Raw genomic sequence first — 57671 nt, 5'->3', positions numbered from 1 at the left:
GGAGCATGTGATAGCCCTGCTCATAGTACACAGTTCGGACCTGCGGCGGCAGAATTCTGGCCGTCCGTTTCATGCCATTCGGCGGAATGACATAGTCATTGGCCCCGTAGGAAATCAGTACCGGCAGATCAGCAGGAAGGTTCGCCGACCTGTCATGGGCTGTCTCCATCAATGAGACCACGCCATACACTTGGTCGATCCTGTTTTCGCGCAACATCAGCGGGTTGGCCCAGGTTTCCCGGAGCATGTCGATATTGTCGCTGGGTTCAATCCGGACGAAGCGGGCCGGAGGCCGCACGATCCATCCTGGATTGGTATGGGCCGACATCCATAGGCTCGCGCGGTATAGCGAGTTCATGGCACCCCAGCCACGCAGGCCGGGCCCGGATGCGATCAGCCGGTCCGCGTCTGGCGGGATGTCCGATCCGAATGCCGACATTGCCACAGCCGCGCCCATCGAAATGCCCACAACAGTGAGAGTGGCGTTTGGATGCCTTCGGCGCGCAACTGCAACGGCGGTGCGCAAGTCTTCGCGCATCAATTCCTCATCCGGCCAAAGCCCCCTGCCCGGAGACCGGCCAAAGCCTCTCTGGTCATACGCATAGGTCGTTACGCCATGAGCCGCCCAATACGGCGCGGCCATGTGAAACGCATTCGCGAAATCATTCATGCCATGCACGCCCACCACCACAAGCTCCGGCTCTTCTTCGCCCTCGGCCGGCCATACTGTCAGCCCGAGCTCCGCCCCATCCCCCGCGATGAAAACATTCCGGTCGACCACGAATTGAGGAACACTGGCTTGCGTACGCGTAAGCGCTCCTGTGGTCACGGGATGCACACATCCTGAGAGCAGGAACACAGCGTAGACCAGGAAGAGCCCGGCCAGGGCCCAGGAGCCACGCTGAGCAAGATGGGCAAGGCCCCTTCTTCGATCGGACACTTGTGATTTCGTCAAATCGTGTTTCTCCAAGCGAGTATTATGTGATTAATTGCTCACACGCACTCTCTTCCAATATCCTCTCGTCTCAGTCAAGCCGGAGCCTCATCGATCAATTTGTTTATTCCTCTGGACAGGTCGCCTCACTTGAACGGAAATTAGAAACCTCATGGAGGAGACTAGCGCCGTGCAGATATCCCGCATCATTGAGCCCCGAATGCATGATCTCGGAGGCGGTTTTATCGTCCGGCGTGTCTTGCCGTTTCACGCACATAGATCTGTTGGGCCGTTCGTGTTCTTTGATCATTTTGGCCCTGTGGAATTTGATCCGGGCGCGAGCTTCAATGTGCTTCCGCATCCGCATATCGGCTTATCAACTGTGACGTTCATGTTCGATGGTGCGATCCGGCATCGGGATTCCCTCGGCACTGATCTGGTAATCGAACCTGGCGCGGTCAATTGGATGACCGCCGGGCGGGGTATTGTCCATTCGGAGCGCACGCCCGACTCGCATCGCAAACATGGCCAGGTCATGCACGGTCTACAGACATGGGTGGCCCTTCCCCGCGATGAGGAAGATCGCGCGCCAGCCTTTATACACCACCCGGCCGACACTCTACCCGCCTTCAGGATGGGCAATGTCAGGGTGAAAGTGCTGGCCGGGTCCGCCTGGGAGCACACCTCTCCCGTGTCGTTTCCGTGGCCGATCCTGTATGTTGCGCTCGAAGCCGACTCCGACGCAGACATCATCCTGCCTGCGGAGATGGCGATTGAGCGCGCCCTATATGTCGTGACTGGAGGCGCGCAAATCGGTGACTCTATCGTGCCCGAAGGGCGGATGGCGGTACTTGGGACCGATACGGATGTGACCGTGAAACTGGCTGCGGGCACTAAGGCAGTGGTTTGCGGGGGGGCGCCGATGGATTCGCCGCGCAAGATGGATTGGAACTTCGTGTCGAGCGACAGCGCAAAGATTGAGCAGGCCAAGATCGATTGGACGGCGGCCATGGAAGCCGGGGGATCGGCGAGATTCCCCCTTGTTCCGGGGGATGAGGAAGAGTGGATTCCCATTCCCTCCTGATTTCAGGCACAGAATTCCAGTGACGCCCTTCCTTGCCGATTGGTAAGGCTCGTGTCAGATCATGACCAACCATAGCCTTTGACGGGAAATACAGAATGAAACGACTACTCATTTCGGCATCTGTCCTGACGCTTGCAGCATGCGGCGCGCAGGAGCCCACCACCGAAACACCGGCAGCACCGGGACCCGAAGCGGCAACTGAGTTGTTGATGCCCCTGCCCGAACAAACCAGCGCAGACATCACGGCCGACGATCTTGCTGTGCGGATCAAGACGCTTGCCGATGATACGTTTGAGGGCCGTGGCCCAGGCACGCCCGCAGGCGAAGCATCTGCTGACTGGATCGCCGCCGAGATGAGCCGCATCGGCCTGGAGCCTGCCGGCGATAATGGCAGCTTTTTCCAGACTGTGGAGATGGTCAACCAGACGGTCGACACCAACGCGTCGTTCTTCCAGCTGACTACGCCGGATGGCACCGAACTGCCCATGACGCCCAAGGAAGACGTGGTCTTCTGGACCAAGCGCCAGAACACGAATGAACTCGCGTTCGATCCCACGGATGTCGTTTTTGTCGGCTATGGCTCTGTCGCGCCGGAATATGACTGGGACGATTATGCCGGCCAGGATTATACGGGCAAGACGGTCGTCATGCTGGTCAATGATCCAGGGTTTGCCACGGGCGACCCGGAACTCTTCAATGGAAAATCCATGACTTATTACGGTCGCTGGACCTATAAATACGAGGAGGCCGCCCGCCAGGGCGCGACCGCAGCGATTGTAATCCACGAAACCGAGCCGGCTTCATACGGTTGGGACGTTGTTTCCAATTCCTGGAGCGGCGCACAGTCCGATCTCGTTCGCGCCGATGGCGGTGCAGAGCGCACCATGCTTGAGGGCTGGATCACGCGCGACACGGCAGAAGCGCTGTTTGCCAGCGCAGGACTGGATCTGGAGACTTTGAAACAGCAGGCAAAGTCCAAGGACTTCCAGCCTGTGGCGCTTGAGGGCGTGAAAGCCAGTGGAAAAATTTCGCAGACCATCGACCAGCTTGAGAGCCGCAATGTGGTCGGCCGCCTGTCCGGCAAGACGGCCCCGGATGAATACATGCTGTACACGGCGCACTGGGATCATCTCGGCAAGAAGTCCGAAGAGAAGACCGGCGCCCCCGGCGAGGATTTCTATCAGGACCAGATCTTCAATGGCGCCGTTGATAATGCGACCGGCTCTGCCGCCCTGCTCGAAATCGCAGAAGCCATGGCTGCGCAAGAGCTGGAACGGTCCGCCCTCTTCCTGTCGGTGACACTTGAGGAATCCGGCCTGCTCGGATCTGCCTATTACGCAGAAAACCCGCTCGTGCCGCACAGTCAGATCGTTGCTGGGGTCAACATGGACGGCGCACTGCCAATCGGCCGGACGAAGGACATGGTTGTTGTCGGATATGGTGCGTCTGAACTTGAAGACATGTTGAAGGACGTGCTCGACGAGCAAGGCCGCGTCATCAAGCCGGACGCCAAGCCTGAAGCCGGCTATTTCTATCGCTCAGACCATATCTCGCTCGCCAAGAAAGGCGTACCGATGCTGTATGCGGATGGCGGACAGGACAAGGTCGATGGGGGCGTGGCCGCCGGCAAGGCCGCGGCAGCCGTTTACACAGCCGAGCGCTACCACAAGCCGATGGACGAGTATTCTGACGACTGGGATCTCTCCGGGTTCACCGAAGACATCCAGGCTCTCTACGAAGTCGGGCTGAAGATCGCCCAATCGGATGAGTGGCCTACCTGGTACGAGGGCAATGAATTCGAAGCCACTCGCAAGAAAAGCCTCGAACAGAACTAATTGATTTGTCCCCGCCTCACCGGCGGGGACTTTTTCTTCACGGGACTGATCTCACAAATGCTTTCCTATCAACATGGGTATCATGCGGGCAATCGCGCGGACGTTCTCAAGCATGCGGTGCTCCATTCGGTCTGCCGGCACCTGACGGAACGAAATGACCGTATCCTGTATGTAGAAACACATTCGGGACGCGGCCGGTATGATCTTGAAGGTCCACAAGCTCGAAAGGGAGACGAGGCCAGCGACGGTATCTTGTCGATGTTGGATGGCCTAGCACCGAAACCGCTGCGCCCATGGATCGAATTCGTCGAGAAACGTGGCATCAACAACTATCCCGGTTCACCTGCCCACGCTCAAGCGCTCCTGCCGCCGGATACCCGCTACATTCTGTTTGAGAAGCACCCTGCCGAGCATGAAGCGCTCAGCAAGGCTGTCGGAGATGACGACCGCATCCAGGTGAAGAAGGCTGATGGGTATGCCAGCGCACTGAAACTGTCGCCACGTAGCGGCGAGACCATGGTGTGCCTGGTTGACCCGAGCTACGAGACGAGCCGTGACATTGATGCGCTTGCTCTCTGGACACCCAAGGCGCTCAAACGCTGGCCGAAGGCTGTGTTGATGCTCTGGCTTCCCCTCTTCCGAGACGGCCGGGAAAGCGAATTCGGCGAGTACCTGACCACACTCGGGAATTGCAGGGTCTATGGCGCGCGCTGGCCGGTGGATGCGTTGCAGGAAACCGCGCTTGAAGGATCCGCCATGGTTGTCTTCAATGGGCCGAAAGCTGCGGATGCCGACGGCGCTTCGATTGCTTCGGCCTTGCAATCCTGGTGGTCGGACAAGCCGCTGGGAGCGTGAGGGGGCATGACGGCCAACCTGCTTCTGATTGGCGGTGGGCATGCTCACGTCACGGCGCTGCGTTGGCTCCAGAAACACCCCTGCCCGGATGTCTCCATCACGCTGATCAATCCTAGAACTTATGCTGTCTATAGCGGCATGGTGCCGGGCTTCGTTGCGGGGCACTTCAGCCGAAGTGAAGTGGAGATTGATCTGGGCCGACTTTGTACTGAGTCAGGCGCGGACATCATCCATGATTCCATCATCGCCCTCGATCCAATTCGTAAACGCGCTATGGGGCAGTCTGGAAAGTCTTACCCCTACGATCTCGCGTCCATTGATATCGGGATCGTATCTGCGCCTCCGCGCGTGTCCGGCAGCAAGATGCATCTGACTGTAAAGCCCATGTCGCCCTTCGTTGAGGCATGGGCCCAAGTTTCAGAAAACCTCTCCGGCGGCGTTGCGATTGTCGGCGGCGGTCTCGGGGGCGTAGAACTCGCTTTTGCGGTCCGGCATAAAATGCGTTCCAACGGTCTTCCTGATACGGTTCCGGTGTCACTCGTGGACCAGTCGAAAATACTCTCAGCCAGCAGCCCCTCGCTAAGGCGCGCCTTGCGTAAAAGACTGATCGCCGCCGGTATAGATATCCTGGAAGATACCGAGGTGCGCCGTCACTATGATGGACGACTGGAACTGGCATCCGGCCAATCCCTGACTGCTCAGTTGGTCCTGTGGACAGCAGGCGGACGCGCCCATGACTGGCTCGCCCAGTCCGGGTTGAAGGCGAGAAATGGATTTCCTGTTGTCGCGGCCTCACTGCAATCAATATCCCATCCCGATATTTTCATAGTGGGTGATGCGGCCTCCCTTCCAGACAAACACGTCCCCAAAGCGGGTGTCTATGCCGTCCGCCAGGGTCCCGTACTGATGCAGAACATGATTGCAAAATCCCGAGGCGCGCCATTGCAGGACTTCGCTCCGCAGAAAGACTATCTCAAGCTGGTCAGCCTTGGAAAAAGGGCTGCGATTGCTGAAAAATGGGGCCTGACAGTTCAACTGCCCGGCTTGTGGGATCTCAAGACCTGGATCGACCGGTCTTTCGTTCAGGATTGATGGGAAATTGCCCCGGCAGATCGCGCGGCGGCCTCTTCGAGAATAACTCCGGCCGCAATCTCGCTGGCGTCCCGGTCGCCTTCTTTCATGCGCTCTAGCGCTTTTCGTTGACGGTTCAGCTGCGCGGCGAGTTCGGTCGGATTGTCCAACCAGTCTTGTGCCTTGGCTGCGATGTCATCTGCCTTCTGCCGAGTCTGGACAAATTCCGGCACGATCTCCTGATCATCGCTGACAATGTTGAGTAGGGTAATATGCCTCTTGCTGTAGAGCAGGCCACGGGCGAGCGTCCATGTTATCCAGCCGGTCTTATAGGCAACGATCATCGGCGTATCCTGCATCGCAAGTTCGGTCGTGACTGTGCCGGAACAGGCGAGCGCAAGGTCTGCTGTCGCCATCGCATCGTAACGAACGCCCGGATCATCGGAGATGATCGCCCAATCGTTGAGACCCGGAAAAGCCTCCGAGAACTGTGACGCCACATTCGAGGCGGGCATGAAAACAATATTGAGGCTCGGATCGTTCGACTTCAGCTTTCTGGCCGCCTCCACCAATTCGGGAGCGACGCGTTTTATTTCACTCGGCCGACTACCCGGCAGCACCAGCACAATCTTCTCCGTTTCCGGTATATGATGGGTTTGACGGAAATGGACCGCATCTCCCTGAATATGGCGGGAGATCGCCGGATTGCCGATGACCGTAGTCTTTAATCCGAACGGCTCGTAGAACGGCGCTTCGAGGTCGTGAATGCACAATAGGTGGTCAACCACCGAGGCCAGCGTCTTGGCCCGGCCGGGCCGCGTGGCCCAGACTTGTGGGCCGACGAGCTTGACCAGACGGATATCCGGCGCCTTCAGGCGGACGCGCTGGGCTACTCGCAACATGAAGCCCCAGGAATCCACCAGGACAACGACGTCCGGCTTGTCGGCAATGATGGCTTCGGCCGCCGCATCTGCGAGCCGCACAACATCTCCGTAGGCTTTCAAGCCTTCAAAGAACCCCAGAATCGACAAGGGGCTGATATCTATTGCGGATTTAATCCCGACAGATGCCAGCTCGCTTCCGCCAATTCCGGAGATATGGGTGTCTGGCAGGCGTTTGCGGATATCCTCGACCACTTCCCTTGCCAGCAGGTCACCGGAAGGTTCAGCGGCCATCATATATATGCGGGGCGTGGTCACTCCCCGATCTCCGGCTCGAAGCCATAGATGAAAATCCCGAGATCTTCAGCGCGTTCGATCATCTTGCGCCGATTGAGCAGCAGCGCGCCGCCGGCTTCCACTGCAAGGCCAGCCAAGCCTGCAGCTGCAACTTTCTCTACCGTCGACACGCCGGTCGTCGGCAAATCGATCCGCAATTCCTGGCCCGGCTTCGGGCGCTTGACGAGCACGCCTTTCCGGCTGTCGACAGTGCCGCGTATTTCCTCTGGCAGCGCTACACAGCGATCCAGCATCGCATCCGTGCCCTCTTGGGCTTCGACAGCCAGGACAAGACCGTTGCAGACGACGGCGCCCTGTCCAATATCGAGCGCGCCGGCCGCAGAGGCTACGCGGGCGGCATGCTCGATGTCATGCATCTCTTCTTCGGTGGGATGCTGGCCCGCGATGATGCCTTCGGGTGCCAGCAATTGCCTGTGCACTTCATGGCTGCCAAGCACTTTGAAGCCCTGCTTTTCAAATTCGTTCACCAAGACCCGGAGGAGTGCATCATCCCCCTTCTTGGCCGCTGACAGGACCTTGGGAAGCAGGGTTACACCCTTCACGTCCAGCTTCAGGTTCCCGAAGTCAGGCCGTTTGACAACGCCGGCAAAGACCACTTCTTCGCATCCTGCCGATTTGAGTTTCTTCAGAATGCCCCCGACCTCACCGAGGCCAACCAGATCCCCCGGAAACTTTGCCAGAGCCGGATCGTCAAACCCTTTCAGCCGAAGCACATAGGCGCCCTGTCCGGTCTCGACAGCATTCTCTGCAATAGCGACCGGAAGGTCTCCCAATCCTGCGATGATACCAAGTGGGGCCATAATGTCCTCAGGCGGGTTTGCAGATCGGGCGGTCACCTTCACGGATGAACGTGATGATTTCCATGGCCAACGGATTATCAGCATAATCCTGGGCGGCCTGGTCTAGCCGACCCTTGAACAAACCTTCGCCAAGGAAGATGGCTTTGTAGGCCGCTCGAATGTCCCGGATATCGGCCTTGGAGAATCCGCGACGCTTCAGACCCACCATGTTCAGGCCCGCCAGTTTGGCATGATTGCCGACCACGGACCCGAATGGGATGACGTCTTCCACAACGATGGCGCCGCCCCCAATGAACGCATTCCGTCCTATTCGGGAGAACTGGTGCACCGCGGCCAGACCACCAAACCAGACATTGTCCCCTACCGTAATGTGACCGGCCAGGGAGACATTATTGGCCATAACGACATTATTGCCGATATGATTGTCATGCGCGATGTGCGCGCCAATCATGACAAAGCAATTGTCTCCAATCGTCGTGAGACCGCCAAACTTCGGCATACCGGAATGCGCCGTCGTATGTTCACGAAATACGCACTTCTCCCCTACAACCAACCGGGATTCCGGCGTAGTCTCAAAACCGATGACTTGAGGCACTCCGCCCAATACTGCGTGCGGGTGCAGTGTGCAGCCTGCACCGAGTTCGGTGTAGCCGGTTATAACGGCATGCGACATGAGAACAGAACTGTCCCCGACCTGCGCGTGCGGACCGACATGGCAGAACGGTCCGATGGTGACGTTCTCACCGAGAGCGGCGCCGTCCTCGACGAATGCGGTGGGATGAATCTGTGTGGACATGAGTTCCCAGCAAGTTGCGGACGGCCGCGCGCCGACTATCCCTTTTTCTTAGGGTTTGCGTTTTTCTGCAACCAAGCGATCTCACGCATCCATTGACGGAGCGGCTTGGCGGGTGTTCCGCCCCAGGTTTCGCCATCCTCGATGTTGCGGAACAGACCTGAGGAAGCAGCAAGCGACACGCCCTCTCCGACCTTCACATGATCGGCAATACCAACGCGTCCGCCCAACATGGAGCCGTCACCAATTTGGACAGATCCCGAAATGCCGCCAAACGCCGCCATGAGCACGGACCGCCCCAACACCACATTGTGCGCGATCTGGCAGAGATTATCGATCCGGGTGCGTTCCCCGAGGATGGTGTCATCAAAGGCGCCTCGGTCGATACAGGAATTGGCACCGACCGTGACATGGTCCTGCAGGATCACACGCCCATAGTGCGGCGCGTCCTCAGCGCCATTAGGACCGGGCATAACGCCGAACCCGGCTTCTCCGATACGGGCGCCTGACAACAATCTTACATGGTCGCCTATAAGCGCGCAGAAGACGCTTGCGCCGGGCCCAATGGAGCAATTGCGGCCTATCTGGACACCTGGGCCGATTACGGCATTTGCGCTGATGATCGTTCCAGCGCCGATGACGGCACCGGGCGCGATCACGGCGCCGGGCGCGATTTTTGCGGTCTCATCAATCGTCGCATCGGGAGAAATTGCGTCCCCGCCATGCCAATCCAGCTGTCGAGAACGAAACAATTTAGACGCGGCCAAGCCATGAACATGGCGCGGAAATTTCGAAACAATATAGGGAACGCCCTCTGGAACATGCGCGATGTTGGCAGTGTTCACGACGAGGGCGGAGATATCCGCGCTGACATCAATGGGAGATTTCCCCTCCCCGTCCAGAAATCCGAGGTCTCCCCGGCGGCCATTCACCGCCGAGGAAATCCCCGTAAGCTCCAGATCGCCGTCTCCATGGAGGTCGGACCCGGTCTGGCTGGCCAGTTCACCTAGTGAGAGGGCTCCCAAAGGCGCAAAGAAACGGACATCAACAGGCACGGATAGCCTCGAACTATTGAGCAGGCTGGTCAGGAATACGCTTGCGGACAACCGCGAGGGTCGGGGTTGCTGCATCCAGCTTGCTGATCACCAGAGCTGAGACGTCAACCGAATCCACACCGTAGATGATCGCGCTTTTCGACAGGACGACCTGAGCGTTCTTCTCGCGCACGACTTCCAGCAGGACCGGCTCAAGTGCCTTGTTGAAATCAACAAGTGCCTGGCGCTCGGTCAGGGAAAATTCGTTCGCAGCTTTCTGGCGAGCCTTGCCGAAATCGCTGGCTTTCTGGTCGTAGGCATTCAGCTTGGCAACCAGAGCAGCGTCTGCCGCAATCTGCTCGCGTGTCTTGCCTTGCAGTTCCGTGTTGAGGGTCTGGCCTTCGGTTTCGAGCGACGTCTTGGTCGGCGTCAGCTCATTGTTGATCTGGGATTCAATGTTCTGGAGCTTGGTCTGGATATCCTTACCAGCCTTGCTGTCACGCAGGATCTTCGCTTCGTCGATCGTGACGACGGTGGTGCCTTGCGCAAAGGATGCGGGAGCGACAACTGCAACAGCTGCAATCGACACCACCATGGCGAGGAATAAATTCTTGAGTCGGGACATTCTAGTCTCCTGTCTTTCGGCTTGAAATTTAAAATCTGGTTGAGGTCGAGAACCGGAACGTTTCTGTCCGGTCGTAGTCTTCCCGTCTGAGAATTTGGGAGAAGTCGAAACGGATGGGTCCAAATGGGGAATCCCAGAACACGCTGAGGCCGGCAGACGCGCGCAGGGATGCGGCCGTCTTGGTCAACCGGACTGCCGGCAACCCGGTCGTGGTATCGGTAAAGTAGATCGTAGGCCCGACGTCCGGTCCGCGCAGAGAGCCAAGCGCCCCAGCTTCGGCAAACAGTGCGCTCCGGATACCATATTCCTCAGGCAGGAAGTTCGGAAGGCTCAGTTCAAACGTGCTCTGATAGTACACGTTGCCGCCCTGGGAATTCAGCCGGCGAGTTTGCACGACTTCGCCTGTTTCCGGATCAACGACGCGCACAATTTCTCTTGGTCCGATGCCCGCCACGTCAAATCCACGGAACGTGCTGCCGCCGCGGAAGAAGCGGTTGTTGATCCGAACACCCTGATTGTCTTCCAGCGGGAAAACATAACCGCCCGAGAGCCGGAGACTTGCAATCACATCGCGCCAGATGCCCCGATACAACGTGGCGCTGGACTCTGTGCGCAGGTATTTCACATCGCCGCCAATACCAGCCAGGTCCTGGCTGAAACGGAAATCAAAGCCGCGCGACGGCGTGATCGGATCATTCGTGCGGTCCCAGAAGAAATTGTACCCCAGAATAGAGGATAGATCGCTGCGTTCGGCACGGCAGATCGCTTCGCGAAGGACATATTCCAGAGAGCATTGGTCAACGACGCGTTGCCCAGCGCCTTCATCACCCGGTTCTACGAGACGCACCTGGTCATCTGTGAGGTCATCCGGCGTATCTGCGCCGGCGATTTGAATACGATCCGTGACGAAGAAGCCATTTTGATCAATGATGTAATTGCGATCTACGACGTTCACTTCATCAGTTTGCAGACGATAGCTCAAACCCAGCTGCATGCGTTCAGTTAATGGAAAGCCCAGCCGGACACCAGCACCGATGGTTTCACTGCTGAAGCCGGAATATTCTTCATAATCCTGACGCGTGGCGTACGCATCAATACCGCCGGATAGGTTTCGGTCGAACAGTCTCGGCTCTGTGAAGCGAAAGTCGAGGATTTGCTGGCGGCTGGAGGCCGACACACGTGCGACCACGGACTGGCCGCGGCCCCTCAAATTGCGCTGCGAGGCGCTGACATCCAGCAGGTAGGCATCTACCGATGAGAAGCCGGCTGCAAAGGATAGCTCGCCTGTCGGCTGTTCTTCGACCTTAATGTCGACGATCGTACGGTCTGGATCTTCGGAGGGCGTCTCGACAACCTCGACATTCTTGAAATAACCAAGTGCCCGAACGCGGTTCTTGGAGCGATCCAGCAGAATACGGTTAAAGGCATCACCTTCGGAGATGCGCAATTCGCGGCGGATGACGCGGTCGAGTGTCTGTGTGTTCCCGACGATGTTAATCCGGTCAATGTAGACACGCGGGCCTTCATCCACAGCGAAGGTGACATCAATCAGGCCCGTCTCGGGATTGACGTCAAGCTGTGGACGAACATCGACGAAGGCGTAGCCTGCGATACCGGCCGCATAGGTCAGAGAGTCAATCGTGTCCTCGATCGAGTCGCCGCGGAACAAGGAATTCGATTCAATCGGCACAGCTCGGCGCAGCGCCTCAGCGTTCAGCTTCTCAAGCGCGGTTTCGACCTTCACCTCGCCAAAATAGTACTGACGGCCCTCATCCACCGTCATGGTGATGTAGAAGTCTTTCTGGTCCGGTGTCAGTTCGGCCACCGCCGAGGTTACACGGAAATCATAATAGCCGTTATTCTGATAGAATTGGCGTAACAGATCGCGGTCATATTCCAGTCTGCCCGGATCATAATTATCATTCGAGCTGAAGAACCGCCAGAGGCGTGACTGCCGCGTGACAATCTCGCTGCGAAGGCGGGAATCCGAATAGGCCTCGTTACCGATGAAATTGATTGCCCGCACGCCGGTAACGGGGCCTTCGGTGATTTCGAAAATCAGGTCCACACGGTTCTGTTCAAGCGGCTTGTATTGCGGTTCGACCTTGGCGGCGAACCGACCTGACTGCCGATACAGTTCCAGAATGCGCTGGACGTCCGATTGGACACGCGCAGCTGTGAAGATTCCGCGGGGAGCCGCCTGGATGTCTTCCTTCAGCTTGTCGTCCTTCAGGGCGCTGTTGCCCTCGAACACAACCCGATTGATGATCGGGTTCTCGACCACGCGCACGACCAGATTGTCATCGACACGGTCAATGGACACATCTGCGAACAAATTGGTTGCGAAAAGCGTTTTCAGGGACAGATCGATACGATCAGGGTCAAAGGAATCGCCCGGCTCGACAAGAAGGTAGGATTGAACTGTCCGCGCCTCAATACGCTGGTTGCCTTCGACCAGGATGGACCTGATCGTGCCGCCATAGCGACTGTCTTCCTGTGCATCGGCAGTGCCCATGGGAACAAGCGCGGTGTTCACAGCCAGAACGCTGCTCGCCATCATGGTTGCTGCAAGAAACTTACGCATCGTCGACACACTCTCTGGTTAATTTGGGCGGGCGGTTCAGCCGCCTCTCGCTCCGAATAGGCCGGTCTCGATGATATCACCCCAGGTGATCACCACGACCATTCCCAATAACAGGATCAACCCGAATGTCAGGGCCACCTCCTGCACTTTTTGCGGCAATTCCCTGCCGACGATCGCCTCATATGCATTAAATACAAGGTGTCCGCCATCCAGAACCGGCAGCGGAAGGAGATTGAAAAACCCAACGCCGACGGAGATCGCAGCGCAAATACTCGCAAGCATCCAGAACAGGAGTTCCAGTTTCTGGCCTGTCGTGGCCTGCTCCTGACTCCAGACCTGGTTAACCGCCCGACGGGAAATATCTCCGATCCCGACGGGGCCGGTCATCGCATGCATGGACATCTTACCCGTAACGATTCGGGTGAGCATCGTGACGGTTCGGTCAATTGTGGCACCCGTCTCGATCACGCCCTGCCCGACCGCTTCGATCGGATTGTACGTAATGTGGTCTCCATACGAGACGGCTCCGATCACTACACCAATGGTCGCCTGGGGCACTCTTTGCCCGAAATCATTTTCGCGAATGACTTCTTCGGGTGTCACGACCAGCGTTTGTTCGGACTCGCCTCTCTGAACCACGAAATTCATGGGCTCATTAGGGTTCAGAATGATCTCGATCAGCACTTCTGACGCATCGCTAACGGTTTTCCCGTTCACCGACAGAATCACATCACCAGCTTGCATGCCGGCCACGGCAGCCGCGCCGTCCGGGCTCACATCACCGATGCCGACTTTCATGTTAGGTCGGCCATGAACGCCAATAATCAGCGCGAAAATCAGGGTTGAGAGAATGAAGTTTGCAAAAGGCCCAGCCAGACTGACCAGCGAACGCTGGCCTACGCCTAGCTTGGGATAGGCCTTGCCAACTGGCCCTTGCTCAATCTTGCCGACATCTCCCGCCATCTGGCTTTCGCCGACAAACTTCACGAACCCGCCGAGCGGAATCCAGTTCACGCGCCACCGCGTGCCGTGTTTGTCAGTTCTTTCAAAGATCGGCTTTCCGAAGCCCACGGAAAAGGATTCGACGGCCGCACCAAACCAGCGGCCAACGATGTAATGGCCATACTCATGTACGATGACCACGATGCCCATCATGAAAATCAGGCAAAATAGAAACAATGGCCCCTGGCTGAGAACATCACCCAAAACGTTATCCTCCCGTACGACGCTCGGTCTTCTCTAGAACGTCGCGTGCCGTTTCTCGACTGAAACGGTCCAGAAAAGCAATCTCTTCCAGAGTATCACAGGCGATTCCGTGCATATTTCCTGAAAAATAGCGGTTCAACGTCTCTTCCACGATCCAGCTTATGTCCAGAAATCCGCAATGGCCCGCAATAAATGCAGAAACAGCGAGTTCATTAGCACAATTTAATATCGTTGTGGCCTGAACGCCGTGCGCATACGCCTGCCGCGCCAATCGGATGGCGGGAAACCGGCTTTCATCCACAGATTCAAAATCCAGCCGCCCCAATTCTGCGAGATCCAGACGGTCCACCGTTGTCGGAATCCGGTCGGGCCAGCCGAGAGCGTAGGAAATAGGAGTTTTCATGTCCGGAGCGCCGAGTTGGGCAATAACAGACCCATCCGTAAAGTGCGCCATACCGTGGATGATCGACTGGGGATGGATAATGACATCGATCCGGTCGCCTTCGACGTCGAACAGGAATCCCGCCTCAATGAATTCGAGCGCCTTGTTCATCAACGTGGCGCTGTCGATCGAATTTTTGATCCCCATGCTCCAATTGGGATGGGCGGCCGCCTGCTGCGGGGTGGCAGTCTGCATTTCGTTAAGTCTTGCCGTACGGAACGGCCCCCCTGATGCCGTGATTGTCAGCTTTTCCAGCGAGCGACCATCTCCGAGGCACTGGAAGATGGCCGAATGCTCCGAATCCACCGGCAGGACGTTCACGCCCTTGCGGCGAGCCTCGTCGAGAATCAGTTTGCCGCCGCACACGACACTTTCCTTATTCGCAATTGCAACGTGATTGCCGGCCCGAACCGCTGATATTGTCGACTTCAGGCCAGCCGCCCCCACGATTGCCGCCAGCACTCGATCAACTGGACGCGCAGCAGCTTCCTGTATCGCCGCCTCACCCGCGGCCGCTTCGACACCCGTATCCGTGAGACACGCCCGCAATTCGGGTAATTTGGCTTCGTCTGCAATGACCGCAATTTCAGCTCGGAATTCGACCGCTTGTGCCGCAAGCGCCTGAGCGTCCGACCCTGCCGCCAGCGCTACAATCTGAAAATCCTCTGGTGAATTTCTGTTCGCATGCCGCACAACGTCCAGTGCCGACTGGCCGATCGAGCCGGTCGATCCCATGATGCTCACCCGGCGAACACTCATCAGGACAGTCCCAGAGTATTCGACAGGGCAGGAAAGCTCCAAAGCAACAGCGACCCGACAACACCAACTGCACCGAGTCCATCGACCCGGTCCAGCACGCCGCCATGGCCAGGAAGCAGATTGCTGGAATCCTTGACCTTGAACCGGCGCTTGAGACCACTTTCCATCAGGTCTCCAATCTGCGCCGTGAAGGACAGGCCCATGCCGACAATTACCCACAGCACAACGCTCGCCTGCTGCAGATCCGCTGCCGCAATCCCACAAACACCCGTAAACAGGAGCGCGCCAGTCGCGCCGCTCCACGTTTTGTTGGGGCTCTCTTGCGGTAACAGGCGTGGCCCCCCCATGCCTCGCCCAACAAAGTACGCCGCTGCATCAGACGCCCAGACAAAGGACATGAAGTAGAGCGCTACCGTGCGACCATCCCAGGGACCTTCCCGCAAGATCCAGAGTCCTGCAGCCATCGCCGTCACATACAACCAGCCAAGCATGGCGGAGGACCGAATGCGTAAGCCGCCCGCATTTGAAACAAAGGCAAGAGCCAGGCCGAAACATCCAAGAAAAACGTGAAGCCAGGAGATCTCGAGAGGTAAGCCGAGGCAAAAGATTGCCGTAGCCACACTCAGGAGCCACCCGCGCGGATGACCGCTCATGCCCGCCCATTCCCACGCCATGATGCCGCCGAAGATCGCGCAGGCCACAGCGAGCCACCAGCCGCCGGACCAGACGACAAACAAGCCGGCCGGGATCAGGATGGCTGCCGTCAGAAGGCGCAGACCAAGTTGCGAGAAACGCCGTTCAGGCGGGGTCCAATCACCCATTACGCGTCTCCCGTCGAAACAACGCCAAAGCGGCGCTCCCTGTCGCTATAGATCGCAACCGCCTTTTCAAGCCAGGCGCGGTCGAAGTCCGGCCACAAAACGTCGAAGAACACGAGTTCGCTGTAGGCAGCTTGCCACAACAGGAAATTGCTCAGCCGGTATTCCCCACTGGTCCGAACCAGCAGGTCCGGATCGGGCATGTCGGCTGTGTCGAGATAGGAGGCCAGCACATCTTCGGTGACATCCTCAGGCTGGACTGCCCCGCTTGCGACATCAGCAGACAGCGCCCGTGCGGCACGGGCAATTTCCTCGCGCCCGCCATAATTGAACGCAATATTGAGCACAAAATCCGAATTGGAGGCCGTTTCGCGTTCGGCCTTTTCGACCAGCTTCGCGATATCCTCCGGGAGGCCATCGCGGCGACCAATGACGTTGATCTTGACCCCTTCCTTCTTCAACCGCCCGAGATCCTTCTTGATGAAGGTCTTGAGAAGGCCGAACAACGCATTGACCTCCGCTGCAGGGCGGCGCCAGTTCTCTGTCGAAAAGGAATAAACGGTCAGATATCGAACGCCGATCTCTCCGGCAGCTTCGACAGTCCGGCGCAGGGCTTCGACGCCGCGCTCATGGCCGGCTGCCCGCGGCAAGCCACGGGCTTTCGCCCACCGACCATTCCCATCCATGATGATGGCAATGTGAGCGGGTACGCGAGATGCGCCCGCATGCGTGTCGGACGGCGCAGAGGCGTCGTCAGTCGACATCAGACCTGCATAATCTCCGCTTCTTTGGCTTTCAGTGCGTCATCCACTTTACTTACATAGATATCCGTCAGTTTCTGGACCTCATCGGACAGGGAATGATGCCGGTCTTCGCTGATATCGCCATCCTTCTCCATCTTCTTGAGAGAATCCATGCCATCGCGGCGAATGTTACGAACCGCAACGCGTGCCGCCTCGGCGTATTTACCAGCCACTTTCTGAAGTTCGACGCGGCGTTCCTCGTTGAGTGGCGGGATGGGAATCCGGAGGTTCTGGCCATCGGTCACCGGGTTCAGCCCCAGACCGGAATCCCGAATGGCGCGATCGGTCGCGCCAACCACCGTCTTGTCCCAGACGCTCACTGACAGCATGCGGTTGTCGGAAACGGTCACGGAAGCAACCTGATTCAAGGGCACAGTGGACCCATAGGCCGGCACCATGACGGAATCCAGGAGGTTCACGGATGCCCGGCCCGTGCGCAGGCCGCTGAATTCGGTGGAGAGAGACGCCAGTGCGCCTTCCATCCGGCGCTCAAGATCCTTCTTGTCATAGCTCATGACACTTACGCTCCATGATTGGTAATTGTTGTCGATGTGCCCTTCCCGTGAAGGACCTTGAGGAGAGACCCCTCTTCCTTGAGCGAGAAGACCACGATTGGGATATTGTTGTCGCGCATCAGACTCACTGCTGATGGATCCATCACACGCAAATCCTTGGCCAGCAATTCCTGATACCCGACCTCGTCATAGCGGGTCGCATTGGCGTCAAGTTTCGGGTCGGCCGTATAGACGCCATCCACCTGCGTGCCTTTCAGCAACGCGTCGCAATTCATCTCGATTGCGCGCAGGGCGGCGCCTGTATCGGTTGTGAAGAATGGATTGCCGATGCCGGCCGCGAAAATGACGACGCGGCCTTTCTCCATGTGGCGCTGGGCCCGGCGGCGAATGTAGGGCTCGCAAATGGATTCCATGCGGATCGCCGACTGGACGCGGGTGGGAACGCCAATACTTTCCAAGACGCTTTGCATGGCCAGGGCGTTCATGATCGTCGCCAGCATGCCCATGGAATCCGCCTGAGCGCGTTCCATGCCCTTTGCAGCGCCTGCGACCCCCCGGAAAATGTTGCCACCACCGATGACAAGGCAGATCTCCGCACCTGTCTCCTGAGCTTGCTTGATGGCGTGAGCAAACGTTTCACAGGTCGGAATATCAATTCCAAACTGTCCGGGGCCCATCAACGCCTCACCGGAGAGCTTCAACAACACCCGCTTATATTTCAATGGGCTGGAGTCGGACTCTTCGCTGTGCATCGTCGGTGTCTCCAGAATTATCGGCCTCATAGGCTCCTAAAAGATTCCCGGCCGCCTGTCATGGGCGACCGGGATGTTCAAAGCCCTTTGCGGGCAGAAAGGCAAGCGCGATCAGCTGCCTTTTGTCATGGAGGCAACTTCGTCCGCGAAGTTGTCTTCTTCTTTCTCGATGCCTTCGCCGAGCTTGAAGTGGACGAAGCCCTTCAGCGTCGCGCCCTGCTCTTCCAGGAACTTGCCGACCGTCTGGTCAGGGTTCATCACGAAAGGCTGCTCTACGAGGACAACTTCCTTGTAAAATTTCTGCATCCGACCAACGATCATCTTTTCGATGACATTGTCAGGCTTGCCGCTTTCGCGGGCCTGCTCTGTCAGAACGCGCTTTTCAGCTTCAACGATGGCCGGGTCGAGTTCGTCCGTCGTGGCAGCCGCTGGCGACGTTGCAGCAATGTGCATGGCAACTTTGCGGCCGATCTCTTCAAGGTCGCCCGAGCCTTCGAGCGCCACGAGAACGCCAACCTTACCCATGCCGGCGGTCTCAGCATTGTGAATGTACGAGGCGACTTTGCCATCGACGCTCACTTTTGCGCTGCGGCGCAGGGTCATGTTCTCGCCAATCGTGGCGATCAGACGCTTGATCAGGTCGTCTACCGAGCCTTCACCATCCGGTGACGGGGCAGCGGAGAGCGCCTCAACGGAACCATCGGTCTCAAGCGCAGCCTTGGTGATCCCGGCCAGTGCCGCCTGGAACTTTTCGTTCCGGGCAACAAAGTCGGTTTCAGCATTCAGCTCGACAATTGCACCTGTCTTGCCATCGTCAGAAACCTGAACAGACACGAGGCCGTCTGCCGCGGTCCGTCCGGATTTTTTGGCTGCTTTCGAGAGGCCCTTCGCACGCAACCAATCGGTAGCTGCTGCTTCGTCGCCATTGTTTTCGACGAGCGCCTTCTTGGCATCCATCATGCCTGCGCCAGTCTTCTCGCGCAGTGCTTTAACAAGCGCAGCGGTAATCTCAGCCATTGCTGTATTCCTTCAGTTTGGTCTTCAGGTCAGACGCCTGATTTAGGCGCCTGTTGCGTCTTCAGCGGTTTCACCCTCTGCGGCTGCAGCGACATCGGCTTCAGCCATGGCGTCAACGTCTTCCAGTTCGCCAAGGTCAACACCCAGACCAGCTGTGGACTCTGCCAGGCCGTCAAGCACGGCATCCGCAAAGAGGTTGCAGTAGAGGGAAATTGCGCGCGCAGCATCATCATTGCCCGGGAAGCCATAATCGGCGTCGGCCGGATCGCAGTTCGTGTCGAGCACGGCGACGACCGGGATACCCAGCTTGCGGGCTTCCTGAACAGCAATCGCTTCCTTGTTGGTATCGATCACGATCATCGCGGCCGGCAGGCCACCCATGTCGGCGATACCGCCAAGGGACAGCTGCAGCTTGTCACGACGGCGCTCGAGATCGAGCAATTCTTTCTTGGTGAGGCCTTGGGCGCTGTTACCGCTTTCAAACATCGCGTTCAGCTCTTTGAGCTGCTTGATGGAGTTGGACACGGTCGACCAGTTGGTCAGCGTGCCGCCAAGCCAGCGGTGGTTCATGTAGTATTGCGCGCAGCGCTGTGCGGCTTCTGCAATCGGCTCAGCAGCCTGACGCTTCGTACCCACGAACAGGACGCGCCCGCCCTTGGCAACGGTATCGCGCACGAAGACCAGGGCCTGGTGCAGCGAAGGAACGGTCTGGGAAAGGTCCATGATGTGGATTCCCGAACGCTCGCCGTAGATGTACGGCTTCATGCGAGGATTCCAGCGGTGGGTTTGGTGACCGAAGTGAACGCCAGCTTCGAGCAGCTGACGCATGTTGAAGTCAGGTAGGGCCATAGATTGTCTCCATCCGGTTGGCCGTCACGAGTGGAACGTTGAGCCACCATGGCTCGTCGCACCGGATGCACCCGTGAACTGGTTTCTGATGGGGCGGCTTATACAGAAAAAGCCCGTGGCTGCAAGAGTTCTGGAGCGGCTTTTGTCAGGCCGCCTTGAGCGGTTCAACGCGCTCCACGCCGGGGGCTTCTTTTAGTGCTCGCTGGGCGCTGAGACCAATCGTATAGGTCGAAGGCAGTTTGAGCGTCACAATCCGCCCGTCTTCCAGGGGCATTTCAATCAGGAGTTCCCCCTTTTCAAGGTCCTGGAGCTTTGCCAGATGCCCGACCACGCCCGCCAGATCGCCGACATACGCCCCAACCGCCAGACGGATCTTCAAGGCCCCCATTGCCTTGGACAGCCGTGCCGCTTCCAGCTTCAGGACGCGCTCGGCATTCAGCTTGATCTCTTCGGCGTTCCGCTTGACCCCGACCGTAATGGCAACCGCATTGCCGACCTGTAGAAGATCGTAATTCTGGGACAGGGTTTCCGGGAAAACCATCATCTCGACCTCGCCGGACGGATCCGAAAGTGTCAGGAAGGCGAACTTGCCGCCATTACGCGCAGGCTTGTCACTGCGGGCCCGGACAACTCCAATCATTTCGAGGGGCTTGCCGTCAGACGCGCGATCCTGAACCTCCATGGCGAGCGTCACGCGCTCGCGGTCCAGACCTTCCAGCACGTCATCCAGCGGGTGACCCGAAAAGTAAAAACCGATGGATTTGAATTCCTGATCGAGCTTCTGTTGCCCATTCCAGGCTTTGACCTTTGGGAGGACTGGCCGAAGCGCGGGCTCAGCCTCGGCGAACAGCCCCCCCTGCCCGCCCTGCCGGTCCTGCGCGGCGCTCACCGCAAGGTTTGCCAGCAAGGGAGCGGATTCGAGCACTTTAGAGCGATTGGCATCCATGCAGTCGAATGCGCCAGCTTTCGACAGGGATTCGAAGGCCTTCTTGTTTACATGCCGTGGGTCAACGCGTTCAGCGAAATCGTAAAGGTCGGCAAAGAGGCCGTCTTTCTCGCGAATTTCGACGACATGCTTCATGGCTTCGAGGCCAACGCCCTTGAGCGCTCCCAGCGCATAGACCACGGCGCCATCGCGTACATCAAAATCGGCGGTAGACGCGTTCACATCCGGCGCGAGGACCGGAATCTTGAGACGTTTCGTTTCTTGGAAGAAGGCTGCCAGCTTGTCGGTGTTGCCGATATCGAGGCTCATGGAAGCTGCAAGAAACTCCACCGGGAAGTGCCGCTTGAGATAGCCGGTATGATAACCGATCAGGGCGTAGGCGGCCGCGTGAGACTTGTTGAAGCCGTAGCCCGCGAACTTCTCCATCGTATCGAAGATGTCGTTGGCGAGCTTCTCTTCCATGCCCTTCTGCTCGGCTGCGCCTTCCACGAAGCGCTTCCGCTGGGCAATCATCTCCTCGACTTTCTTCTTACCCATCGCCCGGCGAAGAAGGTCAGCTTCTCCGAGGGAGTAGCCAGCGATCTCCTGCGCCATCCGCATGACCTGCTCCTGATACACAGGCACGCCATAGGTCGCTTCGAGGACCGGTTTCAGGTCTGGATGCTGGTAGACAACCGAAGACGGGTCGTCCTTGCCCTGCACATAGACAGGAATGTTCTCCATCGGACCGGGGCGATAGAGCGAGATGATAGCGATGACGTCTTCAAGGTTGTGGGGCCGCACCTTCTTCAACGTGTCCCGCATGCCCGCGCCTTCGAGCTGGAACACACCGAGTGTCTCGCCACTCGCCATCAGGTCATAGGTCGCCTGGTCATCGAGGCTCTGCCATTCGGGGCCGACATCCCGGCCATCCCGGCGAATCAATTTCAAAGCGCGGTCGATGACGGTGAGCGTCTTCAGGCCGAGGAAGTCGAACTTAACAAGCCCCGCCATCTCGGCATACTTCATGTTGAACTGCGTTGCCGGAAGATCAGCGCGCGGATCATTATATAGGGGGACTAGTTCAACCAGCGGCCGGTCGCCGATCACCACACCCGCTGCGTGCGTACCCGCGTTCCGGTACTTGCCTTCCAGCGACAGCGCAACTTCCAGCAACTCGCCAACACGCTCATCCGCGTCGATCTCGTCGTGGAATTTCGGTTCGTCGTCGATAGCGTCCTGAAGCTTCGGCGGATTGGCCGGATTGAACGGGATCAGTTTGGCGAGCCGGTCGACCTGGCCGTACGGCATCTGCATCACGCGGCCGACGTCCCGTACCACAGCCTTTGCCTGCAGCGTACCGAAGGTAATGATCATGGCCACCGAATCCGCGCCATACTTGTCGCGGACATAGCGGATGACCTCACTGCGGCGCTCCTGACAGAAGTCGATATCGAAGTCAGGCATCGACACACGTTCCGGGTTCAGGAAGCGTTCGAAAAGCAGGTCAAAGCGAAGTGGATCAAGATCGGTAATCAGCAAGACCCAGGCAACGAGCGAGCCGGCACCGGACCCCCGGCCAGGACCGACCGGGATGCCATTGTCCTTGGCCCACTTGATGAAGTCCGAAACGATCAGGAAGTAGCCGGGAAATCCCATGCGCTCGATGATGGTCAGCTCGTAGTCGAGCCGCTCGAAATAGGTATCTCGTTCGGCATAGAGCTTGTCCGCCGCGCCAAGACGGTACTCCAGCCCTTCAAGGGCCTGCTTGCGCAGTTCCTCGGACTCTGAACGGCCTTCATTCGAGAAGCTCGGAAGGATCGGTTTGTGCGTTTCGGCTTTCACAGCACAGCGCCTTGCAATCTCGGCCGTATTGGCAATCGCTTCAGGCAGGTCTGCGAACAGTTCCTGCATTTCGCTGGCGGTTTTCAGGTATTGGGAAGCGTCAACGCGCTTGCGATCTTCCTGGCCCAGATACTGGCCATTGGAAATGCACATCATGGCGTCATGCGCCTTGGCATCGGACGATTTCATGAATCGCGCATCATGTGTAGCTACGAGGGGTAGGCCCAACTCGTAGGCCAGATCGATCAACCCGTCTTCGCAGGCATATTCGTCATCCGTGCCGTGACGCGTGATCTCGACATAGCACCGGCCTGGATAGGCCGCCGCCAACGTCGAAAGTTCTGTGCGGGCATCCGCGGCGCGTCCTTTCAACAAATGACGCGCGACTTCACCTTCCGCGCCACCTGTCAGCAGAATGAGCCCGTCAGTATTCTCCAGAAGCAAATCACGGGACAGCTTCGGCACGCCGTCCGCTGCATCCAGATACGCCCGCGACGACAACAGCATCAGCCGTTTGTAACCGACATCATTCTGCGCATAGAGCGAGACCCGCGTTGGCTCGCTTTTCGGTATGCCGTCAGTCACGTCAAAACAGCAGGCCATGATTGGCTGGATACCGGCGTCCGACAGCGTCAGCGAAATTTCGAGCGCTCCGAACAAATTGTTCCGGTCCGTGATCGCCACTGCCGGCATGCTCTGCTCGACACACCAGGCTTTCAGGCCTTTCGGCGTAATCATGCTTTCGAGCAGCGAATAGCTCGAGCGGACAGCAAGGTGGATGAAGGGCGACTCAGTCACGGAAAATCTCCTGTTCACAGGATACAGTGCCGCGCTCAGCCCTGCCAGACCAGAGTCCGGCCGCTGCGATCCACAACTTAGTCCGGCAAGTAATCGACCAGCTTGCCCTCAGACAGCGTCAGGACGCGGTCCATATGCCGAATCAGGGAAAGATTGTGGGTCGCCACCAACACGGCGGCACCCTCATCCCGAACCATCTTGATCAGGGTCGCAAAAACCCGCTCGGTCGTCCCAGGATCGAGGTTCCCCGTTGGCTCGTCGGCAATGACAAGGCGAGGATCATTTGCCAGCGCGCGGGCGATGGCGACACGTTGCTGCTCCCCGCCAGACATTTGCGCCGGCTGGTGATGCCCCCGCTCATCGAGCCCCATCTCTCCTAGCAAATGCTCGGCCTTCTCCCGAGCTGCGGACTGTCTTACGCCCGCAATCATCAAAGGCATGGCGATATTGTCGGCAGCATTGAATTCGGGAAGCAGATGGTGGAACTGGTAGACGAAGCCGATCTTGGCGCGGCGGATAGCGGTTCGCCCCTTGTCGTCCAGAGCAAGGCAATCGATCCCATCAAGCATCACCTTGCCGGATTCTGGTCGTTCCAGCAGACCGGCCGTGTGCAACAGGGTCGACTTGCCTGACCCAGATGGGCCGACCAAGCCGACCAATTCGCCTGCATTCAGTTGCAGGTTTGTGCCACTGAGAACGTGAAGCTCCCCTGCGGCGGTCTTGTAGAAGCGGTCGATATTACGAAGTTCAAGAACGGGCTGAGTCATTATTCGAACCTCAACGCGCTGACCGGATCCTGACGGGAGGCCCACCAGGCTGGAATGATGGACACCAGCATCGACATGCCGAGCGCATAAAGGCCGGTCCGTGTGACTTCCCCCCAATCGAGGATCGCTGGCAGGCCTTCGAGGCCATAGACTTCGGCGTCGAAGACTTCGCCCGGAACGAATAGATTGATGAAGGCTTCCACGGCACCGATATTCGTCACGACGAGGATGCCAATGACCATCCCGAGCATAGCTCCGAGCGTGCCAAGTATGGTACCGACAAGCAGGAACACGCGCAGCACTCCCCCGCGCCCAAGGCCAATCGTTCTCAGAATAGCGATATCCCGCGTCTTGTTCTTTACCAGCATCACAACGCCAACGATGATGTTCAGCGTGGCAATGCCCATGATGACCATGACCAGAAGCCGAACCATCGTTCGCTCGACCTGTAGCGCGTTCAGATACCCTGCTCGCTGGCTCTTCCAGTCAAACGTATAGAGCGAATTTCCCGTGGCATCGGCAATCGCCGTCATGGCCTCGGTTGTTCTGTTCGGATCATCCAGGCGGATATCCAGCATCTGGTAGCGGTCTTTCGACTGGAACAGGATCTGCGCCTGATCCATCGGCATGAAGATGTAGAGCCGGTCGAGTTCGACACTGCCGGTCTTGAAGATATCGCCGACCGTATAGGCCTTGCTGCGCGGCGTCGATCCGAGCGGGCCTGCATTCGTCTGCGACGTGATGATCTCGACCTTGTCGCCCGGACGGATACCAAGCCCTTCACGTCCTGCCGCGAGAAATGCCCCCATCATGACGACATTGCCGCCATTCTTCCCTTCGCCGAAACCCGACTCAATCGCTGCGGTTCCGCCATCCTTCAGGAATGGCATTGTGGCGAGATCTTCCTTGCGGATTGCCCGGACAGCTGCACCTGTCTTGCGGCCGTTCGCGGTCACGAGAACATATTCTTCAATGTAAGGCGCCACGCTCGACACGCCATCAATCAGACTGATTGTCTCGGAGATCTGCTCTGCTTCTTCCTCTGTGTACGACGCAACCACCCCATAGACATGAGGTTGCCCACCCAGCAGCGCGTCAAGCAGCGTCGCACGGAAACCGCTCATGATCGACATGGTGATGATCAGCGCAGCAACCGCAAAGAAGATGCCGACGAAGGAAATAATCGAAATCAGGCTCGCGCCGCCATGTTCGCGCTTGGCCCGCAGATAGCGCCAGGCAAGCGTGCGCTCCAGCTTCCCGAAAGGCGCAGCGGCAGCGGATGGCAGCTCACTCATTCAGGACGCACCGTGCTGAGAGCATCGGCCAGCGGCATTTCGGACTTCTCGCCCGTCTTGCGGTTCTTCACTTCGACCACCCCATTCTTCAAACCACGCGGACCGATAACGATCTGCCACGGCAAGCCAATCAAATCCATGCGCGCGAACTTGCCGCCGGCGCGATCTTCCGTGTCATCATAGAGCGCATCGATTCCAGCAAGCTCAAGCGCCTGATACGCCTGTTCACAAGCTGTATCGCACGCTTCATCGCCGACCCGCATATTGATGATGCCCACTTGGAATGGCGCAACGCTTTCTGGCCAGACAATGCCGTTCTCGTCATGACAGGCTTCAATGATGCCCCCGACAAGGCGCGAAACGCCAATCCCGTAGCTCCCCATCTCAACCGGCACCATTTGTCCATCAGGCCCCTGCACGACAGCGTTCATCGGTTCGGAGTATTTGGTGCCGAAATAGAAGATGTGGCCGACTTCAATACCGCGCGCAGAGACCTTCCGGTCTTCAGGCAGTTCAGCGAATGCGGCTTCGTCATGCATCTCTTCGGTCGCGGCATAATATTGCGTCCGCTTTTCGACTTCTGCTGTCAGGTCAGACGTGAAATCCAGATCCAGACCCGGAGCTGGCATATCCAGCAGGGTCTTGTCGCAGAAGACGGCACTCTCACCGGTGTCGGCAAGGATGATGAATTCGTGGCTCAGTTCGCCGCCAATCGGGCCTGTATCTGCGCGCATAGGCACACCGGTCAGGCCGAGGCGCGAGAACGTGTTGAGATACGCGCAGAACATACGGTTATAGGAGTGTCGCGCATCTTCCGGTGTCAGGTCGAAGGAATAGGCATCCTTCATCATGAACTCGCGGCCCCGCATCACGCCGAAGCGTGGCCGGATCTCATCGCGGAACTTCCATTGCTGGTGATAGAGGTTCAGGGGAAGCTGCTTGTAGCTTTTCACATAGGAGCGGAACACATCTGTGACGAGTTCTTCATTCGTCGGGCCATACAGCATATCGCGGTCATGCCGGTCGGTGATGCGCAGCATCTCCTTGCCATAGGCCTCATACCGACCGGATTCGCGCCAGAGATCGGCTTGCTGTAGCGTTGGCATCAGCATTTCCACAGCGCCTGCGCGGTTCATCTCTTCGCGCACGATCTGTTCGATCTTCTTGAGAACGCGAAGGCCGAGCGGCAGCCATGTGTAAATGCCCGCGCCATTCTGGCGGACCATGCCGGTGCGCAGCATAAGCTGGTGCGAGGCAATTGCCGCATCTGACGGGGCTTCTTTGGATACGGGCAGGAAATACTTCGACAGACGCATGGAAACTCCGTGATCGCGCGCTAAACGAAGGCCACCTAGCCGCAGCGCCCCCTATTGCGCAAGCAAACGTGGCACGATGATGGCTGTGAGGGCGGTCAGGACAACCGCGCCGCCAGTCGCCCAGAGCGCTTTCTTGACCAGCATCGGGTTTTTCGGCGCCGCTTCTTCCGTCCCCTCAATCGTGGAACCGTCTTCCCACTGTCCCTTCACGCCGATCGGAAGAACGACGAAAAAGGACAGCCACCAAGCGATGGTGAAGACAACACCGGCGCCGAAAATGGTCATCAGTGGGCTTCCTTGGGGGTTTCCATCAGCTCAATCAGCACGCCGTTCGAATTCTTCGGATGGACGAAGACGATGAGAGTTCCATGCGCGCCGATCCGGGGCTTACCGAGGACCGTGGCGCCGCGCTTACCCATCTCTTCGACTGCTTCGTTGATGTCATCCACTTCAAAGCAGACATGGTGCTGGCCGCCTTTTGGGTTCTTCGTGATGAAATTGGCGATCGGAGATTCGTCATTAAGCGGCTCGATCAGCTCGATCTGGCTGTTCGGCAGGTTGACGAAGCAGACCTTTACGCCCTGCTCCGGCATGTCGAATGGCGTGGTGATGTCTGTGGCGCCATATAGCGACCGATAAGTCTCGCAGGCGGCTTCAAGATCCGGCACGGCGATGCCGACATGGTTCAGCGGGCCGATTTTAAACTCTGACACGGGTTTCAACTCCTCAGGACGATCACTTCTATAACGGGGCGGTGACCAAATGTTTCAAGGCAAGCCTTCCGCAGGGCGCGGCCGACGGTTCGCTCAACGGCATCATCGTCCATCCGGTCGCGTTTCTTCATGCGACCAATTGCATCCTCGGCGGCGATCTCCAGCGGCTCGATACTCTCATCTGCGAGGCGGCCATCCGCTTCGGACAGGCCCTTAGCTATAACCACCGGACCATCGAGAATATCGCCATCCTCATCCAGCGTCATCGAGGCGAACAGGATGCCCGACCAGGAGAGCTTCCGGCGTTCCTCAATGCCTTGGGCACCTTCCGGCACGAGGCGGTCACCATCCAGAAAGAGGCGCCCTGCCGGCACAAGATCGGTGATCTCAGCCTTGCCCGGCGCCAGGCGAACAAGGCTGCCATTCTGAGGCGTAACGGCGTGCGGCACCTGAAGCGATTTTGCGAATGTCGCATGCTCCATGATGTGACGTCGCTCCCCATGAACCGGCACCGACACTTTCGGACGCACCCAGCCATACATGCGCCGCAACTCATCGCGGCATGGATGGCCAGACACGTGGATGGGATACGGCACCATTCGCGGCGTGATGACTCGAACGCCCTGTTCGGCGAGCGCATTCTGGAGCGCGAAGATGCCCTTCTCATTGCCCGGGATTTGCCGGGACGAAAAGATCACCGTGTCGCCTTTATGAAGCGATACATTGCGGTGGTCGCGCCGGGAAATACGGGTCAGTGCAGCGCGGGATTCCCCTTGGCTCCCCGTACAGAGGTAGAGAATATGCTCAGCCGGGATCTGACTCGCTTCGGACTCATCCACGAACTCCATATGGGGCGGCAGGATACCGACCGATTTGGCTGCATCTGTAATGCGGTGCATGCTGCGCCCGACAAGACACACCGCCCGGCCCGCCAACTCCGCGGCCTCCACAATTGATTTCACCCGCGCGACATTTGACGCAAAGGTCGTCACAGCGACGGCCTGTTTCTGCTCAGCGATCAGGTCGATCAGTCCCTGCTTCACGGATTCCTCCGATCCGGACTCGCCTTCCTCGAACACATTCGTAGAGTCGCAGACCATGGCCAGAACGCCTTCATCCCCCAAGGCGGTTAGGCCTTTGACATCCGTCGCAGACCCAATCTGCGGATCCGGATCGATCTTCCAGTCGCCGGTGTGAAGGATCGTGCCAAGCGGCGTCTTGATGGCCAGGGCGTTCGGCTCAGGAATTGAGTGAGTTAGCGTGACATAGGTGACTTGGAATGGCCCGGCCTGGACTGTTCCGCCCAGCGCCACGGGCTTCAGCCAGGATGGATCGACACCGCGCTCAACCATTTTCGAGCGCACAAGCTCTGCCGTGAACGGCGTCGCATAGATCGGGGCCTTCGTCTGCAGGCGCGGGTACAACAAACCGACCGCGCCGATATGGTCCTCATGCGCATGGGTCAGGAATACGGCGTCGATCTTCTCGCCGATCAGATATTCCGGATCCGCGCAGATCAGGTCGATCCCCGGTGTTTCCAGCGATCCGAACGTCACACCAAGGTCAGCAATGATCCAGCGGCGGTCATGCGCAGGCCCATAACCATAGGCATTGAGGTTCATGCCGATTTCGTCGCATCCCCCCAAGGGGAGGAATACCAGTTCGTCCTCGACACCAATCGTATCTGCCATGCTTATCAACTATTCCGTTTGTAAATCTCGAGCAGGCCCCGAATGGTAATGTCCTGATCATAATAATCTATTGTTTCGCTGGCCCCTTCGAAGAGAGAGGCCACACCGCCGGTCGCGACGACCTTCATCGGCTTGCCGTATTCCTTCTTGATCCGGGTGACGAGCCCGTCGATCAGATCGATATAGCCCCAGAATACGCCGGACTGCATCGCGCTGATCGTGTCCTGACCTATCACGCGGGGAGGCTTCTGGATTGCAATGCGGGGCAATTGCGCAGCGGCATCGTGCAGTGCGCGCACCGAAAGGTTGATGCCTGGCGAGATGATACCGCCCTCAAATCCGCCATCCTCGGCCACCACATCGAACGTCGTAGCTGTTCCGCTGTCGATCACGATCAGATTACCGGGATAGGTCACATGAGCGCCGAGCGCGCTGACAATGCGGTCCGCGCCAACCTGTTCCGGCCGGTGAATCCGGACCTCAACACCCGTTTTCAGGCTCGGATCGCCGATGAACATCGGCTCCAAATTCAAGTAACGGCGCGCAAGGTTCCGGAAATTGAACTGGGCCTGGGGTACAACCGTAGAGATCACGCATCCCTTGATTCGCTTCAGGTCCATTCCGTGCATGTCAGCCAGGCGCCACAACCATGCCGCATGGTCGTCGGCGGTCTTGGTGGCATCCGTCGCGCTGCGCCACTGGTTGACCCAGTTCTCGCCGTCATGAATGCCGAACACCGTGTTCGTGTTGCCTACATCAATTGCCAGCAGCATCGCTTAGCTACTCCCTATCAGGCTGACATCACCAGCCCGGACTATCTCTCGGCGTCCATCGGGCAATCTGAGCACCAGAGACCCGTCTTCCGCCATATCTTCCAACACGCCTATCAGGGGATCGCCATTTCGCGAAACCGAGATGGTCTGTCCGAGCCCCTCAGCGACCTTCAGCCAATCTTGCCGTAATGTCTCAAATCCTTGTCGCGCCTGTTCAAGACGACGCCCAAACGCTTCACGAAGCGCTGTCAGGACATCTTCCGGACTCAGGATTGCGTCGCCCCTCAGGGCGTGCAGGGAAGTTGCCGCCTGGCCTGCGCCTTCCGGTGCTGAGGCCACATTAATTCCAATGCCCGCGGCGACCCAGAACTCCGCGTCCTGCCCCCCGGTTTCGATCAGAATTCCGGAAATCTTCGCCCCGTTTACACGCGCATCGTTCGGCCACTTCAATCGGACCGGTGCATCTGGCGCGAGCTGCGCGGCAACATCTGCCACAGCCAGAGCCCCGGCAAACGGGATGCGCGCTGCGATCGCAATGCCGCCGGGCTCGTGAAACAGGGCTGTTGAGAACAAATTGCCTGTCGATGATATCCATGGCCGCTGCAGACGCCCTCGCCCAGCGGTCTGGGCTTCAGCGACAAGCCAGCAATCTTCGAATTGGCCCGCCTTCGCCCGCCGTCTGGCTTCGGTGTTCGTGCTGTCTATGACGCCAAGATGGTAGACCGGCCAGGTTAAGCTCAACCTGTGAGCCCCATGGCCGCTGTGCTCGCCCATCCGGATAGCGCATTGATGAAGAACAGGAACAGGATACCTGCAATAAGCGCGGCCAGAAGCACGGTCAGGGTAACTGACCCATCGATCGCCTCGAATTTCTCGGTGGGTTCATCAAACCACATGATCTTGATCAGACGAAGATAGTAGCCAAGCGACACGACCGAGGCGAGTACAAGGATGATGACGACCGGCATCAGTCCGGCTTCCACACCCGCGGACAGCACTTCCCATTTACCAAAGAAGCCTCCGAAGGGTGGCAGACCAGCCATCGAGAAAATCAGGATGGACAAGGCAATCGCGAGGACGGGACGCTTGCGCATCAGGCCGCCGAGCTCGTTGATCCCTTCAACCATGCCGCCTTTACGGCGCATGGCCAGAACACCCATGAACAGGCCAAGGGACGCGATCACGTAAAGGGTCATGAAGACCAGAAGCGGCCCCGCTCCGAGTTCCCTGCCCGCCGCAACAGCGACCAGAGCATAGCCCATGTTCGCAATCGACGAATACCCCAGAAGGCGCTTGATGTTGGTCTGTGTCAGCGCGCCCAGCGAGCCGATGATCATCGACAGGCCGGCAATGATGCAGAGGATCAGCTGCCACTGGTCGATCACGTCACCGAACATGGTGAACATGACATTCGCAAAGACCACCATGCTCGCCATTTTGGGCGCAGACGCGAAGAACGCCACGACCGGCGTGGGTGCGCCTTCATAGACGTCCGGCGTCCAGATATGCATTGGCGCAGCCGACACCTTGAAGGCGAGGCCGACGATCATGAGCACCATGCCGAACATCATGCCGATGGACGGCTCTGCGGCGGCAATAAGCACGTATTCGGTCGATCCGCTGAAGCCATAGACCAGCGATGCCCCATAGAGCAGCATGCCAGACGCCAGCGCGCCCAGAACGAAGTATTTCAGGCCCGCTTCGGAGGCTTTGGCGGAATCCCGGTGGAAAGCGGCGAGCACGTAAGATGACAGGCTGAGCGTCTCGATGCCCATATAGAGAGTCATCAGGTCAGCCGCCGACAGGATCATGCCCATACCGAAGGAGGCGAGCAGGATCAGCAGCGCGTATTCGTACCGGATTGTACCATGGCGCTTCAGGAAGCCTTCAGACGCCAACAAGGCAAAGCCGGCGAGCACATAGCTGACGAATTTCGCGAAGTTCACGAACATATTGGTGCGGACCAAGCCGTTGAAGGCCTCACCGCCCTCATAATTCATCAGCGAGAATGCGGCGGCCGCGAACAACGCCAAAGCGCCAAACTTGATGGACGCATTGTTGAAACGGTCCTTCAGCGTGGCGCCTACAAGGACGCCAATCAGGGCCATCGCAACGAGCCAGAGCTCAGGGCCTACGGCCAGTATCATGGCAGTGAAATCAATCATGAGATCAGCCTCCCGCCATCAGGTTCAGGATGCGCAAGGCAGAACCCTCGGTAATGTTGAAAATCAAATTGGGCGCCACACCGAACAGGATTGTGAGGAATGCGAGGGGTGCGATGCAGATCCACTCAATCATATTCATGTCCTTGATCGAGTTCAGCTCCGGATTGGTAATCTGACCGAAGACGGTCCGTCGATACAGGGTCAGCATGTAGACCGCCGAGAAGATCACGCCGAGCGCCGCGCCGGCTGCCGCCCAGGTCGAGGCCTGGAAGCCGCCGACCATGGTCAGGATTTCACCAATGAAGCCGGAGGTGCCCGGCAAGCCGACATTGGCCATGGTGAACAGCATGAAGAAGGTCGCATACACCGGCATGCGGTGCACGAGCCCGCCATAGGCCGAAATCTCACGCGTGTGCATCCGGTCGTAGACGACGCCTACGATCAGGAACAGCGCGCCGGAAATCAGGCCATGGCTGAGCATCTGGAAGATAGCCCCCTGCACGCCCGCCTCGTTGAAGGCGAAGACGCCGAGCGTGACAAAGCCCATGTGCGCAACCGAAGAGTAAGCAATCAGCTTCTTCATGTCAGTCTGGCGCCAGGCGACGAGCGACGTGTAGACGATCGCAATCACGGCCAGCGCAAACATGAAGGGCTGGAACAGCTGGCTCGCATCCGGGAACATGGGCAGCGAGAAACGCAGGAAGCCATAGCCGCCCATTTTCAGCAGGATACCTGCCAGCAGGACAGAACCCGCCGTCGGAGCTTGGACGTGCGCATCCGGCAGCCATGTATGGACCGGCCACATGGGCAGTTTCACGGCGAAAGACGCCATGAAGGCCAGCCAGAGCCAGGTCTGCACATTCGGATCGAAGGAATACTTCTCCAGAAGCTCGAAGTCGGACCCGCCGGCGGTCTGGTACATGTAGACCACCGCCACCAGCATCAGCAGCGAGCCAATCAGCGTGTAGAGGAAGAATTTGAACGCCGCATAGATCTTGTCCTTGCCGCCCCAGATACCAATGATCAGGAACATCGGGATCAGGCCGGCTTCGAAGAAGATATAGAACAGCACAAGGTCCATCGCGGTGAAGACACCGATGATGAAGGTCTCAAGCACAAGGAATGCGACAACGTACTCCGTCACCCGCTTGTGGATCGAGTTCCAGCTGGCCAGCAGGCAGATCGGGATCAGGAAGGTCGTCAGCAGGATCAGCGAAATGGACAGACCGTCGATGCCCATCTTGTAGCTGATGTTGCGGTACCAGCTGTATTGCTCGACGAGTTGATACCCTGATTGAGACGCATCAAAGGCGGCGAAAGCAGCCAAGGATGCAATGAAGGTCGCACCGGAAATGATCAGGCCAGCCAGAAGCGCCGTACGGCCTTCCGTATCGCTGGACGATGCCTCACGGCTACCCGCAGTCGCCGCTCGCACGATCATGATGATGAGCGCTCCTGCCAATGGCAGGAAAGTCATCGCTGAAAGAATGGGAAAACCGCCCATCAGTTGGCTCCTCCAGCGCGCAGCCACAGTATTCCGCCGAATACGAGTGCAGCGCCGATAATCACGAAAGCGTAGTGGTAAAGGTATCCGGTATGCATCTTCGACAGGCGCCCGGCAGAAGCCTTGGTCACCGCCACAACGCCGTCAGGGCCGATACCGTCGATGATCTTCTTGTCGGCCTTCCAGAAAAGGTTTCCGAGCATGGCGGACCCCTTCACGAAGGTCGCCTGATAGATCTCGTCGAAATACCATTTGTTGTAGAAGAGCGAATGCAGTGGACCGCCGCTGTCGGCGACGCGCTTACCAACACCCCGGTTGAAGTAATAGGTAAACGTCGCAATCAGGAAGCCGGCAATCGTCACGACCAGTGGCGCATAGAGTACCCATTCCGGAACATTGTGGCGGTCGTGCAGGACATGGTTCTCGGCGGCGCGATAGATGGCGCCTGCCCAGAAGGTCTCATTGTTGCCGTCCACGAAGGCGTCGTAGAAATACACGCCTGCGAAGATCGCGCCGAGGCTGAGCAGTGCCAGAGGCACCAGCATGACCAGGGGGCTCTCATGCGGCGTGTGATCATGGGCGTGGCCGTGCGCGTCATCCGCAGCGTGCGCATCTTCATGCACGTGGTCGTCATGATGATCATGCGCTTCCCAGGTCTTCGGACCGTGGAACGTCATGTAGATGAGGCGCCAGGAATAGAAGCTCGTCAGGAAGGCGGCGATCAGACCGAACCAGAACGCAACCTGTCCGAACATCACGTCTGCCTGGCCGCTCGCGAATGTGCTTTCGAGGATCGCATCCTTGGAGAAGAAGCCCGCGAAACCGATCTGGGTATGCGGAATACCGAGGCCGATAATGGCAATCGTTCCGATCATCATGGCCGCATAAGTCAGCGGCATGAATTTGGCGAGCCCGCCCATACGGCGCATGTCCTGCTCGTGATGCATGCCATGAATGACAGAACCTGCGCCAAGGAACAGGAGCGCTTTGAAGAAGGCGTGCGTGAAGAGGTGAAACATGGCCGCCTCATAGGCGCCCACACCTGCCACGAAGAACATGTAACCGAGTTGGGAACAGGTTGAATACGCAATCACGCGCTTGATGTCATTCTGCGCCATGCCGACAGTGGCGGCGTATAACGCCGTCACCGCACCAACGATGGTGATCATGCCGGCGGCGTAGAAGGTGTACTCATAGATCGGGGACAGAAGGCAGACGAGATAGACGCCTGCGGTCACCATGGTTGCAGCGTGGATCAGGGCCGACACAGGCGTCGGACCTTCCATCGCGTCCGGCAGCCAGACATGCAGGAAGAACTGGGCCGACTTGCCCATCGCACCGATGAAGAGCAGCACGCCGATCACTTCAAGCGCATTCAGATTCCAGTGCAGGAACGGGATCACCAGGTCGCGGACCGGCGACGCTTCCGTGAAGCCAACCGGCACAACGGCCACATTGTTACGGACGGCGTCCAGCACCGGACCGAACTCGACCGAACGGAACACAAAGAAGACGGCCATGATGCCGAGTGCAAGACCGAAATCGCCCACACGATTGGTAACGAAGGCCTTGATGGAGGCGTCGTTCGGCGCCTTGTTCTGGTACCAGAACCCGATCAGCAAATAAGAGGCAAGCCCCACGCCTTCCCAGCCGAAGAAGAGCTGGATGAAATTGTCCGCCGTGACCAGCATGAGCATCATGAAGGTGAAGAGTGACAGATAGCTGAAGAAGCGCGCCTTGTGCGGGTCTTCGCTCATATATCCCCAGGAATAGAGGTGAACGAGGCCGGACACACCGGTGATGACGGCCATCATGACGATCGAAAGCGTGTCGACGCGGATAGCCCAATTGGCCTGGAATTCGCCAACGCTAATCCAGGGCATCAGCGTGATGATATGCTGCTTGAGATCAACGCCGGTCGTCGCGGCGACCAAGCTGGCATGGTGCTCTTCAGTGCCTGCATGCCCGCCAAGGCCGGCAACATAGGCAAACAGCTGGATCAGTGACAGCGCGCCAGCCGACAGGACCACAGCGGTCGTCAGGCTCATGACCAGCCTGTCCCCGATCTGCTTGTGCAGCAGGCCGGTCAGCGCCACGAGACCCGGCGCCAGGACGATATAGAGGATCAGGATATCTGGAAGCATCATCCTACCCCTTCATCAGGTCGACATTCTCAACCGAGATGTCGCCGCGGTTGCGGAAGTAGACAACGAGAATGGCGAGCCCGACAGCAGCTTCGGCTGCGGCAACCGTGAGGACCAGCATCGCGAAGACCTGACCGGCAATCGTGCCGCTGAACACGGAGAACGCGATCAGGTTGAGGTTCACCGAGAGCAGGATCAGTTCGATTGCCATCAGGATGACGATGATGTTCTTGCGGTTCACGAAGATGCCCACGACCCCGATTGTGAACAGGGCCGCCGAGACGGCGAGAAAATGGGAAAGCCCAAGGTCCATGTCTTAGATCCCCTGCCCCGGAGTGGGGTCTTTCAGTTCGTAAGCATCGCTGCGACGGCGCGACGTCTGTTTGGCAACGTTCTGACGCTTGGTTTCCGGACGGTGGCGCAGCGTCAGCACGATGGCACCGACCATAGCCACGAGCAGGATGACGCCGGCCATCTGGAACAACAGCAGGTATTGGGTGTACATCACCTGGCCGATGGCCTCGGCATTGGTGTCGGCGCCCGGTGACGCGTCGAAATTGCTGGCTAGGTCGGCGGTACCGATCACAGAGGCCAACACGATTTCGGCAGCGAAGATAATTCCCACGAGCACGGCAAACGGCCAGTATCTCAGCGTACCGCGTTTCAGTTCGACGAAGTCGACATCCAGCATCATCACGACGAACAGGAACAGCACCGCGACGGCGCCGACATAGACGACAACCAGAAGCATCGCCAGGAATTCGGCGCCGATCAGCACGAGCAGGCCGGCCGACGAGAAGAATGCGAGAATGAGCCACAACACCGAATGGACGGGGTTGCGCGCCATGATCACGGCCAGTGCCGAGACGAGCACGACGGCCGCAATCAGATAGAAAGCGAAGACTGCCACAGCCTACAAGGCCCCCTTCTTGGCAGGGCTTGGTGCCCCACGAGTTGATGATCCCAGCGCCCTATCGGTAAGGCGCGTCGAGTTCCAGATTCTTGGCGATCAGTCGTTCCCAACGATCTCCGTTCGCGAGCAGGCGATCCTTGTCATAGAAAAGCTCCTCGCGCGTTTCAGTCGCGAATTCGAAGTTCGGGCCTTCCACGATGGCATCCACCGGGCAGGCTTCCTGACAGAAACCGCAATAGATGCATTTCACCATGTCGATGTCGTAGCGTGTGGTACGGCGCGCGCCGTCAGCGCGCGGTTCGGCCTCGATCGTAATGGCCTGCGCCGGGCAGATCGCTTCGCACAGCTTACACGCGATGCAGCGCTCTTCGCCGCTCGGATAGCGACGCAGTGCATGTTCCCCGCGAAAACGCGGAGACAGTGGATTCTTCTCAAAAGGATAGTTCACAGTCGCCTTGCGCGTGAACACTTGCTTCGTTGCAACAACCAGCGCACCGAGAAAATCGGTGAGGAGCGCGCCGCGGATGGTTTGAGCCAGACTCATGACTGAACTCCCAGATAGGCAACATAGCCGGACACGATCAGGACTGCGACAAGCGAGGTCGGCAGGAAAATCTTCCAGCCCAGACGCATCAGCTGGTCATAGCGGTAACGGGGAACGATGGCCTTCACCATGGCAAACATGATGAAGAGGAACAGGATCTTGAACATGAACCAGAACAGCCCAGCGAACGCATTCACGAAGGGATGGTCGCGAACGAATTCTTCGCCGAGCGCGAAGGGCCCATGCCAGCCACCCAGAAACAGGATCGTCATCAGCGCACACATCAGAACGATGTTGAGGTACTCGCCCAGCATGAACAGCAGGTAAGGCGTCGAGCCGTATTCGACCTGATATCCCGCCACGAGCTCGGATTCTGCTTCCGGCAGATCGAACGGCGGACGGTTGGTCTCGGCAAGCGCCGACACGAAGAAGATGATGAACATCGGAAACATGACGATGATCAGCGGGAAATGCTGGAGGCTGAAGGCATGCCAGGTCCAGATGCCGCCTTCCTGCGCGTTCACGATGTCGGTCAGGTTCATCGAGCCGACCAGCAGGATCACCGTGACGATCACGAAGCCAATGGAAACCTCATAGGAGACCATCTGGGCCGCCGAGCGCAACGCGCCGAGGAATGGGTATTTCGAGTTCGATGCCCAGCCGCCCATGATGATGCCATAGACACCGAGGGAGCTGATCGCGAAGAGATAAAGGACACCGACATTCAGGTTGGAGATCACCCAGCTGGTGCCGCTAGCGGTGCCGGGCGCCACCGGAATGGCCGCCCAGGCAGCAAAGGCCAGCGTACATGTCAGGATCGGAGCGATCAGAAAGACCGTCTTGTTGGCACCGGCCGGAATCACGATTTCCTTCAGCAGGAATTTTCCGAAATCGGCAAAAGACTGCATCAGACCGAAGGGACCTACCACGTTCGGCCCCTTGCGCATCATCACACCGGCCCAGACCTTGCGGTCCAGCAACAGCAGGAATGCGATCGACAGCAACAGGACAAGGGTGAACAGAGCGATCTGTCCGAGGACCAGCAATGGACCCCAAAGTTGCCCGAGAGACTCGACATAATTGCTCATGGCGCCCGCCCTACTCCGCTGCCACCGGAGTGTCCAGCGCTGAGGCCAGCGCAGAACATTCGGCCATCGTCTTGGACGCCCGTGCGATCGGGTTCGTCATGTAGAAATCGTCAAACACCGGACGGAATGTCGCGGTGGTGAGGTCTTTGGAGACCCCTGTCATGGGAGTCTTGAGAGCATCAACGCCCATCACGCCCGGCGCAAAACCAAGCCCGGAGAATACGGTGGCTTCGCCTTCCGGACCGCGCAGGTCGGCGCGCAGAGCATCTGCTGTGTCATAAGGCAGTTTCTTGCCCATCACATCCGACAGGGCCCGGAAGATAGCCCAGCCTTCGCGGGCCTCGCCCTTTGGCTGCACGGCTCGGCTCGTCATCTGGACGCGGCCTTCCGTGTTGACGTACGTGGCCGACATTTCGGTATAGGCAGCACTCGGCAAGATGATGTCCGCGCGCGATGCACCGGCGTCTCCGTGAGACCCGACATAGATGACTTTCGCGGCGCCAATGCCGGAGAGATCCACCTCGTCTGCGCCCAGCAGAACGACCGTTTCCATCTGGCCTGACAGGATGTCTGCCGTGGCAGCGCCCTGCTCGCCGGGCACGAAGCCCACGTCCAGTGCGCCGACGCGCCCTGCCGCACTGTGCAGGACGCCAAAGCCGGCCCAACCATCCGTGACGGCGCCGATCTCGCTCGCGAGGTCCAGCGCGTTTGCGAGCACGGCGGCGCCGTCTTCTCCGCAAAGAGCGCCTTCGCCGACAACGATCATCGGGCGCTTTGCATCGGACAGAATTTTACCGAAGTCGGACTTGCGGATATCGGCCAGCGCCGAAGCGCCTTCGCCTAGCCATGCATGATCACAGGTAAGGTCTGCAGCTTCACCGATACGGCCGACTTTGAGGTCAGCCCAGAGCCAGGCCTTCCGGATCCGGGCGTTCCAGACAGCCGCTTCCATGCGCGGATTGGTGCCAATCAGCAGAAGCGCATCAGCATCTTCCACACCAGCCAGCGTCCCATTCAGGATGTAGCGCTCACGCACACCATCGGTGCCATATTGCGCACCAGCCGGGCGACAATCAGTGTTCTGCACGCCGAGGCTGCGGAATAGATCAAGCGCGGCCTTGGCCTGCTCAACCTCGATCAGGTCTCCGGCCACAACACCGATCTTCTCAGCGGGTGCAGACAGGGCGTCCCTCACGGCCACAAAGGCTTCGCCCCAGGTCGCCGGGCGTAGTTTGCCATTTTCGCGAATGTAGGGCTTGTCGAGGCGCTGGCGGGCAAGACCATCCCAGATGAAACGGGATTTGTCCGACAACCACTCTTCATTGATGCCTTCGCTGACTTCCGGAAGGATGCGCATCACGCCATCCCCCTTGGCATCGACGCGGATGGCGGCGCCCATGGCGTCCATCACATCTATGGAGGATGTCTTGCGCAGCTCCCACGGGCGCGCATTGAAGGCGTAAGGCTTGGACGTCAGCGCCCCGACCGGGCACAGATCGATCACATTGCCGGAAAGCTCCGACGTCAGGCTCTTTTCGAGGTAAGTCGTGATCTCGGCGTTTTCCCCGCGGGAGATCATGCCAAGCTCTTCCACACCGGCGACTTCAGCCGCGAAGCGCACACAGCGGGTGCACTGGATGCAACGATTCATGATCGTCTTCACCAGCGGCCCCATATATTTGTCTTCGACCGCACGCTTGTTCTCGTCAAAGCGGCTGCCAGCGCGGCCATAGGCCATCGCCTGATCCTGCAGGTCGCACTCGCCGCCCTGATCGCAGATCGGGCAATCCAGCGGGTGGTTGATGAGCAGGAATTCCATCACGCCATTGCGGGCTTTCTCCACATACGCACCCCGTGTGCGGATGTTGGGAGCGGAGCCATCGCGGTTCGGACGCATGTCGCCGACTGTCTGTGCGCAAGACGCAATTGGCTTCGGCGCACCTTCCCATTCGACGAGGCACATGCGGCAATTACCGGCAACCGACAGGCGCTCATGATAGCAAAAGCGCGGAATCTCGGCGCCCGCTTCCTCACACGCCTGCATCAGCGTGTAATGGCGCGGCACTTCGATGTCCTGGCCATCGACGTTCAGTTTGAAAAGATCGTCGGACATACTCTCTACTCCGCTGCCACGACTGCGCCCTGCACCATGGCGCGTGGCAGCCTGTACTGGTTGATGCGATCTTCGATCTCATGACGGAAATGACGGATCAGGCCCTGGATCGGCCACGCAGCCGCATCGCCGAGCGCGCAGATCGTGTGGCCTTCGACCTGCTTGGTGACATCCAGCAGCGTCTCGATTTCATCGTGCTCGGCTTCGCCTGTGACCATGCGTTCCATGACGCGCCACATCCAGCCCGTGCCTTCACGGCATGGCGTACACTGCCCACAGCTTTCATGCTTGTAGAAGTAAGCGAGCCGGGCAATCGCCTTGATCAGGTCGGTATCCTTGTCCATCACAATGACGGCCGCCGTACCAAGCCCTGACTTGAGGTCCCGCAGCGTGTCGAAATCCATATAGGCGTCCATGATCTGCTCAGCCGGCACCATGGGCACAGAAGATCCGCCTGGAATAACTGCTTTCAGATTATCCCAACCACCGCGGATGCCACCGCAATGCGTATCGATCAGGTCACGGAAGGTGATCGACATCTCTTCTTCGACATTGCACGGCTTGTTCACATGACCGGAGATGCAGAACAGCTTCGTGCCTGCATTGTTCGGACGCCCAAAGCCGGCAAACCATTCGGCGCCGCGGCGCAGGATGGTCGGCGCGACTGCGATGGACTCGACATTGTTCACCGTCGTCGGGCAGCCATAGAGGCCCGCATTGGCCGGGAATGGGGGCTTCAGGCGCGGCTGGCCCTTCTTGCCTTCCAGGCTTTCCAACAGGGCCGTCTCTTCCCCGCAGATATAGGCGCCGGCGCCGTGATGGACGTAGAGATCGAAGTCCCAGCCATTCACATTGTCCTTGCCGATCAGCTTGGCCTCATAGGCTTCCTTGACGGCCTTCTCGAGCGCGTGGCGCTCATTGATGTATTCGCCGCGCAGATAGACATAGCATTTGTGAGCGCGCATCGCGCGGCTTGCCACCATGCAACCTTCAATCAGCAGGTGCGGATCATGGCGCATGATCTCGCGGTCCTTGCAGGTGCCGGGCTCGGATTCGTCAGCATTGACGACGAGATAGTGGGGACGATCCCGCACTTCCTTCGGCATGAAAGTCCATTTCAGACCCGTGGGGAAGCCAGCGCCACCCCGGCCGCGCAGGCCTGACGCCTTGATCTGATCACAGATCCAGTCCGGCCCCTGATCCAGCATCTCCTTGGTGAGATGCCACGCGCCGCGTTTCTTCGCCGCTTCGAGGTCGGGAGAATGCAAACCATAGAGGTTTGTGAAGATGCGATCCTTGTCCTGCAACATGGCCTAGTCCTCATCATCCGTGCTGGAGGCGCCCTGCCCCGAATCTTTCTCAGCCGACTCGGTCTTGGAAATCAGAGTCGTCTTGCCGGTATTTTCCTTTTGCGGAACTTCGCGCTGCGTATTGGTCGGCGCCGATTCGTCCGGCTTGCCCGCTGCGGTTGGTTCCGGCTCCGGCTCGGCTGATGGCAGGTTCGGCAAACTGCCAGACTTGTTGCGCGTGCCGTCGAACAGTTCAGGATCGGTCAGGATGGCCGTGCCACCCTCCGGCGCACTATTGATCCGGTCGACCTGCGGGCCAGGATGAGCCTCGACGCCATTCTTCAACTTATTCAGGATGGTGGAGAAGGAGTCCGGCGTCAGGTCTTCGAAATAATCGTCATTCACCTGCACCATCGGCGCATTTACGCACGCGCCGAGGCATTCGACCTCTTCCCAGGACAGGCGGCCATCATCCGTGACGAACATCTGCTTGCCGATCTCGGTCCGGCAGACATCCTTGAGCTTCTCGGCGCCGCGCAGCTGGCACGGCGTCGTGCCGCACAGCTGGATATGGTATTTCCCGACCGGCTGCAGGCGAAACATCGTATAGAATGTCGCAACTTCGTAGACACGGATGTACGGCATTTCCAGCCGGTCTGCAACTTCACGCATGGCAGGCTCGGACAGCCAACCCTGATTATCCTTCTGTGCCAGCCACAGCATCGGGATCACCGCAGACCGCTGCTTGTCCGCAGGGTACTTGCCGCGCCAGAACGCAATCTTCTCTTCGGTCTCGGGCTTGAACGCGAATGTGTCGCCTCCAGCCTCCATGTCAAAACGGCGTAGTGCCACTACTCGCCCCTTCTCGAAAAACAGCGACGGGCTTCATCCTTGCAAGGATGTTCGTCAAAAAAGCGTGTCTGCGCAGTGCTCATCGGTCGATTTCCCCGAACACGATATCGAGCGAGCCCAGGATGGCGGAAACGTCCGCCAGCATGTGACCCTTGCTGAGATGGTCCATCGCCTGCAGGTGCGGATAGCCCGGCGCGCGGATCTTGGCGCGATACGGACGGTTCGTCCCGTCGGAGACGAGATACACGCCGAACTCACCTTTCGGCGCCTCGATGGCGACATAGGTCTCGCCCTCAGGGACGTGAAAGCCTTCAGTGTACAGCTTGAAGTGATGGATCAGCGCTTCCATCGAATTCTTCATTTCAGCGCGGCGCGGCGGCGCCAGCTTCGACCCCGGCACGAGGACGGGCCCAGGCCCCTCTTTCGACATCAGGTCAATGCATTGCTGCATGATCTTCACGGACTCGCGCATCTCTTCCATGCGGCAGACATAGCGGTCGTAATTGTCGCCATTCCGGCCAACCGGAATCTTGAAGTCGAGTTCGGAATAGCACTCATAAGGCTGCGAGCGACGCAGGTCCCAGGCAAAGCCCGAGCCCCGCACCATAACGCCCGAGAAGCCCCACTCCATGATGGTCTTCTCGTCCACGAGCCCGATATCGACATTGCGCTGCTTGAAGATCCGGTTTTCGGTCACCAGGCTCTCGATCTGGTCGAGTTTGCCGGGGAACTGGTCACACCATTCCGCAATGTCATCGATCAGGTTCTGCGGCAGGTCCTGATGGACACCACCGGGCCGGAAATACGCCGCGTGCATGCGGCTGCCGGAGGCGCGCTCATAGAACACGCAAAGCTTCTCGCGCTCTTCAAAGCCCCAGGTGATCGGCGTCAACGCGCCAACATCGAGAATTTGCGTCGTCACGTTGAGCAGGTGCGACATGATCCGGCCAAGCTCTGAATAGAGCACGCGGATCAAACTTGCCCGCCGGGGCACGTCCACGCCGAGCAATTTCTCGATAGCGAGGCACCAGGCATGCTCCTGGTTCATCGGCGAACAATAATCCAGCCGGTCGAAATACGGCATGCCCTGCAGGAAGGTCTTGTACTCCAGAAGTTTCTCGGTGCCGCGATGGAGCAGGCCGATATGGCTGTCCACACGGGTCACAATCTCGCCGTCGAGATCAAGGATCATGCGAAGCACGCCGTGGGCGGCCGGATGTTGCGGGCCGAAGTTCAATGTGAACTTGCGGTCTTCCATTTCGGAGATGTGCGCGGTGTCAGCCATTATTCAGAAGGCTCCTCGGCTTTCTCGTCCCCGGGTATGTGGCTTGTCATGCCCTCCCACGGTGAGAGGAAATCGAAATTGCGATATTCTTGCGGTAGTTCGACCGGCTCGTAGACCACGCGCTTCTCCAGGTCGTCATAGCGCACTTCGTAATGCCCGGTCAGCGGGAAGTCCTTGCGCAGCGGATACCCTTCAAAGCCGTAATCGGTGAGGATACGCCGAAGATCAGGATGGTCAGAGAACTGGATGCCGTACATGTCGAAGGCTTCGCGCTCGAACCAGTTCGCCGCTGGCCACAGGCCAACCACGCTCGGCACTGGCGTGTCTTCATCGGTGCTGATGCGAACACGGACACGGTGGTTCATGCGCATCGACAGGAGGTGATAGACAACCTCGAACCGCTCGGTGCGCTCCGGATAGTCCACGCCGCAGACATCAATGAACGTCTCGAAATTGCACTGCTGGTCATCCCGCAGGAAGCGGAGCAGGCTCACGATATGATCGCGTTCGGCCAGCACGGTCAGCTCGCCGAGGATCACGTCCGCAGACTTGACCGCGTCCGGCTGGCGCGTGGCGATATGGGCGCCCAGTTCGCGGAGGGCTTCGATAGCTTCTGTGGTCATCATGTCAGCCCCTACCGTTCCAGCGAGCCTTCGCGGCGAATCTTCTTCTGCAGCTGCAGGAAGCCATACACCAGCGCCTCAGCGGTTGGAGGACATCCCGGAACATAGATATCCACAGGCACGATCCGGTCACACCCGCGCACAACGCTGTAGCTATAATGGTAATAGCCGCCGCCATTGGCGCAGCTGCCCATGGAGATCACGTAGCGCGGCTCCGGCATCTGGTCGTAGACCTTGCGAAGCGCGGGCGCCATCTTGTTGGTCAGCGTGCCTGCCACGATCATCACGTCGGACTGGCGGGGTGAGCCGCGCGGCGCCATGCCGAAACGCTCAAGGTCGTAACGTGGGTTACCAGCATGCATCATCTCGACCGCGCAGCACGCGAGACCGAACGTCATCCACATCAGCGAACCGGTTCGCGCCCAGGCAATCAGGTCATCTGCAGCGGCGGTGAAATAGCCCTTGTCGGCCAGCTGGTCGGACAGGCCGGTATAGAACGGATCATCATTGCCCGGCTGGAAGCCGCCTTCGACTCCGGTCCGCGCGCCGCCAAGAGCATATGTCTTGTAATCGTCAGCCATTATTCCCACTCCAGCGCGCCGCGGCGCCACTCATAAACAAACCCGATCGTCAGGACGCCCAAGAAGCCAACCATCGACCAGAAGCCCAGCAGACCTATCGTTCCGAGGCTCACTGCCCAAGGGAACAGGAAGGCCACTTCAAGGTCAAAAATGATGAACAGAATCGCGACGAGATAGAATCGAACATCAAACTTCATTCGCGCATCATCAAAGGCGGGGAAGCCACACTCATAGGCGGAGTTCTTTTCCGGATCCGGATTGCTGGGGGCCAGAAGCACTGAACCTGCAATGAAAAGGCCGGAAATCACCGCCCCGATGACCAGAAATATGATGACGGGCAAATAGTCGAGTGCCAAGCGTTCGATCTCTGACATGATAACTTGTCTCCTGCCGCAGGGGTGGCTTGATCTGGCGCCGGATTAGGACGGTTTCGCGTGTGGCGCAACAGACAGACGCAATATATCGCAGCAACCCAGTCTAGCCCGAAATATTGCTCAACTCACGAGCACTTCTCTGCGGCGCTGCGTCACGGCGGAAAGTGGCATCGGTTCAACAGGGGCCGGGCCACCCCAATGAAATCTCACAGCTTTTTGCGAGCCATTCGCATTTCAGCCATCAATCGATGATGACGCCGAGAGCCTGCAGCGTCTCAAATGTAAGCTGGCCAACGCCGAGCCCCTGTTCCCGCTGAAATCCCTCCAAGGCCGTTCGTGTGGCGGGTCCGAACACGCCATCCTCCTCAACGGCAAAACCGGCCTCGGTTAGCGAGCTCTGGAGATCTTTCATGGCCCTTGGGGTTAAAGCGGCGTCACAGAGCACATCTCGCCATTCAGCAGTACCCCCACCGGTGACGACGCGCTTCTCGACTGTGCGATAAGTTGCAGGAATTACAACAATCTCTTCCCGCGCGGGGGACACGAGGCGCTCCACTTGTATCGTCTCGTATTCGGCAGGTACTTCAATCGGCTCAATGCGCGCGGGCTCAACGAGTAGCTGCTTTACGAGTGTCCGGTATTCAGCGGCCACAATCCGCGTTTCCGACTGCTCGGGCGTGACCACCCGTGTACGCGTGACGGTCTTGTATTCTGCTGGCACGTCGACAGGTGTCAGCACCTCCCCGACTGATCCTTCCGCCAAACCATCTGCTGCGACAGAGCGACCGACGACCTCATCCTTCAGCTTCCAGGTCGTATAGGCCTGTCGCACCAATACCTGCTCTGTGTAGGTTTCGTACTCGGCGGGAATGATATGGGTTTCCGTCCGTTCCGGCCGGACCAGCACCTGCTCCGTCACCGATTCATACACGGCCGGCACGATCTGGTATTCAATTGCGGCCTCTCGGACCCGTACCTTCTCCTGCACGGTTTTATATTTCGCCGGAGAATAGCGGATTTCTGTTCTTTCTTCCTGGTCCAGCACCTGTTCGGTGACTGTCTCGAAAGTTTCAAGGATCAGGACGGGCGCGCGACAGCGCTGAGGCGCGTCCTCGGACCAGGCCGGCCCTAGTGTGAGGAGCGCTGCGGCAGTCATGATCATCAGCTTGATTTTCATGGACATGCTCCAACCAGCTCCGGAACATACGACCGTTCCAGCCTACCAAATACAACGCATTTCAACGATGCGCCCACATTCCGCAACCCTCGCGAATGCAGCCGGCTTTGTCGCCAACGCAGCTTTGCCGAATGGATTCATGTGCGCTCAAATCGCAGGGGCACTGGTTTTCTGTGCCCCAACCAGTATTAGAAGGCCGAATCCCAGCGCCGAGGTACTCCATGATCCCCAGATACACCCGCCCCGAAATGGCCGCCATTTGGTCCCCCGAATCCAAGTTCGGCATCTGGCTGGAGATCGAAACCCTCGCTGCCGAAGCGATGGAGCAAAAAGGCCTGATCCCGGAAGGCGTTTCTGCCGCAGTCCGTGAGCGCGCCGCATTCGACGTCGACCGGATTGATGAAATCGAACGCGAAGTGAAGCACGACGTCATCGCCTTCCTCACCAATGTGGCCGAGCATGTAGGTGACGAAGCCCGCTTCCTGCACAAGGGCATGACCTCCTCGGATGTGCTGGACACGTGCTTCAATGTCCAGCTGGTGCGCGCGACGGACTTGTTGCTGACCGGCGTTGATCGTGTGCTCGCTGCGCTGGAGAAGCGCGCCTTCGAACACAAGCTGACTCCGACCATCGGCCGGAGCCACGGCATCCACGCAGAACCGACAACATTCGGCGTGAAACTCGCCGGTTACCATGCAGAATTCCAGCGCGCACGGACCCGCCTTGAACTGGCTCGCGAAGAAGTGGCCACGTGCGCGATCTCCGGCGCGGTCGGCACCTTTGCAAATATCGACCCGTCCATTGAGACGCATGTCGCCGAAAAGCTCGGCCTCAGCGTTGAACCCGTCTCCACCCAGGTCATCCCGCGCGACCGTCATGCGATGTTCTTTGCTGTGCTCGGCGTAATCGCATCTTCCATTGAACGCCTTTCCACAGAAGTCCGCCATTTGCAGCGTACCGAAGTCCTTGAAGCCGAAGAATTTTTCTCGGCCGGACAAAAGGGCTCGTCGGCCATGCCGCACAAGCGCAACCCGATCCTGACGGAAAACCTTACCGGTCTTGCGCGACTGGTCCGGTCGGCCGTCACGCCTGCCATGGAGAACGTTGCGCTTTGGCACGAGCGCGACATCTCTCACTCCTCGGTCGAACGCGGCATTGGCCCGGACGCGACGGTGCATCTCGATTTTGCGCTGCATCGCCTGGGCGGCGTGATCGAGAATCTCCTGATCTATCCCGACAACATGATGGCCACGATCGACAGCATGGGCGGCCTGCACAATTCGCAGCGCATCCTGCTGGCGCTGGTCGAAAAAGGCGTCAGCCGCGAGGACAGCTACCGCCTCGTCCAACGCAATGCGATGCGGACATGGAAGAAGGAAGGCGACCTGCTTGACCTGCTCAAGCAGGATGAGGAAGTCTCGTCCCGCCTGACAGATGCGGAACTCGAGGCCCTGTTCGACCTCGGCTACCACTTCAAGCAAGTGGATACGATCTTCGAGCGCGTCTTCGGCCGCTCATGATTTGGGAGAATGGCGGCGCTTAGATTTTGCTGAGCGCCGTCCGTGCCTTTTCGGCAACTTCGGCCCACGCACCGGTGGACACGTCCTGTTCGGTTGCGATCCATGAACCACCCACAGCCACGACATTCGGCAGGGCGAGGTACTCGCCCGCATTGTCCGCACTGACGCCGCCCGTCGGCATGAACTGAAGATGCGGCAACGGACCTGCAAGGGCCTTCAGCGCGCCGACGCCACCCGCGATTGCGGCCGGGAACAGCTTCAGCATCTTGAACCCTTCCTCATAGCGCGTCATTGCCTCGCTCGCCGTCGCCACACCGGGGATCGTGATCTCCTTGTAGGCACCCAGAGCGTCCAGCAGACGTGGGGACATGCCCGGCGACACAAGAAAGTCGGAGCCAGCATTCATCGCATTGGCAACATCCTCCTGCATCAGGACGGTGCCCGCCCCGACGATCAGGTCCGGCTGGGCCTTTTTCATTGCCTCGATGACTTTCAAGCCGCTCGGCGTGCGCAGCGTCACTTCAGCAATGGTCAGCCCGCCATCGACCAGGGCTTTGGCCAGCGGCGCGGCGGCAGCCACATCCGGCACCACGAGGACCGGGACGATGGGCGCGCGTGCCGCAGCGGCTTTCAGGGCATCGAGAGAGGAATTCATCAAAGCGTCTCCTGGGCATAATAGGCAGCGGCACCGATCAGGGGCGCTTCGGGATCGTGCATAAGGCGCACGGGGCAATTCGCAAGGTAACCGGACATCGGCCCGCGCTCGCGGAACCGTGCAATCGCGTCAGGCCGGCGCAGGTAATCAACAATTCGTTCCGTGACGCCGCCAGCCAGGACCACGCCCCCGAGCGCGCCATTGGCAAGCGCGAGATCCCCCACGGCGCCCATCACAGCCTTGGCGCGCATTGCGATCAGCTGGTCGAACATCTCGTCGCCGGCATCCGCGCGCTGGCGCATCGCCTGGGGGGAAATATCCTCCATCTCCCGGCCGAACACTTCGCAGAAAGCACTATGCACGTATTCGAGCCCCATTCCCGACGCGACCAGCTCGTTGGAGACATATCCCTGCTCACGCATGAGGACACTGGCCACATCGAATTCGATGGTGTCCCTTGGAGCATAGGCGATATGACCGCCCTCCCCCGTCAGCACGCGCCATGCATCATCCCCCAGCGGGAACAGTGTCGCGACCCCAAAGCCGGTGCCAGGCCCGGCCACGATGACAGGCAAATCCGGAATCTCTTCTCCGGGCAGGATTTCCTCGAAATAATCCGAAGAATGCTCCGGCACAGAGCGCGCCATTGCGGTGAAATCATTGATGATCTGGATGTCGTCAAAATCGTACTGGCTGCACAGGCGCTTGGCCGATACATGCCAGTTCCGGTTCGTCAGCATCACTTCACCGTCGCGCACCGGCCCGGCCATGGCAAAACAGGCCCGCTTTGGATTCAGGCCCGTATCTTCAAGATACTGGCGCAACGCGTCATCAAACGTCTCGAAATTGTCTCCCGCCAATTTCGCAAACTCGTCAATCTCGATCTTTCCGCCACGCTTTTCAGCCAACGCGAACCTGACATTGGTTCCCCCAACATCCCCGACCAACACCCGGTCACTCATACGCTCAGTCCCCCCGGCTCCAGAAATTGAACTGGCTCGCGCCATTTGCAGCCGGGCCCGCCAGTTCCCGGAAACAGGTGAACATCTCCCGGCCAAGTCCCATACCATTTTCATTCGGTCGGTACTCATCCGGAATACGCGCCTCGAATTCCGCCGCATCAACCTTGATGTCGAGCACGCCGCGCTCGGCATCGAAAACAATCATGTCACCATCGCGGATCTTCGCAATCGGTCCGCCTCGAGAGCCTTCCGGGCTGACATGGATGGCAGACGGCACCTTGCCGCTCGCGCCTGACATACGACCGTCCGTCACCAGAGCGACCTTGAAACCACGGTCCTGCAGCACGGCGAGTGGCGGAGTCAGCGTGTGCAGTTCGGGCATCCCGTTTGCCGCCGGTCCCTGAAAGCGGACAATCGCCACGAAATCCCTGTCCAGCTGGCCCGCATCAAAGGCGGCCTTCAATGCCTCCTGAGAATCGAACACGATGGCGGGGGCCTCAAGAACACGATGTTCCGGTTTCACGGCAGACACTTTGCTGACGCCGAGGCCTATCGGACCGGCCATCATGCGCAGGCCGCCATCCTTGGAGAATGGGTCAGAGACAGGCCGCAGAATATCCGTATTCGCACTGGTATCCGGCGCCGGGCGCCAGGCAGCCCTGCCGTCTTCGAGGTAAGGCTCCACCGCATATTCCGATATTGGCCCGGCCACGCCCATGGCGCTGCCATCCATCAGTCCTGCGCCCAGCAATTCCCGCACGAGGAAGGCCATGCCGCCCGCCGCATGGAAATGGTTCACATCCGCCGGCCCATTCGGATAAACGCGCGCCAGCAGCGGCGTCACAGCGCTGATGTCGGCAAAGTCTTCCAGCGTCAGTATGATCCCTGCTGCGGCGGCCATGGCTGGCAGGTGCAGCGCGTGGTTTGTCGATCCGCCGGTCGCCATCAGGCCTACCACGCCATTCACAATCGACCGTTCGTCAATCATTTCTCCAGCGGGCATGTATTGGTCACCCTGCGCGTGAATTTCAGCCACCCTGTGCGTGGCCGCGCGGGTCAAAGCCTCTCGAATGGGTGTGCCCGGATTGGCAAAGGCGGCGCCCGGCAAATGGAAGCCCATGACTTCCATCAGCATCTGGTTCGAATTGGCCGTGCCATAGAAGGTGCACGTGCCCTGGGTATGATAGCTTTCGGACTCAGCCTTGAGAAGCGCATCCCGCCCCACCTTGCCTTCGGCAAACAGCTGGCGGACGCGTTGTTTTTCCGGATTGGGCAGGCCCGAGGGCATGGGCCCGGCTGGCACGAAGATGGACGGGATCCAGCCGAAGCGAAGCGCGGCGATCACAAGCCCCGGCACGATCTTGTCGCAAATGCCCAAATGCATCGCGCCATCGAACACGTCATGGCTCAGGCCAATGGCAGAGGCCATGGCAATCACGTCGCGGGAGAACAGCGACAGCTCCATTCCGGTGAAGCCCTGCGTTACGCCATCACACATGGCCGGCACACCGCCAGCCACCTGCGCAATCGCATTCACCTCGCGGGCCGCTTCGCGTATGAACTTCGGATAGTCCTGATACGGCGCATGGGCCGACAGCATGTCATTATAGGCCGTAATGATACCGATGTTGGGCCAGCCTGCGCCCAGCAATTGGGTCTTCTCAATAACGGCGCACCCGGCAGAGGCATGGGCCAGACTGCTTTCCGACATACGGCGCCGCGCGAAATCCTTCGGACGGCGGCTTCGGATCATCTCCAGATACGCCTGCCGGGAATCCCGGGAGCGATCCCGGATGCGTTCGGTTACTTCTGCGATTTTCGGGTTCATCTCTGTCATCATGCTGCCCATACGACCGTCAAACGCGGCCCCAGTTTGTCGATTGCAAATCTGACCGGCTTTTCATCCACCGGCGCGGCCACTGCCGCTTCGAATACCGCCTTCTTAGAGTCGCCGAAGATCAGAAGGATCGCGGCGGCAGCGCTCGTCACGGCCTTGCCCGTCAGCGTCATCCGCTGTGTATGATTACCCGCAACGGGGCATCCGGTTGCATCAATCGATGCGATTGTCGTCTCGCTTGCCAGCGCCTCGGAGAGACCAGCCGATCCGGGGAACCAGCTCGCTGTATGGCCATCTTCGCCCATGCCGAGCAGGACGACATCCGCAGGCGCGCAATGTGGCGCATAGGCCATGTCGCGGTCAGTCGCCGCCGCCTGCGGCGCGAAAGCCAAAGTTTTCATTGGTATGAACCCGGCTGAACCGGCACGCCCCTTCAGCAGGCGACTGCGGACAAGCCGTTCATTCGAGGCGTCATTTTCCGGATTGACCCAGCGCTCGTCCACAAGGCCGACCATTACACGCGCCCAGTCGATCTCAGTTGAGGTCAACGCATCAAACACGCCGCCCGGCGTTGAACCGCCGGATACCAGGAGAGATGCGGTTGCTTTCGACTCCAGAGCCTTTTCGAGACCGCCCACAATGAATTGTGTGGCAAAACGGGTTGCCTCTTCGCGGCTGTCAAATGCCATGAATTCATGGGCCAGTCCGCTCATGAGCCTTCCCACCAGGCACGGCCATCCCGGTCCATCATCATGGCGGCGGCCAGTGGGCCATCCGACCCGGCCGAATAGGCTTCCGGGGGTTCACCTGACTGTTCCCAAGCTTCGATGAGACCATCGACCCACGTCCATGCCGCTTCGACTTCATCCTTGCGCATGAAGAGGGACAGGTTTCCGCGCACCACATCCATCAGGAGGCGTTCATAGGCATCTGGATACCGCACCGTGAAGCTCTCGGCATAGGAAAGGTTCAGCGGCAAGGATTTGACACGCAGGCCGCCAGGCCCCGGTTCCTTGATCTGCACAAAAAGGCGGACGCCTTCATCCGGCTGCAGACGAATGACCAGCCTGTTCGCGCTTTCATACCCTTCCCCGAACAGGGAATGCGGCGTCGGCTTGAATTGGATAATGATATCCGAGTGCCGGTGCGACATGCGTTTGCCGGTCCGCAGATAGAATGGCACGCCTGCCCAGCGCCAATTGTCGATATTGGCCTTGATTGCCACAAAGGTCTCGGTGGAGCTGACCGTCTCCGAGCTGAGCTCTTCGAGGTATCCCTTGACCGGCTTGCCATCCTTGACGCCCGCCTTGTATTGCCCCCGGACGGTCTGCTTCTTCGCAGCCTCGCCCGTGATGGGCGTCAGCGCGTTCAGCACCTTGATCTTCTCGGTACGTACATCGTCATCTTCGAGCTGGTTCGGCGGCTCCATCGCCGTCAGACACAGCAACTGGAGCATGTGGTTCTGCACCATGTCCCGAAGGGCGCCGGACTTGTCATAGTAATCGGCCCTGCCCTCCAGGCCGAGATCCTCGGCGACGGTGATCTGGACATGGTCAACATAGTTGCGCGACCAGATCGGTTCGAACAGCATATTGGCGAAGCGCAGCACCATGAGGTTCTGGACTGTCTCCTTGCCGAGATAATGGTCGATCCGGAAAACCTGCCGCTCTGCATAGACTTCGGCGACGCCATCATTGATGGCCTTGGCGGATTCGAGATCCGTCCCAATGGGCTTCTCAAGCACGACCCGCGTATTGCCGTGCGACAGGCCAGCCTTTCCGAGTGCCTGACAAATCTGAACGTAAAGGCGTGGAGAGGTGGCGAGATAGAACACACATGGCCGGTCATCATCGAGTGTCAGGAAAGATTTCAGCGTGGCCCAGTCCGCATCTTCCTGAGTGGCATCGATGGAGACGTAATGGATCAGTTTCTCGAACTTGGTCCATTCCTTGGCATCCCAATTGTCGCCGGAGGCAGACTCGCAGGCCTCCTTGGCCATCTTGCGATATTCCTTGTTGTCCATCTCGCTCCGAGCCGTTCCGACAATGCAGCTGGATTCCGGGATCTGTCCGTCAAGCCACCGGTGAAACAGGGCCGGCAGGAGCTTTCGCCGGGAAAGGTCGCCGGTGCCGCCGAAGATAACGATGTCGAAGGGTTCGACGGGGATGAATTTTGCCATCAGGCAGTCTCCAGAACGTTCGGGGTGAACATTGTGTGGGATAAGGTCAAGAATGGACTGTTCCCAGGTGTTTTCCAGTGTTTCAGGCTATTAGCCTGACTCGGAAAGGCGGCATGCCGCAAATTTTGGTATCGCCATTCTGCATTTGGCATCGCCTCCCCGGCCTATTATGCTTCTCTGCAAAATTTGCAGAGTCTTTGTTCAAGGGTCTGGACGAATGGACCAGATATGTGACAACGTTGTTTTTGGGGTTCATAAGCGGAGGAAGCACAGGATGTCCAGCACAAGAACGCGGTTGGAAGATCTTGCTGCGATCGCAGGCGTCTCCATCGCCACCGTTTCGCGCGCCCTCAACAACAGTCCCGCCGTCAATGATGAGACCAAACGCCGGGTCTGGAAAATTGCCCGCGAGCACAATTACAATTTCCGTCCCTCCATGCCGGCGCTCCTGTCCGGCGCTGCCGCAACCATTGCAGTCGTGGTGCCCACGCTGGCCGGTCGTCAGACTGAGGTTTCGGATCCCTTTTTCCAGGAATTGATTGGCGGGCTCAGCGAAGCGGGACGCGCAGCCGGATGCGATGTGCTGATCTCTTATCTGGCCCCCAAGAACCAGGACGATCTCGCCTCCATCATGACGGCGAACCGCGCCGAGGGCGTGATCTTTCTGGGCCAGAGCTTCCTGCATGAGCGATTCAACCAGCTTGCCGAGACTGAAAGCCGTTTCATTGTCTGGGGCGCTGAAATTCCGGGACAGAAATATTGTTCGGTCGGATCGGATAATCTGCGTGGTGGCAAGCGGGTCACCTCACACCTCCTGAATTTGGGCCGCCGGCGGATTGCTTTTGTCGGTGACACTTCCAATCCGGAAATCCTGCAACGCTATGAAGGCTACATCGCGGCGCACCGCCGCGCGGATGTCCCGCTCGACGCGGACCTGACCCTGCAGTCCAGTTTCGATGTCGAATCGGCCGAAGCCGCCATTGCCAGCTTGCTGGAACGCGGCGTCAAATTCGATGCCGTGGTCGGGGCGAATGACTTGATTGCGTTGGCGGCCATTCGCAGCCTGCTCAAGGAAGGCGTAGGCGTACCGGACGATGTTTCAGTCGTCGGCTATGACGATCTCCAGCTGTCGGCCTATGGCTATCCCGCACTGACCACGATCTCGCAGGAGCCTGCCCGGGCCGGGCGAATACTCGTCGCAAAGCTGATCGCGTCAGCGGACACAGGCAGCATGCGGTCCGAACGCCTGCCGACTGAGCTTGTTGTCCGGGAATCGTGCGGTCTCGCCTAGAGCCGGGCAATCCGGCACGAAAAGGGGGGGACACTTTTATCGGCTGCGCCATCAAATCCTACGGATGCAAGAATTTGCTCAGGTGAAGCGCCCGCGATTGGCGCGGTCAACTCCGTGCCCCCGAAATTAAAGACGCACTCGACCGTTTCATTTTCGTAGCTTCGATGAAACAGGAGCAAGTCTCCTGACACCTCCTGAAACGCGATATCCCCATATCGCAACGCGTCTGAACCGGAGCGCACCGCAGACAAATGGCGTGTAAATGCCAGCGCCGAATTCGGCTCAGCCCCCTGAACGTCGACCGCCCGTGCGGCATGGCCTTGCCCAATGGGCAACCAGGGCCGCGCCTCACTGAAGCCGCAATAGGGTCCGGCCTCAAACCACGGCATCGGCGTTCGCGCGCCATCGCGGCCAAGGGTACGCGGCCAGTTTGCAATCGCTTCCGGGTCTTGCAGGTCTTCAAAAGGGATTTCCGCCTGTGGCAGGCCCAGCTCCTCGCCCTGATACAGGATCGGATTACCACGCAGGCAAAAAAGCAAAGCATTGGTCAGCTTCGCCCGAACACTCTCGCCCATGCCATCGAACCAGCGACTGACGCAGCGCGGTGCATCATGGTTCGAGAACGCCCAGGACGGCCAGCCCTCACCGGGCGCTCCCAGCCAGTTGCTTTGCGACGCAGCCACTGCCCCGGCGCTCAGGCGCTTCGCATAAAGGAAATCGAAGCTATAGGCGGAATTGAGATGCGTCTCTCCTTCTGTATAAGCGCGCATTTCCTTGAGCGGCTGCGGCCCTGGAACCTCAGCCACGGAGAAAATATCGCCATATTCATCCATCACCGCCCTCAAGCGCCGGAGGAATACGGGCAGGTCCGGATGGGACTGGTTATGGACATGTTCCTGCAAATCGAACGGTCGTGACACGTTTCTGGGAGCGGGTGATCTGGCCGGATTGTCCCGGAACTCCGGATCGAACAGGGAGAAATTCAATGCGTCCAGCCGGAACCCGTCGACACCGCGATCCAGCCAGAACCGCATGACGTCGATCAGGGCTTGCTGAACCTCCGGATTATGGAGATTGAGCTGCGGCTGGCTCGGCAAGAAATTATGCATGAAATATTGCTGTCGGCGCGCATCCCACGTCCAGGACGGTCCGCCGAAGACGGCTTGCCAATTATTCGGCGGCGTTCCATCCGGTTTCGGATCCTTCCAGACATACCAGTCCGCGCGCGCATTCGTGCGATCCTGACGGCTTTCCGCGAACCATGCATGCGCATCAGACGAGTGCGCATACACCTGATCGATAATCACTTTGAGACCGAGCGCGTGGGCACGCTCCAGCAACCGATCAAAATCGTCCAGCGTTCCGAACACGGTATCCACGTCACAGTAATCGGCCACATCATAGCCGAAATCCTTCATGGGCGAGGTGAAGAAGGGCGAGATCCAGATGCCATCCACCCCAAGAGACGCGATATGGTCGAGACGCTGTGTGATGCCGTTCAGATCTCCAACGCCGTCCCCATTCGTGTCCTGGTAAGAGCGCGGATAGATTTGGTAGATCACCGCCCCTTTCCACCAGGGATGAGGCGATTGGGGGTTGGGTGCGTTCGACATAGCCAACGTCATTTCCGTTGATTCCGGGCCAGCATCGCATCGCTCCGCGATTTTTCAATCGCATGAATGCGCGCCCGATACGGCTACGGCATCAGGCAAGTGGGAGGAAAATGGAAATACGCCTGGCAGGGGCAGCAGGACTCGAACCCGCGACCCTCGGTTTTGGAGACCGATGCTCTACCAACTGAGCTATACCCCTTCAGGCGAAACAGCGGTTTGCCTCAAATGCCGTCATGCCGCAAGACTAGAGCTTCAGCCCTTGGAGAAAAACTGTGTCCCGCATTCCCTATCCTGAAATTGATGCCCTTTCTGATGACAACAAGGCCTTTCTGGAGAAGCTCGCGCCGCTCAATCTCTTCCGAATGCTGTCGCATGCGCCGCACTTGCTCAAACCCTTTGTCGGCCTGGGTACGGCCTTCCTCCAGCAGGGAAAGCTGGACCCGGTCACCCGGGAATGCGTCATCCTGCGTGTCGGATACTTGTCCAATGCCAAGTATGAGACCACCCAGCACGAAGCAATCGGCTTGGCGGTCGGCATGGATGAAGAGCTGATAGCGGCGGTGAAAGCCGGGCCTCACGCTGACGGTTTGAGCCACGAGCAGAAGCTTGCCCTGACCTTCACCGACCATCTGGTGACGCACCCCCACCCCTCTGATGGGGCGCTCAAGCCGGTCCTCAAACATTTCGGCACCCCCCTGCTGGAAGAACTCGTCCTGCTGATCGGCTATTACATGATGGTCTGCCGGTTCCTTGAGACCTTCGGGGTGGAAGTCGAAGAGGGCGGCCCCAAGGGAGCTGAGATCACCCGGCCCTGACTGCCAGACT

Annotated in this window: 52 protein-coding genes and 1 tRNA gene (1 of these 53 running past the window's edge); 7 read left to right on the top strand and 46 right to left on the bottom strand. The window is 58.8% G+C overall.

Annotated features, from left to right (window positions below; all coding sequences use genetic code 11):
• On the bottom strand, positions 1–955 hold the 5' portion of the coding sequence (locus tag V7660_RS05360; protein ID WP_335602098.1) for an alpha/beta fold hydrolase. Its footprint begins 104 nt before the window's first position; 955 of the gene's 1059 nt are visible here — the first part of the coding sequence; its start codon is at positions 953–955; its stop codon lies off the left edge, out of view.
• A gap of 169 nt (positions 956–1124) precedes the next feature.
• Between V7660_RS05360 and V7660_RS05355 the strand changes: the two genes are divergently transcribed.
• The 4 genes from V7660_RS05355 (at position 1125) to V7660_RS05340 (ending at position 5800) form a co-directional block, all read left to right on the top strand.
• Positions 1125–2018, top strand: a complete 894-nt coding sequence (locus V7660_RS05355) for a pirin family protein (protein ID WP_335602097.1) — start codon at positions 1125–1127, stop codon at positions 2016–2018.
• 95 nt (positions 2019–2113) lie between these two features.
• The gene (locus tag V7660_RS05350) at positions 2114–3853 is read left to right on the top strand and encodes a M28 family metallopeptidase (RefSeq protein WP_335602096.1); all 1740 of its coding nucleotides are present in this window, start codon (positions 2114–2116) and stop codon (positions 3851–3853) included.
• Positions 3854–3910: 57 nt separating this feature from the next.
• Positions 3911–4708 carry a 23S rRNA (adenine(2030)-N(6))-methyltransferase RlmJ gene (rlmJ, locus tag V7660_RS05345; protein ID WP_335602095.1) on the top strand — a complete coding sequence of 266 codons (798 nt, stop codon included), beginning with the start codon at positions 3911–3913 and terminating at the stop codon, positions 4706–4708.
• 6 nt (positions 4709–4714) lie between these two features.
• Positions 4715–5800, top strand: coding sequence for an FAD-dependent oxidoreductase (locus V7660_RS05340; RefSeq protein WP_335602094.1), 1086 nt, complete (start codon positions 4715–4717; stop codon positions 5798–5800).
• On the opposite strand, the gene V7660_RS05335 is transcribed toward V7660_RS05340, so the two are convergent.
• From V7660_RS05335 to V7660_RS05150, 38 genes are all read right to left on the bottom strand, one after another.
• Positions 5791–6978, bottom strand: a complete 1188-nt coding sequence (locus V7660_RS05335; protein ID WP_335602093.1) for a lipid-A-disaccharide synthase — start codon at positions 6976–6978, stop codon at positions 5791–5793. The two genes, V7660_RS05340 and V7660_RS05335, sit on opposite strands and share 10 nt — an antisense overlap.
• The gene (locus V7660_RS05330) at positions 6975–7817 is read right to left on the bottom strand and encodes an LpxI family protein (protein ID WP_335602092.1); all 843 of its coding nucleotides are present in this window, start codon (positions 7815–7817) and stop codon (positions 6975–6977) included. The genes V7660_RS05335 and V7660_RS05330 overlap by 4 nt, the downstream gene beginning before the upstream one ends.
• Before the next feature lie 7 nt (positions 7818–7824).
• Entirely contained in the window at positions 7825–8613 is a 789-nt protein-coding gene (gene lpxA, locus V7660_RS05325) for an acyl-ACP--UDP-N-acetylglucosamine O-acyltransferase (protein ID WP_335602091.1), read from the bottom strand.
• A 35-nt stretch (positions 8614–8648) separates the two neighbouring features.
• Positions 8649–9665 (bottom strand): UDP-3-O-(3-hydroxymyristoyl)glucosamine N-acyltransferase, encoded by a 1017-nt coding sequence (gene lpxD, locus V7660_RS05320; protein WP_335602090.1) that lies wholly within the window; start codon positions 9663–9665, stop codon positions 8649–8651.
• A 13-nt stretch (positions 9666–9678) separates the two neighbouring features.
• On the bottom strand, positions 9679–10269 hold the full coding sequence (locus V7660_RS05315) for an OmpH family outer membrane protein (RefSeq protein ID WP_335602089.1): 591 nt from the start codon (positions 10267–10269) through the stop codon (positions 9679–9681).
• Between the two features lie 28 nt (positions 10270–10297).
• A complete protein-coding gene (gene bamA, locus V7660_RS05310) occupies positions 10298–12853 on the bottom strand; it encodes an outer membrane protein assembly factor BamA (RefSeq protein WP_335602088.1) in 2556 nt (851 codons plus the stop codon).
• 36 nt (positions 12854–12889) lie between these two features.
• Entirely contained in the window at positions 12890–14059 is a 1170-nt protein-coding gene (locus V7660_RS05305) for a M50 family metallopeptidase (protein WP_335602087.1), read from the bottom strand.
• A 4-nt stretch (positions 14060–14063) separates the two neighbouring features.
• Positions 14064–15260, bottom strand: a complete 1197-nt coding sequence (dxr, locus tag V7660_RS05300; RefSeq protein WP_335602086.1) for a 1-deoxy-D-xylulose-5-phosphate reductoisomerase — start codon at positions 15258–15260, stop codon at positions 14064–14066.
• Positions 15260–16081: a phosphatidate cytidylyltransferase gene (locus V7660_RS05295; RefSeq protein ID WP_335602085.1), complete on the bottom strand. Its 822-nt coding sequence runs from the start codon at positions 16079–16081 to the stop codon at positions 15260–15262. The genes dxr and V7660_RS05295 overlap by 1 nt, the downstream gene beginning before the upstream one ends.
• Positions 16081–16842 (bottom strand): isoprenyl transferase, encoded by a 762-nt coding sequence (locus V7660_RS05290; RefSeq protein ID WP_335602084.1) that lies wholly within the window; start codon positions 16840–16842, stop codon positions 16081–16083. The genes V7660_RS05295 and V7660_RS05290 overlap by 1 nt, the downstream gene beginning before the upstream one ends.
• Entirely contained in the window at positions 16842–17396 is a 555-nt protein-coding gene (gene frr / locus V7660_RS05285) for a ribosome recycling factor (protein WP_335602083.1), read from the bottom strand. The genes V7660_RS05290 and frr overlap by 1 nt, the downstream gene beginning before the upstream one ends.
• A gap of 5 nt (positions 17397–17401) precedes the next feature.
• A complete protein-coding gene (gene pyrH / locus V7660_RS05280; RefSeq protein WP_335602082.1) occupies positions 17402–18148 on the bottom strand; it encodes a UMP kinase in 747 nt (248 codons plus the stop codon).
• A gap of 111 nt (positions 18149–18259) precedes the next feature.
• Positions 18260–19165 carry a translation elongation factor Ts gene (tsf, locus tag V7660_RS05275; protein ID WP_335602081.1) on the bottom strand — a complete coding sequence of 302 codons (906 nt, stop codon included), beginning with the start codon at positions 19163–19165 and terminating at the stop codon, positions 18260–18262.
• A 42-nt stretch (positions 19166–19207) separates the two neighbouring features.
• Positions 19208–20014: a 30S ribosomal protein S2 gene (gene rpsB / locus V7660_RS05270; RefSeq protein ID WP_335602080.1), complete on the bottom strand. Its 807-nt coding sequence runs from the start codon at positions 20012–20014 to the stop codon at positions 19208–19210.
• Positions 20015–20159: 145 nt separating this feature from the next.
• On the bottom strand, positions 20160–23582 hold the full coding sequence (gene dnaE / locus V7660_RS05265; RefSeq protein WP_335602079.1) for a DNA polymerase III subunit alpha: 3423 nt from the start codon (positions 23580–23582) through the stop codon (positions 20160–20162).
• Between the two features lie 77 nt (positions 23583–23659).
• Positions 23660–24349: an ABC transporter ATP-binding protein gene (locus tag V7660_RS05260; RefSeq protein WP_335602077.1), complete on the bottom strand. Its 690-nt coding sequence runs from the start codon at positions 24347–24349 to the stop codon at positions 23660–23662.
• Complete coding sequence (locus tag V7660_RS05255) at positions 24349–25644, bottom strand: ABC transporter permease (protein ID WP_335602076.1); 1296 nt, start codon at positions 25642–25644, stop codon at positions 24349–24351. The genes V7660_RS05260 and V7660_RS05255 overlap by 1 nt, the downstream gene beginning before the upstream one ends.
• Positions 25641–26960 (bottom strand): proline--tRNA ligase, encoded by a 1320-nt coding sequence (gene proS / locus V7660_RS05250; protein WP_335602075.1) that lies wholly within the window; start codon positions 26958–26960, stop codon positions 25641–25643. The genes V7660_RS05255 and proS overlap by 4 nt, the downstream gene beginning before the upstream one ends.
• Before the next feature lie 51 nt (positions 26961–27011).
• Entirely contained in the window at positions 27012–27245 is a 234-nt protein-coding gene (locus V7660_RS05245) for a DUF1467 family protein (protein WP_335602074.1), read from the bottom strand.
• On the bottom strand, positions 27245–27673 hold the full coding sequence (mce, locus tag V7660_RS05240; protein ID WP_335602073.1) for a methylmalonyl-CoA epimerase: 429 nt from the start codon (positions 27671–27673) through the stop codon (positions 27245–27247). The genes V7660_RS05245 and mce overlap by 1 nt, the downstream gene beginning before the upstream one ends.
• A 5-nt stretch (positions 27674–27678) precedes the next feature.
• Positions 27679–29364 (bottom strand): ribonuclease J, encoded by a 1686-nt coding sequence (locus tag V7660_RS05235; protein WP_335602072.1) that lies wholly within the window; start codon positions 29362–29364, stop codon positions 27679–27681.
• A 5-nt stretch (positions 29365–29369) separates the two neighbouring features.
• Positions 29370–30137: a type III pantothenate kinase gene (locus tag V7660_RS05230; RefSeq protein ID WP_335602071.1), complete on the bottom strand. Its 768-nt coding sequence runs from the start codon at positions 30135–30137 to the stop codon at positions 29370–29372.
• Between the two features lie 3 nt (positions 30138–30140).
• Positions 30141–30878, bottom strand: coding sequence for a biotin--[acetyl-CoA-carboxylase] ligase (locus V7660_RS05225; protein WP_335602070.1), 738 nt, complete (start codon positions 30876–30878; stop codon positions 30141–30143).
• Positions 30875–32302: an NADH-quinone oxidoreductase subunit NuoN gene (nuoN, locus tag V7660_RS05220; RefSeq protein ID WP_335602069.1), complete on the bottom strand. Its 1428-nt coding sequence runs from the start codon at positions 32300–32302 to the stop codon at positions 30875–30877. The genes V7660_RS05225 and nuoN overlap by 4 nt, the downstream gene beginning before the upstream one ends.
• Before the next feature lie 4 nt (positions 32303–32306).
• Positions 32307–33806: an NADH-quinone oxidoreductase subunit M gene (locus V7660_RS05215; protein WP_335602068.1), complete on the bottom strand. Its 1500-nt coding sequence runs from the start codon at positions 33804–33806 to the stop codon at positions 32307–32309.
• Positions 33806–35950: an NADH-quinone oxidoreductase subunit L gene (gene nuoL, locus V7660_RS05210; protein WP_442910029.1), complete on the bottom strand. Its 2145-nt coding sequence runs from the start codon at positions 35948–35950 to the stop codon at positions 33806–33808. The genes V7660_RS05215 and nuoL overlap by 1 nt, the downstream gene beginning before the upstream one ends.
• Positions 35951–35954: 4 nt before the next feature.
• Positions 35955–36263 (bottom strand): NADH-quinone oxidoreductase subunit NuoK, encoded by a 309-nt coding sequence (gene nuoK, locus V7660_RS05205; protein WP_335602066.1) that lies wholly within the window; start codon positions 36261–36263, stop codon positions 35955–35957.
• Positions 36264–36266: 3 nt separating this feature from the next.
• Complete coding sequence (locus V7660_RS05200; RefSeq protein ID WP_335602065.1) at positions 36267–36860, bottom strand: NADH-quinone oxidoreductase subunit J; 594 nt, start codon at positions 36858–36860, stop codon at positions 36267–36269.
• Positions 36861–36921: 61 nt separating this feature from the next.
• Complete coding sequence (gene nuoI, locus V7660_RS05195; RefSeq protein ID WP_335602064.1) at positions 36922–37407, bottom strand: NADH-quinone oxidoreductase subunit NuoI; 486 nt, start codon at positions 37405–37407, stop codon at positions 36922–36924.
• Entirely contained in the window at positions 37404–38495 is a 1092-nt protein-coding gene (nuoH, locus tag V7660_RS05190; RefSeq protein WP_335602063.1) for an NADH-quinone oxidoreductase subunit NuoH, read from the bottom strand. Before nuoH ends, nuoI begins: the two co-directional genes overlap by 4 nt.
• A 10-nt stretch (positions 38496–38505) precedes the next feature.
• On the bottom strand, positions 38506–40608 hold the full coding sequence (gene nuoG, locus V7660_RS05185) for an NADH-quinone oxidoreductase subunit NuoG (protein ID WP_335602062.1): 2103 nt from the start codon (positions 40606–40608) through the stop codon (positions 38506–38508).
• 5 nt (positions 40609–40613) lie between these two features.
• Positions 40614–41918, bottom strand: a complete 1305-nt coding sequence (gene nuoF, locus V7660_RS05180; protein ID WP_335602061.1) for an NADH-quinone oxidoreductase subunit NuoF — start codon at positions 41916–41918, stop codon at positions 40614–40616.
• Positions 41919–41921: 3 nt separating this feature from the next.
• A complete protein-coding gene (gene nuoE / locus V7660_RS05175; protein WP_335602060.1) occupies positions 41922–42749 on the bottom strand; it encodes an NADH-quinone oxidoreductase subunit NuoE in 828 nt (275 codons plus the stop codon).
• 79 nt (positions 42750–42828) lie between these two features.
• Positions 42829–44034 carry an NADH-quinone oxidoreductase subunit D gene (locus V7660_RS05170; protein ID WP_335602059.1) on the bottom strand — a complete coding sequence of 402 codons (1206 nt, stop codon included), beginning with the start codon at positions 44032–44034 and terminating at the stop codon, positions 42829–42831.
• Complete coding sequence (locus tag V7660_RS05165) at positions 44034–44660, bottom strand: NADH-quinone oxidoreductase subunit C (RefSeq protein ID WP_335602058.1); 627 nt, start codon at positions 44658–44660, stop codon at positions 44034–44036. Before V7660_RS05165 ends, V7660_RS05170 begins: the two co-directional genes overlap by 1 nt.
• An 8-nt stretch (positions 44661–44668) precedes the next feature.
• On the bottom strand, positions 44669–45238 hold the full coding sequence (locus V7660_RS05160; RefSeq protein ID WP_335602057.1) for a NuoB/complex I 20 kDa subunit family protein: 570 nt from the start codon (positions 45236–45238) through the stop codon (positions 44669–44671).
• Positions 45238–45612: an NADH-quinone oxidoreductase subunit A gene (locus V7660_RS05155; protein WP_335602056.1), complete on the bottom strand. Its 375-nt coding sequence runs from the start codon at positions 45610–45612 to the stop codon at positions 45238–45240. The genes V7660_RS05160 and V7660_RS05155 overlap by 1 nt, the downstream gene beginning before the upstream one ends.
• 241 nt (positions 45613–45853) lie before the next feature.
• Positions 45854–46789 (bottom strand): peptidoglycan-binding domain-containing protein, encoded by a 936-nt coding sequence (locus V7660_RS05150; protein WP_335602055.1) that lies wholly within the window; start codon positions 46787–46789, stop codon positions 45854–45856.
• A 221-nt stretch (positions 46790–47010) separates the two neighbouring features.
• Between V7660_RS05150 and purB the strand changes: the two genes are divergently transcribed.
• Positions 47011–48309 carry an adenylosuccinate lyase gene (gene purB, locus V7660_RS05145; protein WP_335602054.1) on the top strand — a complete coding sequence of 433 codons (1299 nt, stop codon included), beginning with the start codon at positions 47011–47013 and terminating at the stop codon, positions 48307–48309.
• Positions 48310–48328: 19 nt separating this feature from the next.
• Here the strand turns inward: purB and eda are convergent, their stop codons facing one another.
• Genes eda through zwf form a run of 5 tightly spaced genes read right to left on the bottom strand, consistent with a single transcriptional unit; the run spans position 48329 to position 53942 of the window.
• Positions 48329–48964 carry a bifunctional 4-hydroxy-2-oxoglutarate aldolase/2-dehydro-3-deoxy-phosphogluconate aldolase gene (gene eda, locus V7660_RS05140; protein WP_335602053.1) on the bottom strand — a complete coding sequence of 212 codons (636 nt, stop codon included), beginning with the start codon at positions 48962–48964 and terminating at the stop codon, positions 48329–48331.
• Positions 48964–49926: a glucokinase gene (locus tag V7660_RS05135; protein WP_335602052.1), complete on the bottom strand. Its 963-nt coding sequence runs from the start codon at positions 49924–49926 to the stop codon at positions 48964–48966. The genes eda and V7660_RS05135 overlap by 1 nt, the downstream gene beginning before the upstream one ends.
• 4 nt (positions 49927–49930) lie before the next feature.
• A complete protein-coding gene (gene edd, locus V7660_RS05130) occupies positions 49931–51763 on the bottom strand; it encodes a phosphogluconate dehydratase (RefSeq protein WP_442910028.1) in 1833 nt (610 codons plus the stop codon).
• On the bottom strand, positions 51763–52476 hold the full coding sequence (gene pgl, locus V7660_RS05125) for a 6-phosphogluconolactonase (protein WP_335602050.1): 714 nt from the start codon (positions 52474–52476) through the stop codon (positions 51763–51765). Before pgl ends, edd begins: the two co-directional genes overlap by 1 nt.
• Positions 52473–53942 (bottom strand): glucose-6-phosphate dehydrogenase, encoded by a 1470-nt coding sequence (zwf, locus tag V7660_RS05120; RefSeq protein ID WP_335602049.1) that lies wholly within the window; start codon positions 53940–53942, stop codon positions 52473–52475. The genes pgl and zwf overlap by 4 nt, the downstream gene beginning before the upstream one ends.
• Positions 53943–54216: 274 nt before the next feature.
• On the opposite strand from zwf, the gene V7660_RS05115 reads away from it, so the two are divergent.
• On the top strand, positions 54217–55233 hold the full coding sequence (locus V7660_RS05115) for a LacI family DNA-binding transcriptional regulator (RefSeq protein ID WP_335602048.1): 1017 nt from the start codon (positions 54217–54219) through the stop codon (positions 55231–55233).
• Here the strand turns inward: V7660_RS05115 and V7660_RS05110 are convergent.
• Positions 55230–56846 carry an alpha-amylase family glycosyl hydrolase gene (locus V7660_RS05110; RefSeq protein ID WP_335602047.1) on the bottom strand — a complete coding sequence of 539 codons (1617 nt, stop codon included), beginning with the start codon at positions 56844–56846 and terminating at the stop codon, positions 55230–55232. The two genes, V7660_RS05115 and V7660_RS05110, sit on opposite strands and share 4 nt — an antisense overlap.
• A 123-nt stretch (positions 56847–56969) precedes the next feature.
• Positions 56970–57045: transfer RNA gene (locus V7660_RS05105), tRNA-Trp, on the bottom strand.
• A gap of 73 nt (positions 57046–57118) precedes the next feature.
• Here V7660_RS05105 and V7660_RS05100 point away from each other — a divergent pair.
• Complete coding sequence (locus V7660_RS05100) at positions 57119–57661, top strand: carboxymuconolactone decarboxylase family protein (protein WP_335602046.1); 543 nt, start codon at positions 57119–57121, stop codon at positions 57659–57661.
• Positions 57662–57671: the final 10 nt, after the last annotated feature.

It is taken from the genome of Hyphomonas sp. (genome assembly GCF_036964145.1).
Taxonomy (GTDB): Bacteria; Pseudomonadota; Alphaproteobacteria; order Caulobacterales; family Hyphomonadaceae; genus Hyphomonas.
The sequence above is the reverse complement of the archived record's forward strand: the minus strand, read 5'-3'. Positions and strand labels throughout refer to the sequence as shown.

Bases quoted from the DNA above. Each gene is read 5' to 3' on its own strand.
- V7660_RS05290 (WP_335602084.1), bottom strand. From the start codon at position 16,842: ATGTCGACTGACGACGCCTCTGCGCCGTCCGACACGCATGCGGGCGCA.
- V7660_RS05155 (WP_335602056.1), bottom strand. From the start codon at position 45,612: ATGTCAGAGATCGAACGCTTGGCACTCGACTATTTGCCCGTCATCATA.
- nuoK (WP_335602066.1), bottom strand. From the start codon at position 36,263: ATGGACCTTGGGCTTTCCCATTTTCTCGCCGTCTCGGCGGCCCTGTTC.
- V7660_RS05245 (WP_335602074.1), bottom strand. From the start codon at position 27,245: ATGACCATTTTCGGCGCCGGTGTTGTCTTCACCATCGCTTGGTGGCTG.
- V7660_RS05160 (WP_335602057.1), bottom strand. From the start codon at position 45,238: ATGGCTGACGATTACAAGACATATGCTCTTGGCGGCGCGCGGACCGGA.
- V7660_RS05340 (WP_335602094.1), top strand. From the start codon at position 4,715: ATGACGGCCAACCTGCTTCTGATTGGCGGTGGGCATGCTCACGTCACG.
- V7660_RS05215 (WP_335602068.1), bottom strand. From the start codon at position 33,806: ATGGGCGGTTTTCCCATTCTTTCAGCGATGACTTTCCTGCCATTGGCA.
- V7660_RS05230 (WP_335602071.1), bottom strand. From the start codon at position 30,137: ATGCTGCTGGCAATTGATGTAGGCAACACGAACACGGTGTTCGGCATT.
- frr (WP_335602083.1), bottom strand. From the start codon at position 17,396: ATGAGCTATGACAAGAAGGATCTTGAGCGCCGGATGGAAGGCGCACTG.
- rlmJ (WP_335602095.1), top strand. From the start codon at position 3,911: ATGCTTTCCTATCAACATGGGTATCATGCGGGCAATCGCGCGGACGTT.
- eda (WP_335602053.1), bottom strand. From the start codon at position 48,964: ATGAATTCCTCTCTCGATGCCCTGAAAGCCGCTGCGGCACGCGCGCCC.
- dxr (WP_335602086.1), bottom strand. From the start codon at position 15,260: ATGAGTGTTCGCCGGGTGAGCATCATGGGATCGACCGGCTCGATCGGC.
- nuoG (WP_335602062.1), bottom strand. From the start codon at position 40,608: ATGTCCGACGATCTTTTCAAACTGAACGTCGATGGCCAGGACATCGAA.
- nuoN (WP_335602069.1), bottom strand. From the start codon at position 32,302: ATGATTGATTTCACTGCCATGATACTGGCCGTAGGCCCTGAGCTCTGG.
- V7660_RS05235 (WP_335602072.1), bottom strand. From the start codon at position 29,364: ATGGCAGATACGATTGGTGTCGAGGACGAACTGGTATTCCTCCCCTTG.
- nuoF (WP_335602061.1), bottom strand. From the start codon at position 41,918: ATGTTGCAGGACAAGGATCGCATCTTCACAAACCTCTATGGTTTGCAT.
- proS (WP_335602075.1), bottom strand. From the start codon at position 26,960: ATGCGTCTGTCGAAGTATTTCCTGCCCGTATCCAAAGAAGCCCCGTCA.
- V7660_RS05150 (WP_335602055.1), bottom strand. From the start codon at position 46,789: ATGAAAATCAAGCTGATGATCATGACTGCCGCAGCGCTCCTCACACTA.
- V7660_RS05295 (WP_335602085.1), bottom strand. From the start codon at position 16,081: ATGGGTGATTGGACCCCGCCTGAACGGCGTTTCTCGCAACTTGGTCTG.
- V7660_RS05110 (WP_335602047.1), bottom strand. From the start codon at position 56,846: ATGTCGAACGCACCCAACCCCCAATCGCCTCATCCCTGGTGGAAAGGG.
- nuoL (WP_442910029.1), bottom strand. From the start codon at position 35,950: ATGCTTCCAGATATCCTGATCCTCTATATCGTCCTGGCGCCGGGTCTC.
- tsf (WP_335602081.1), bottom strand. From the start codon at position 19,165: ATGGCTGAGATTACCGCTGCGCTTGTTAAAGCACTGCGCGAGAAGACT.
- V7660_RS05315 (WP_335602089.1), bottom strand. From the start codon at position 10,269: ATGTCCCGACTCAAGAATTTATTCCTCGCCATGGTGGTGTCGATTGCA.
- purB (WP_335602054.1), top strand. From the start codon at position 47,011: ATGATCCCCAGATACACCCGCCCCGAAATGGCCGCCATTTGGTCCCCC.
- rpsB (WP_335602080.1), bottom strand. From the start codon at position 20,014: ATGGCCCTACCTGACTTCAACATGCGTCAGCTGCTCGAAGCTGGCGTT.
- V7660_RS05260 (WP_335602077.1), bottom strand. From the start codon at position 24,349: ATGACTCAGCCCGTTCTTGAACTTCGTAATATCGACCGCTTCTACAAG.
- V7660_RS05255 (WP_335602076.1), bottom strand. From the start codon at position 25,644: ATGAGTGAGCTGCCATCCGCTGCCGCTGCGCCTTTCGGGAAGCTGGAG.
- nuoH (WP_335602063.1), bottom strand. From the start codon at position 38,495: ATGAGCAATTATGTCGAGTCTCTCGGGCAACTTTGGGGTCCATTGCTG.
- V7660_RS05165 (WP_335602058.1), bottom strand. From the start codon at position 44,660: ATGATGACCACAGAAGCTATCGAAGCCCTCCGCGAACTGGGCGCCCAT.
- V7660_RS05135 (WP_335602052.1), bottom strand. From the start codon at position 49,926: ATGAGTGACCGGGTGTTGGTCGGGGATGTTGGGGGAACCAATGTCAGG.
- zwf (WP_335602049.1), bottom strand. From the start codon at position 53,942: ATGGCAAAATTCATCCCCGTCGAACCCTTCGACATCGTTATCTTCGGC.
- V7660_RS05115 (WP_335602048.1), top strand. From the start codon at position 54,217: ATGTCCAGCACAAGAACGCGGTTGGAAGATCTTGCTGCGATCGCAGGC.
- pgl (WP_335602050.1), bottom strand. From the start codon at position 52,476: ATGAGCGGACTGGCCCATGAATTCATGGCATTTGACAGCCGCGAAGAG.
- V7660_RS05330 (WP_335602092.1), bottom strand. From the start codon at position 7,817: ATGGCCCCACTTGGTATCATCGCAGGATTGGGAGACCTTCCGGTCGCT.
- V7660_RS05170 (WP_335602059.1), bottom strand. From the start codon at position 44,034: ATGGCTGACACCGCGCACATCTCCGAAATGGAAGACCGCAAGTTCACA.
- lpxA (WP_335602091.1), bottom strand. From the start codon at position 8,613: ATGTCCACACAGATTCATCCCACCGCATTCGTCGAGGACGGCGCCGCT.
- edd (WP_442910028.1), bottom strand. From the start codon at position 51,763: ATGACAGAGATGAACCCGAAAATCGCAGAAGTAACCGAACGCATCCGG.
- V7660_RS05350 (WP_335602096.1), top strand. From the start codon at position 2,114: ATGAAACGACTACTCATTTCGGCATCTGTCCTGACGCTTGCAGCATGC.
- pyrH (WP_335602082.1), bottom strand. From the start codon at position 18,148: ATGCACAGCGAAGAGTCCGACTCCAGCCCATTGAAATATAAGCGGGTG.
- nuoI (WP_335602064.1), bottom strand. From the start codon at position 37,407: ATGAGTCTGGCTCAAACCATCCGCGGCGCGCTCCTCACCGATTTTCTC.
- bamA (WP_335602088.1), bottom strand. From the start codon at position 12,853: ATGCGTAAGTTTCTTGCAGCAACCATGATGGCGAGCAGCGTTCTGGCT.